This is a genomic window from Draconibacterium halophilum (assembly GCF_010448835.1).
In the GTDB taxonomy this organism is placed as follows: Bacteria; Bacteroidota; Bacteroidia; order Bacteroidales; family Prolixibacteraceae; genus Draconibacterium; species Draconibacterium halophilum.
In genome coordinates, this window is sequence record NZ_CP048409.1 from 4,848,603 (window position 1) to 4,895,399 (window position 46,797).

General features: G+C 40.6%; 45 protein-coding genes and 3 pseudogenes (1 of these 48 cut by a window edge). 21 read left to right on the forward strand and 27 right to left on the reverse strand.

Annotated features, from left to right (window positions below):
* Together G0Q07_RS19870 and G0Q07_RS19875 are read left to right on the forward strand one after the other, a co-directional pair.
* Nucleotides 1-3,029, forward strand: the 3' portion of a protein-coding gene (locus tag G0Q07_RS19870; protein WP_163348793.1) for an efflux RND transporter permease subunit. It extends 172 nt beyond the left edge of the window; 3,029 of the gene's 3,201 nt are visible here — the last part of the coding sequence; its start codon lies beyond the left edge, outside the window; it ends in the stop codon at nucleotides 3,027-3,029.
* Nucleotides 3,022-4,311: a TolC family protein gene (locus tag G0Q07_RS19875; protein WP_163348794.1), complete on the forward strand. Its 1,290-nt coding sequence runs from the start codon at nucleotides 3,022-3,024 to the stop codon at nucleotides 4,309-4,311. The genes G0Q07_RS19870 and G0Q07_RS19875 overlap by 8 nt, the downstream gene beginning before the upstream one ends.
* Nucleotides 4,312-4,365: 54 nt before the next feature.
* Here G0Q07_RS19875 and yiaK read toward each other — a convergent pair whose 3' ends face one another.
* The 5 genes from yiaK to G0Q07_RS19900 all read right to left on the reverse strand — a co-directional run bounded on the left by yiaK (nucleotide 4,366) and on the right by G0Q07_RS19900 (nucleotide 9,061).
* On the reverse strand, nucleotides 4,366-5,373 hold the full coding sequence (gene yiaK / locus G0Q07_RS19880; protein WP_203532619.1) for a 3-dehydro-L-gulonate 2-dehydrogenase: 1,008 nt from the start codon (nucleotides 5,371-5,373) through the stop codon (nucleotides 4,366-4,368).
* Complete coding sequence (locus G0Q07_RS19885) at nucleotides 5,374-5,697, reverse strand: MazG nucleotide pyrophosphohydrolase domain-containing protein (RefSeq protein ID WP_163348795.1); 324 nt, start codon at nucleotides 5,695-5,697, stop codon at nucleotides 5,374-5,376. It lies immediately after the preceding gene.
* A gap of 5 nt (nucleotides 5,698-5,702) precedes the next feature.
* On the reverse strand, nucleotides 5,703-6,404 hold the full coding sequence (locus G0Q07_RS19890) for an SDR family oxidoreductase (RefSeq protein WP_163348796.1): 702 nt from the start codon (nucleotides 6,402-6,404) through the stop codon (nucleotides 5,703-5,705).
* Nucleotides 6,405-6,519: 115 nt separating this feature from the next.
* A complete protein-coding gene (locus G0Q07_RS19895; protein ID WP_163348797.1) occupies nucleotides 6,520-7,212 on the reverse strand; it encodes a response regulator transcription factor in 693 nt (230 codons plus the stop codon).
* A gap of 94 nt (nucleotides 7,213-7,306) precedes the next feature.
* Complete coding sequence (locus tag G0Q07_RS19900) at nucleotides 7,307-9,061, reverse strand: sensor histidine kinase (protein ID WP_163348798.1); 1,755 nt, start codon at nucleotides 9,059-9,061, stop codon at nucleotides 7,307-7,309.
* 182 nt (nucleotides 9,062-9,243) lie between these two features.
* Here G0Q07_RS19900 and G0Q07_RS19905 point away from each other — a divergent pair, with 182 nt between their 5' ends.
* Nucleotides 9,244-10,149, forward strand: a complete 906-nt coding sequence (locus tag G0Q07_RS19905) for a hypothetical protein (RefSeq protein ID WP_163348799.1) — start codon at nucleotides 9,244-9,246, stop codon at nucleotides 10,147-10,149.
* Between the two features lie 385 nt (nucleotides 10,150-10,534).
* Here the strand turns inward: G0Q07_RS19905 and mtnP are convergent, their stop codons facing one another.
* Nucleotides 10,535-11,287, reverse strand: a complete 753-nt coding sequence (gene mtnP / locus G0Q07_RS19910; protein ID WP_163348800.1) for an S-methyl-5'-thioadenosine phosphorylase — start codon at nucleotides 11,285-11,287, stop codon at nucleotides 10,535-10,537.
* A 4-nt stretch (nucleotides 11,288-11,291) separates the two neighbouring features.
* Nucleotides 11,292-12,398, reverse strand: a complete 1,107-nt coding sequence (gene mtnA, locus G0Q07_RS19915; protein WP_163348801.1) for an S-methyl-5-thioribose-1-phosphate isomerase — start codon at nucleotides 12,396-12,398, stop codon at nucleotides 11,292-11,294.
* Between the two features lie 91 nt (nucleotides 12,399-12,489).
* Here mtnA and G0Q07_RS19920 point away from each other — a divergent pair, with 91 nt between their 5' ends.
* On the forward strand, nucleotides 12,490-13,113 hold the full coding sequence (locus G0Q07_RS19920) for an HAD family hydrolase (RefSeq protein WP_163348802.1): 624 nt from the start codon (nucleotides 12,490-12,492) through the stop codon (nucleotides 13,111-13,113).
* On the opposite strand, the gene G0Q07_RS21155 is transcribed toward G0Q07_RS19920, so the two are convergent.
* The 4 genes from G0Q07_RS21155 to G0Q07_RS19940 are packed head-to-tail and all read right to left on the reverse strand — an operon-like array spanning nucleotide 13,105 to nucleotide 16,077.
* On the reverse strand, nucleotides 13,105-13,446 hold the full coding sequence (locus G0Q07_RS21155; RefSeq protein ID WP_163348803.1) for a peptidylprolyl isomerase: 342 nt from the start codon (nucleotides 13,444-13,446) through the stop codon (nucleotides 13,105-13,107). The two genes, G0Q07_RS19920 and G0Q07_RS21155, sit on opposite strands and share 9 nt — an antisense overlap.
* Nucleotides 13,425-14,441, reverse strand: a complete 1,017-nt coding sequence (locus G0Q07_RS19930; protein ID WP_163348804.1) for a peptidylprolyl isomerase — start codon at nucleotides 14,439-14,441, stop codon at nucleotides 13,425-13,427. Before G0Q07_RS19930 ends, G0Q07_RS21155 begins: the two co-directional genes overlap by 22 nt.
* A gap of 4 nt (nucleotides 14,442-14,445) precedes the next feature.
* A complete protein-coding gene (locus G0Q07_RS19935; protein ID WP_163348805.1) occupies nucleotides 14,446-15,255 on the reverse strand; it encodes a peptidylprolyl isomerase in 810 nt (269 codons plus the stop codon).
* Nucleotides 15,256-15,258: 3 nt separating this feature from the next.
* The gene (locus G0Q07_RS19940) at nucleotides 15,259-16,077 is read right to left on the reverse strand and encodes a peptidylprolyl isomerase (RefSeq protein WP_163348806.1); all 819 of its coding nucleotides are present in this window, start codon (nucleotides 16,075-16,077) and stop codon (nucleotides 15,259-15,261) included.
* A 53-nt stretch (nucleotides 16,078-16,130) separates the two neighbouring features.
* Between G0Q07_RS19940 and G0Q07_RS19945 the strand changes: the two genes are divergently transcribed.
* The 4 genes from G0Q07_RS19945 (at nucleotide 16,131) to G0Q07_RS19960 (ending at nucleotide 18,899) form a co-directional block, all read left to right on the forward strand.
* A complete protein-coding gene (locus G0Q07_RS19945) occupies nucleotides 16,131-17,033 on the forward strand; it encodes a hypothetical protein (RefSeq protein ID WP_163348807.1) in 903 nt (300 codons plus the stop codon).
* A complete protein-coding gene (locus G0Q07_RS19950; RefSeq protein WP_163348808.1) occupies nucleotides 17,020-17,559 on the forward strand; it encodes a GNAT family N-acetyltransferase in 540 nt (179 codons plus the stop codon). The genes G0Q07_RS19945 and G0Q07_RS19950 overlap by 14 nt, the downstream gene beginning before the upstream one ends.
* A 145-nt stretch (nucleotides 17,560-17,704) precedes the next feature.
* Nucleotides 17,705-17,971, forward strand: a complete 267-nt coding sequence (locus tag G0Q07_RS19955; RefSeq protein ID WP_163348809.1) for an acyl carrier protein — start codon at nucleotides 17,705-17,707, stop codon at nucleotides 17,969-17,971.
* Nucleotides 17,972-18,083: 112 nt separating this feature from the next.
* Entirely contained in the window at nucleotides 18,084-18,899 is an 816-nt protein-coding gene (locus G0Q07_RS19960) for a mechanosensitive ion channel family protein (protein WP_163348810.1), read from the forward strand.
* A gap of 72 nt (nucleotides 18,900-18,971) precedes the next feature.
* Here G0Q07_RS19960 and G0Q07_RS19965 read toward each other — a convergent pair whose 3' ends face one another.
* The 3 genes from G0Q07_RS19965 to G0Q07_RS19975 form a co-directional block, all read right to left on the reverse strand.
* The gene (locus G0Q07_RS19965) at nucleotides 18,972-19,931 is read right to left on the reverse strand and encodes a DUF4252 domain-containing protein (RefSeq protein WP_163348811.1); all 960 of its coding nucleotides are present in this window, start codon (nucleotides 19,929-19,931) and stop codon (nucleotides 18,972-18,974) included.
* A gap of 109 nt (nucleotides 19,932-20,040) precedes the next feature.
* Nucleotides 20,041-20,478 (reverse strand): hypothetical protein, encoded by a 438-nt coding sequence (locus G0Q07_RS19970; protein WP_163348812.1) that lies wholly within the window; start codon nucleotides 20,476-20,478, stop codon nucleotides 20,041-20,043.
* The gene (locus tag G0Q07_RS19975) at nucleotides 20,441-20,974 is read right to left on the reverse strand and encodes an RNA polymerase sigma factor (RefSeq protein WP_163348813.1); all 534 of its coding nucleotides are present in this window, start codon (nucleotides 20,972-20,974) and stop codon (nucleotides 20,441-20,443) included. The genes G0Q07_RS19970 and G0Q07_RS19975 overlap by 38 nt, the downstream gene beginning before the upstream one ends.
* 211 nt (nucleotides 20,975-21,185) lie before the next feature.
* On the opposite strand from G0Q07_RS19975, the gene G0Q07_RS19980 reads away from it, so the two are divergent.
* The 3 genes from G0Q07_RS19980 to polA all read left to right on the forward strand — a co-directional run bounded on the left by G0Q07_RS19980 (nucleotide 21,186) and on the right by polA (nucleotide 25,037).
* Nucleotides 21,186-21,677 carry a manganese efflux pump MntP gene (locus G0Q07_RS19980; RefSeq protein ID WP_203532620.1) on the forward strand — a complete coding sequence of 164 codons (492 nt, stop codon included), beginning with the start codon at nucleotides 21,186-21,188 and terminating at the stop codon, nucleotides 21,675-21,677.
* Nucleotides 21,678-21,783: 106 nt separating this feature from the next.
* On the forward strand, nucleotides 21,784-22,233 hold the full coding sequence (gene queD, locus G0Q07_RS19985) for a 6-carboxytetrahydropterin synthase QueD (RefSeq protein ID WP_163348815.1): 450 nt from the start codon (nucleotides 21,784-21,786) through the stop codon (nucleotides 22,231-22,233).
* A 23-nt stretch (nucleotides 22,234-22,256) separates the two neighbouring features.
* Nucleotides 22,257-25,037, forward strand: coding sequence for a DNA polymerase I (polA, locus tag G0Q07_RS19990; protein ID WP_163348816.1), 2,781 nt, complete (start codon nucleotides 22,257-22,259; stop codon nucleotides 25,035-25,037).
* Nucleotides 25,038-25,118: 81 nt separating this feature from the next.
* Here the strand turns inward: polA and G0Q07_RS21160 are convergent, their stop codons facing one another.
* Nucleotides 25,119-25,718, reverse strand: a complete 600-nt coding sequence (locus tag G0Q07_RS21160) for a tRNA-dihydrouridine synthase (RefSeq protein WP_163349021.1) — start codon at nucleotides 25,716-25,718, stop codon at nucleotides 25,119-25,121.
* Entirely contained in the window at nucleotides 25,664-26,053 is a 390-nt protein-coding gene (locus G0Q07_RS21165) for a tRNA-dihydrouridine synthase (protein WP_163348817.1), read from the reverse strand. Before G0Q07_RS21165 ends, G0Q07_RS21160 begins: the two co-directional genes overlap by 55 nt.
* A 136-nt stretch (nucleotides 26,054-26,189) precedes the next feature.
* On the opposite strand from G0Q07_RS21165, the gene G0Q07_RS20005 reads away from it, so the two are divergent.
* The 3 genes from G0Q07_RS20005 (at nucleotide 26,190) to rnpA (ending at nucleotide 28,334) form a co-directional block, all read left to right on the forward strand.
* Nucleotides 26,190-27,062, forward strand: coding sequence for a DUF4271 domain-containing protein (locus tag G0Q07_RS20005; protein WP_163348818.1), 873 nt, complete (start codon nucleotides 26,190-26,192; stop codon nucleotides 27,060-27,062).
* Between the two features lie 38 nt (nucleotides 27,063-27,100).
* Complete coding sequence (locus G0Q07_RS20010; protein WP_163348819.1) at nucleotides 27,101-27,847, forward strand: uroporphyrinogen-III synthase; 747 nt, start codon at nucleotides 27,101-27,103, stop codon at nucleotides 27,845-27,847.
* Nucleotides 27,848-27,908: 61 nt separating this feature from the next.
* A complete protein-coding gene (rnpA, locus tag G0Q07_RS20015; protein ID WP_163348820.1) occupies nucleotides 27,909-28,334 on the forward strand; it encodes a ribonuclease P protein component in 426 nt (141 codons plus the stop codon).
* A 49-nt stretch (nucleotides 28,335-28,383) separates the two neighbouring features.
* On the opposite strand, the gene G0Q07_RS20020 is transcribed toward rnpA, so the two are convergent.
* From G0Q07_RS20020 to G0Q07_RS20035, 4 genes are all read right to left on the reverse strand, one after another.
* Nucleotides 28,384-29,475 carry a chorismate mutase gene (locus G0Q07_RS20020; RefSeq protein WP_163348821.1) on the reverse strand — a complete coding sequence of 364 codons (1,092 nt, stop codon included), beginning with the start codon at nucleotides 29,473-29,475 and terminating at the stop codon, nucleotides 28,384-28,386.
* A 2-nt stretch (nucleotides 29,476-29,477) separates the two neighbouring features.
* Nucleotides 29,478-30,410, reverse strand: coding sequence for a prephenate dehydrogenase (locus G0Q07_RS20025; RefSeq protein WP_163348822.1), 933 nt, complete (start codon nucleotides 30,408-30,410; stop codon nucleotides 29,478-29,480).
* A gap of 230 nt (nucleotides 30,411-30,640) precedes the next feature.
* Nucleotides 30,641-33,145: a T9SS type A sorting domain-containing protein gene (locus G0Q07_RS20030; protein ID WP_163348823.1), complete on the reverse strand. Its 2,505-nt coding sequence runs from the start codon at nucleotides 33,143-33,145 to the stop codon at nucleotides 30,641-30,643.
* Between the two features lie 271 nt (nucleotides 33,146-33,416).
* A complete protein-coding gene (locus G0Q07_RS20035; protein ID WP_163348824.1) occupies nucleotides 33,417-35,864 on the reverse strand; it encodes a T9SS type A sorting domain-containing protein in 2,448 nt (815 codons plus the stop codon).
* A 1,059-nt stretch (nucleotides 35,865-36,923) separates the two neighbouring features.
* Between G0Q07_RS20035 and G0Q07_RS20910 the strand changes: the two are divergent.
* The 3 genes and pseudogenes from G0Q07_RS20910 to G0Q07_RS20050 form a co-directional block, all read left to right on the forward strand.
* A pseudogene (locus tag G0Q07_RS20910) lies at nucleotides 36,924-37,858 on the forward strand (glycoside hydrolase family 32 protein); the annotation flags it as partial.
* Nucleotides 37,853-38,374 carry a GH32 C-terminal domain-containing protein gene (locus G0Q07_RS20915; RefSeq protein ID WP_246223054.1) on the forward strand — a complete coding sequence of 174 codons (522 nt, stop codon included), beginning with the start codon at nucleotides 37,853-37,855 and terminating at the stop codon, nucleotides 38,372-38,374. The pseudogene G0Q07_RS20910 and the gene G0Q07_RS20915, both read left to right, overlap by 6 nt.
* Before the next feature lie 8 nt (nucleotides 38,375-38,382).
* The gene (locus tag G0Q07_RS20050; RefSeq protein ID WP_163348827.1) at nucleotides 38,383-38,874 is read left to right on the forward strand and encodes a thioredoxin family protein; all 492 of its coding nucleotides are present in this window, start codon (nucleotides 38,383-38,385) and stop codon (nucleotides 38,872-38,874) included.
* Here G0Q07_RS20050 and G0Q07_RS20055 read toward each other — a convergent pair.
* The 6 genes and pseudogenes from G0Q07_RS20055 to G0Q07_RS20075 form a co-directional block, all read right to left on the reverse strand.
* Nucleotides 38,875-40,514, reverse strand: a pseudogene (locus G0Q07_RS20055) (aspartate:alanine exchanger family transporter).
* A 136-nt stretch (nucleotides 40,515-40,650) separates the two neighbouring features.
* Nucleotides 40,651-41,241: a dipeptidase PepE gene (gene pepE / locus G0Q07_RS20060; protein WP_203532769.1), complete on the reverse strand. Its 591-nt coding sequence runs from the start codon at nucleotides 41,239-41,241 to the stop codon at nucleotides 40,651-40,653.
* A 270-nt stretch (nucleotides 41,242-41,511) separates the two neighbouring features.
* On the reverse strand, nucleotides 41,512-41,733 hold the full coding sequence (locus G0Q07_RS21170) for a creatininase family protein (protein ID WP_262887980.1): 222 nt from the start codon (nucleotides 41,731-41,733) through the stop codon (nucleotides 41,512-41,514).
* Nucleotides 41,734-41,747: 14 nt separating this feature from the next.
* The gene (locus G0Q07_RS21175; protein WP_262887981.1) at nucleotides 41,748-42,173 is read right to left on the reverse strand and encodes a creatininase family protein; all 426 of its coding nucleotides are present in this window, start codon (nucleotides 42,171-42,173) and stop codon (nucleotides 41,748-41,750) included.
* Nucleotides 42,170-42,364: a hypothetical protein gene (locus G0Q07_RS20070; RefSeq protein WP_163348828.1), complete on the reverse strand. Its 195-nt coding sequence runs from the start codon at nucleotides 42,362-42,364 to the stop codon at nucleotides 42,170-42,172. The genes G0Q07_RS21175 and G0Q07_RS20070 overlap by 4 nt, the downstream gene beginning before the upstream one ends.
* Nucleotides 42,365-42,568: 204 nt before the next feature.
* Nucleotides 42,569-43,015, reverse strand: coding sequence for a hypothetical protein (locus G0Q07_RS20075; protein ID WP_163348829.1), 447 nt, complete (start codon nucleotides 43,013-43,015; stop codon nucleotides 42,569-42,571).
* Nucleotides 43,016-43,337: 322 nt separating this feature from the next.
* Here G0Q07_RS20075 and G0Q07_RS20080 point away from each other — a divergent pair, with 322 nt between their 5' ends.
* From G0Q07_RS20080 to G0Q07_RS21370, 4 genes and pseudogenes are all read left to right on the forward strand, one after another.
* Nucleotides 43,338-43,742, forward strand: coding sequence for a DEAD/DEAH box helicase (locus G0Q07_RS20080; protein WP_163348830.1), 405 nt, complete (start codon nucleotides 43,338-43,340; stop codon nucleotides 43,740-43,742).
* Nucleotides 43,739-43,966, forward strand: coding sequence for a DEAD/DEAH box helicase (locus G0Q07_RS20085; RefSeq protein ID WP_163348831.1), 228 nt, complete (start codon nucleotides 43,739-43,741; stop codon nucleotides 43,964-43,966). Before G0Q07_RS20080 ends, G0Q07_RS20085 begins: the two co-directional genes overlap by 4 nt.
* 47 nt (nucleotides 43,967-44,013) lie before the next feature.
* A pseudogene (locus G0Q07_RS20090) lies at nucleotides 44,014-44,777 on the forward strand (helicase-related protein).
* Nucleotides 44,778-44,804: 27 nt separating this feature from the next.
* The gene (locus G0Q07_RS21370) at nucleotides 44,805-44,945 is read left to right on the forward strand and encodes a DbpA RNA binding domain-containing protein (protein ID WP_449504592.1); all 141 of its coding nucleotides are present in this window, start codon (nucleotides 44,805-44,807) and stop codon (nucleotides 44,943-44,945) included.
* A 283-nt stretch (nucleotides 44,946-45,228) separates the two neighbouring features.
* On the opposite strand, the gene G0Q07_RS20100 is transcribed toward G0Q07_RS21370, so the two are convergent.
* Nucleotides 45,229-45,465 (reverse strand): hypothetical protein, encoded by a 237-nt coding sequence (locus G0Q07_RS20100; RefSeq protein ID WP_163348833.1) that lies wholly within the window; start codon nucleotides 45,463-45,465, stop codon nucleotides 45,229-45,231.
* Between the last annotated feature and the right edge of the window lie 1,332 nt (nucleotides 45,466-46,797).

Sequence of the window (46,797 nt, forward strand, 5' to 3'; positions counted from 1 at the left end):
TTGAGATGGAAGAAGGGGTTACCTCCAGGATAGAGGAAGCGGTAAGAGCCATTCCCGGCATTTACGAGATCAATTCGGTATCGGCAGAAAACAGTGCCAGTGTGCGTATTGAAATTCAACCCGGATACGATATTGATGAAGCACTTATAGAAGTAAAAAATGCGGTTGACGGAATTTCGGCATTACCAACAGCTGCTGAACGGCCCATTGTGGCAAAAACACGAACCACATCGCCGGCGGCCCGTTTACTGGTTACCGGCGACGTTGATTTGATGACGCTGAAATCCTACGCCCAGCAGATTGAAGAAGATTTTCTGGGCTCCGGAATCATGAGTCAGGTTACCATTTCAGGTTTCCCGAGTCTTGAGATTTCGGTTGAAGCGGATGAACAAGACTTGCTGCGTTATGGATTAACATTCAACGATCTGCAAAGTGCAATTACCAATAATAACCGCGATGTTTCGGGCGGACAGATCCGTTCGAAAGATGAAGAGCTTTTAATTCGTTTACGCTCAAGAAGTGCAGACCCGAACAAGATTGGCAACATTATTTTACGGGCAAATCCCGATGGCAGCGTACTGCGAATTAATGATATTGCTAGCGTAAAAATGAAATTCTCTGATGTGCCCAACAAAGCATTGGAAAAAGGAAATCCACTGATCAGCATCACCATAATGAAGCTGATTACGGAAGACCTTGATGAGATTGATGAATACGTTAAAGAATATGTAGCAGAATTTAATGCCCAAACTCATGGGGTTAAATTAATTTATTCTCGCTCGTTTCTCGACCTGTTAAAATCGCGTCTTGATTTGCTTTACACCAACGGCGGAATGGGACTGATTCTTGTTGTTTTAATACTTGGAATCATGCTCAGTACCCGTTTATCGTTATGGGTAGCGTGGGGAATCCCGGCTTCATTTCTGGGTATGTTTATCGTCGCCAATATTATGGGAGTCACCATTAATATGATGTCGCTTTTTGGAATGATACTGGTAATTGGTATTCTGGTTGATGATGGTATTGTGATCGGGGAAAATATCTTCCAGCATTTTGAACGGGGGAAAAGCCCCATGCGTGCCGCAGTTGATGGAACAGTTGAAGTAATTCCTGCTGTAACCTCATCAGTTTTAACAACAGTTGCAGCATTTTCGCCACTGATATTTATTACCGGACGCATGGAAATGATGTATGAAATGGCAGTGATTGTAATTGCCAGTTTGCTCATTTCATTGATTGAAGCTTTTCTGGTCCTTCCGGCTCACCTCGGAAACGAAAAGGTATTAAACCGAAAAACCCTTACCCGCAAAGCAAAAGGATTACGAAAATACACCGAACGCTTTTTTAACTGGTTGCGCGATTATGCTTACGACAGGGTAATTAAACTGGTTTTGGAGTGGCGCTACATTGTGCTGGGAATTCCGGTGGCAATGATTGTTATTACAATGGGACTAATTGGTGGACAGCTAATTAAAACAACGTTCTTCCCTCGAATGGAGTTCGATTCGTTTAATATAAATATTGCATTCACACCCGGTTCAGGAGAACGTCAAACCATGGAATATCTGGAGCGTTTCGATAGTATTGTATGGGTAGTAAACGAGCAGTTGATGGATGAATACAACGAAACGCTGCCTGTTATCGAAAACAGTATTATAAATCTTGGTTCAGCATTTAACCGCGAAGAAAGTGGTGCACACTCTGGAAACATTGATGTGTCACCACGAAACTCCGAAGAAACAGGAATTAGTTCCTTTGAAATTATACGATTGTTAAACCAGAAAATAGGAAACGTACCCGAGGCAGAAAAATTTACCATTGGCGCCAGCAACCGATTTGGCAATCCGGTTTCTATTGGATTAATGTCGAGAAATACAGAAGAGTTGGAAGCCGCGCGCGATTTTATTATGGACAGACTTCTCCGATATCCTCAATTAAAAGACGTGGTAAACACCAATGCTCTGGGGAAACAGGAAATTCTGCTCGAATTAAAACCAAAAGCTTACATGCTTGGCTTAAACGAAACATACATTGCCGGACAGGTACGTCAGGCATTTTACGGGGGACAGGCACAACGATTGCAGGTTGGCCGCGATGAACTTCGTATTTGGGTGAGATACCCGGCCGAAGGGCGCGAACGCATCGGACAACTGGAGAAAATGAAAGTAAAAACTCCACAGGGCGAATACCCGTTAATGGAGCTGGTGGATTACGATATGAAGCGTGGTCCGGTAAATATTAACCGTTTTAATGGTAAACGCGAAATTCGCGTAAATGCCGATATGGTTGACCCGGATGCGTCTGTTACCGAAACACTGGACCTCATTAAAACAGAAGTAATACCCGAACTTGAAGTATTATACCCCGGAGTTTCAGTAATCTTTCAAGGCCAGCAACGCGAGAGTGAGAGAAACATGGGCGACTTAGCCTTCCTTTTCCCAATGGCTTTCCTGGCTATTATTTTTATTCTAATGATTAGTTTCCGATCGTTTGAACAACCAATGATCATTCTTATCATGATTCCAATCTCCATTTTGGGAGCAGTTTGGGGACATGGCATACACGGCAAACCTCTCTCAATACTAAGTTTGTGGGGTATTGTTGCACTTACCGGTGTAATTGTTAACGATGCCGTGGTATTTCTTGCCAAGTACAACCTACTTATTGAGCAAGGACTGAAAGTTAAAGACGCCATTGTTGAAGCCGGAAAATCAAGGCTACGCCCAATTATTTTAACAACGCTTACTACTGGTTTTGGCCTTTATCCGCTTATTTTAGAAACTAGTTTCCAGGCACAATTCCTAATTCCAATGGCTATTTCGCTGGTTTACGGCGTTGCTTTCGGAACCATGTTTATTCTGTTATTCTTCCCTGCACTTATTTTAGTGCTGAATGATCTCAGAAAATTTGTTCGCGAACAATGGTACGGTAGAGAATTTGAACGTGAACACGTGGAAATTGCATGGCAAAATGCACAACGAAAAATCGACAACAGCATTTATCACGAAGAGGAGGAAACAAATGAATAAAATACTAACACTGATCTTAATAATGGCTACGGGGTTGTTTGCACAGGCCCAGCAGCCACTTTCGCTTACCAATGCCATTATAAAGGCCCTGGAAAATAACTACGACATTGTTATTGCTAAACAAAACCAAACGATTGCTGAAATTGAAAACAACTGGGGAACCGCTGGTAGATACCCATACATCAATCTCTCGTTGGGCGATAATAACTCGTACCGTGCCGTTGATGGCGACAATCTAACTTCAATAAATTTGTCGGGTGGGGCATCAGTAAATTGGACTATTTTTGATGGTTACTCGGTAAACATCACCAAAACCCGCCTCGAGGAGTTGGAGAACCTATCGAAAAACAATACGGCAGTAATGGTTGAAGGCACCATTCAATCGGTGATTCTTGCCTACTACGATGTTTTGCTGCAAAAAGAAATCCTGGCAACATACAACGAAGTAATGGCATTGTCGCAAGATCGTTTTCAGAAAACCGAGCAGCAAAAAGAATACGGATCGGCTGTTACTTACGATGTATTGCAGGCACAAAATGCTTACCTGGCCGACAGATCAAACTATCTTTTACAGGAAGTTTCGTATAAAAACTCAAAAAGAAACCTGGCTTATTTAATGGCCGAGAAAGAAGCCGTAGACTACGAGTACACGGATAATTTCGAGGCCATTACTGAGGATTATGCAATAGCCGACCTGAGGGCACAAATGATTGAAAACAACAAAAGTTTGCAGAACCAGTATATTAATCAGCGTCTGTTGGAAAATGCCATTGCTTCGGCAAAAAGTGCTTTCTCGCCGTCGTTGGATTTTTCGGGAGGAATAACAGGAATGCGTGCCGGAAGCAAAATTGGCGACACGGATATGGATTGGAACAACTCGGCCAACTTTTATGGTAATTTTACTTTAAGCTGGAATTTATTTAGCGGTGGAAACAGAAAACGCGCACTGCAAATTGCTGAAATTGACAGCGACATTGCTGAAATTCAATTGACAGATATGCAGCATGATCTGGATAACAGCCTGGCCAACCTGTTTGAGTTTTACCAGGTTCGCAAAGAATTACTTATGGTTGCTGACGAGAACCTACAGGCAGCCCGGCTGAATCTGCAAATTTCGCGCGAGAAGTTTGAAGCCGGAGCCATTAACTCGTTCAACTTCCGCGATGTACAGGAGATTTATCTACGTGCTGCACAAGGAAAATTGGAAGCGATCTATAATTTTATTAATGCTCAAACATCCTTATTGCGCTTAACCGGCGTAATTGTTCAGGAATACGAATAATAAAAAAGCAAGCCGATGAAACCTTTCCTTTCGTCGGCTTGCTTCAATTTTCTTTTACAGGTTTAAAATTTCCTCCCACACTTTTTCGTTGACAGGAATTCCAATCCGAAGATTTTCCTTTCGTACATTTACCACCCTTTCGCCCGGATATTTTACCGGTTCTTTCGGATCAATTAACGCTGCGCTTTTAAAGTCTTCAATTATCGACGAAATCGTTTTTTCAATAGACGGGAAGTTCTTAAGTTGCTGAATGTCGATAGCTACAAACACCTGCGAAACGCCATATTCCTTTCCGCGCTTACTTAGTTCCCCCGTCGATAATCCGGCTGACAAAATAGTTGCCAATATATCGAGCAACAACGACAAACCTGCTCCTTTCCAATAACCAATTGGCAGGCCTCGCATCGTTTCCAAAATTTCCTTAGGATGATTTGTTAGTTCATTAATTTTGTTAAAACCTCCTGCAAACGGAAGGTCTTTCCCTTCTACTTTAAATGTCTCTATTTTTCCGTACGAAAACTGTGTCATCGCCATGTCCAGAACAATGGCTTCATCTCCAAAAGGAACAGCAAAAACGAGGGGATTATTCCCCAGTTTGCTTTCTTTTGCTCCCCATGCCGGCATATTTTTCTCCGTATTGGTCCAGCCAATAAAAACATACCCTTTTCGGGCAGCCTGCCACCCGTAGGTTCCGCCGCGCATCCAGTGGTTGGTATTTGCAATAGCTACACATCCCAAACCATTAACTGAAGCAATTTCCATAGCTCTGTTGGTGCAAATTTCGGCATTAACGGGTCCCGGTCCAAGATTTCCCTCCCATTGCTCCAATGCTCCGGCCGAATGCTTTTTTTCGGGTTCAGCATCGGGTATTACAAGCCCCTTTTTTATGTAATCAATAAATCGGGGAAAACGGTAAATACCATGCGAATAAATTCCTTCAACACTACTCGTGGTGAATATTTCAGCGCACCTTTCAGCCTTTTTTTCTGTAAAATTATTCTGAATTAGAATCCGTTTAAAGACTGACTTCATTTCAGAATATGAAACTCTTATTGTATTCATTTAAATAGTTTCCCAGGTTCGTTGTTTGTTCTTTTCTTCCTTCGCTCGGAAAGCCTTTTCCAGATCAATTCCTTTTCGGTTAGCAATGGCACAGATATAGATAAAAATATCAGTCAATTCATCACCAATTTCATTGAATCTGGAATTCGAATCTACGAGCAATCCCTCTGTCTTCCGAACGGCTTTAAATAATTCGCCTACTTCCTCGCCAAGCAACAGACATTTGTCAATAACAGTTTGTTCCGCAAAACCCCGTTCTTCTTCCAATGCCAAAACATAACGTTGGAAATCGGCAAGTTGCGGTTGATCTTTTAATTTTGGCATAGTTCTTAACTTATACTGTTGGGTGATTCTAAAATTATTTCTTTTACACAAGCTCCGGGAGAAAGTTGAAGCAACCATTCGATCGTTTTAAAAAGGTCATCCGGCTGAATCATTTGCGCGCTTTCCAAAGGTGTTCCGGCATCAAAAGCCATGTCGGTGTTTACCCAGCCCGGGCACAAAGCTGTTACTTTTATTCCCAGCGGATTCAACTCGCGGTAAAGCGATTCGCTTAATCCAACCAAGCCAAATTTAGAGGCACTGTAAGCTCCTCCGCCGGAAAAACCAACTTTCCCTGAGCGCGATGCCACGTTAAAAATGTATCCGGATTTTTGTGCTTTCATTACCGGAACAACTTCTTTTAGTACTCCGTATTGAGCAGTAAGATTTGTCTCCAGCATTTTCTCAAATTCATCCTCCGCAATATCCACAGATCCGCTAAAATGAATGCCGGCATTATTCACTAAAACATCAATACTTCCATTGTCTGCAATAATTTTGGAAATAGCTTCTTTAACGGCTGGCCTGTCGGTAATATCAAGCTGCAATATTTTTGCATTGCTCCCAATTTGTTGGGCAACCTGCTCAAGATTTTGTTTGTTTCGGCCCACAAGAATAGTTTGGTACCCCAACTGCGCCAGTCCTGTGGCAAGAGCTTTCCCAATTCCTTTTCCTGCTCCGGTTATTACAGCAGTTTTAATTTCATTCATATTTTTGAATTTGAATCCTAAAGATAAAAAGAGGAATCCTGAAAAAACAGCTATTTGTGGATTTTAATCTACCGATCTGCGTTTATCATTTTCGATCAGTGCCATCAGCGTTCTATCAAGAATTAACTTCCAAAAGGAATCCGCTGCCATGAATATTCTTAATCTCGATATTCGGATCGTCTTTCAGAAATTTACGAAGTTTGGTAATAAACACGTCCATGCTGCGGGCGGTAAAATAACCGTCTTCGCCCCAAATTTTGCGCAGTGCTGTTTCGCGCGAAAGCAATTCATTTTTATTTTGGCAAAGCAGTTTTAGCAAGTCGGCTTCTTTTGGCGACAGCTTTTGTTTTTCTCCATCACGAACAATAACACGCAACTTCGAGTCAAATTCGTACGATCCGAGTGTAAAAAGAAATGCATCACTTATCGGTTGCACCGACTGCCGTTTGATAATCGCCTGAATTTTACAAAGCAAAACTTCCGTATCAAAAGGTTTGGTAATATAATCGTCGGCACCAACATTATAGCCTTTCAGAATGTCTTCTTTTAAGGTTTTGGCGGTGAGAAAAACCATTGGAATAGTTGCATCAAGTTCACGTATTCCGGTACCGATTGTAAACCCGTCGACATTGGGCAGCATCACATCCAGAATGCAGATTTGAAAAGATCCGGTTTTGAATTTATCCACGGCATATTTTCCGTCGTCAACCCAGGTAACTTCAAAGTCGTTCAACTCGAGATACGATTTTAAAACTGCCCCAAAACTCAGGTCGTCTTCCACCAAAAATATGTGCTGTTTAACTGTCATTTCTTTCTTCTTGTCATTTCGATCCGTCAACTGACGGAGAGAAATCTGTAACAGATTTCTCTGTCGTTCCTCCCTCGAAATGACAACTATTTTGTTACTCCCTCACAAAAGGTAAAAATACATCAAATTTGCTTCCCTTGTCGGGTTCACTGCTCACGGAAATGGTTCCGTGGTTAGCTTCCAACACGGCCTTTACATAACTCAGGCCCAGCCCAAATCCTTTTACGTTGTGAATATTACCACTGGTTTGGCGGTAAAAACGTTCAAATATTTTTGCCTGAACGGCTTTCGTCATTCCAGTTCCTTTATCTGCCACCGAAACCACCACACCTTTTTGCTGATTAACAGTTGTCACAGTAATCTCGGGTGTATCGCCGGAATATTTATTGGCATTGTCGATCAGGTTATAAACCACATTTGTACAATGAATCCGGTCGGTAGTTACCATTGAATTTATGGCTTTAAAATCCAACTTAATCTTACCACCCCGTTTTTCAACCTGCAATTTAATTCCCTGAACGGCGTCGCTAATCAGGTCGTGCACATCGATGGTTTCCCAGTGAAATTCAAAATCTTTCCTGTCGAGACGCGCGATTGTCAGAATATCCTCCACCTGCCGATTCATGCGGGTATTTTCCTTTTTAATCATACCCGCAAAATATTTTATCCGCTCTTCATCACCCACCACTTTCGGATTGGTAATTGAATCCGTTGCCACCGAAATTGTTGCGATTGGTGTTTTAAACTCGTGGGTCATATTATTAATAAAATCCGATTTCATATCAGAAATTTTCTTCTGCCGTATAATGTAAAAAATACTGAGGGCAAACGTCATTAAAATGATTAGCGAGAATAGAAACGAAGCCATTAACAACCAGTTTAATGAACGATAAATAAAACTATCGCGATCAGGAAATACCACAGCCAGCTTTATGTCTTTCTGGAAAATATCGTTGGGATAAAGTTGAGCTTGAAAAGCAGTGTTTGCAACTCCCGCCGAATCGCTAACCGGTTTTGGGAAACTCAGCTCGTCGCCACGAAAAATACCATATTCAAAATCGAGCGGAATATTGTTTTCGTCAAGCTCCTTTTTTAACACATCGTAAATCAGATTCTCGTCCAGTTGACGCACATCCCATGTAGCCACTTCGGTAACTACTTTATTGGCCATTCGTTTTAGGTTAGTGGCTTTAAGTTTTACACGTTTTGAAATATTGGGGGCAAGAATTTCAAAAGTATCCAAATCGGTGAGCAGCGAATCAATTCTCACCGTGCTAATAGTATAAAGCGAGTCGGCACTTCTTATTATCGTGTCGCTTTTTACAAATACAACATTACCGGCATCCACATCATCACCGGCAATTACAACGTGATTTGAACCGGTTCCGGATGAACTCAAATTGTAAGTGTACCTTTGCACTTTTCGACTATCGGAATCGTTGTCGATGCGAATTTCAATGCGGGCTTCCTGATTGCCAGGTGCAAATTCGCGGATGACCTTTACAGGACGCCGCGTTGAGTCATTATATTTTCGAAAAACGCGTGCCTGGCTGGGAGACACATTCCATGTAAGCTCTTTATCCGAATCCGTTTCAAATTCAACATCCATATCAAAATCATGGAGCAAATCAGCCGAATCGCCGGCAAAAACCATTTCATTTACAACTCCCAGATTGTGCAGGTCTTCCAAACGACTAACCGTTTGCTGCATCGCCTGATTAACACCACGTTCGAACATCTCGTTTTTTACCCTGACGGCGTTGTTCATCCACACCAGCTGAACGGTAATGATACCCAAAATGGAGATGCCCATTAAAACGATCAATCCGGTAAAAAGCATTTTGTTCATGATTCAAATATAGGCAAATCAAACTGCCCATTGTAGATTTTAACTTTTCCTTAACAGATTTTAACCGGCCTTTAACGGACTGATTGACAAGCTTCGACCTATATTTGTTTCGGGAATCAGAAATTGATTTCGGCGTTTGGAATTAAACGAATAACAAAATATTAATTAATTATATAAACGACATGAAACAAGTACTATCACTTACAGGAATTTTAGCCCTTTCCCTGCTGTTCTCATCTGCCATCTCAATTATGGAAGCACCACAGGATCCTCCAAAAACAAAAAAGGGGAAAAAGCACATTAAGATGGTGAAGGTTGGCGACGACGGTAAAAAAATGGAAATCGACACAGTAATAACAGCCGACCAGATTTTTGTATGGAACGGAGACACTATCGAAGGTGGAAAAGGTTTGAAATGGGTTTCAGAAGAGGATTTCGATTTTGACATGGACATTGACGTAGATGTAGAAACCGATGAAAACGGAAATGTAATTATTATGAAAGGAGACGGAGCCTCAGAGTCAATGATCTACGAATTCAAAACCAATGATGGAGACTCAACAAAACATATAATGATTAAAGCAATTTCGGACGATATTTCTTCCGACATGATGAAGTGGCACAGCAAAAATGGCAACGAAATGTTTTTTGGTGCACCGCGTTCGTCAAGCCCAAAAGTAATTCGCATCGACAAACAAAAAAGCGGGAATGTGATCGACTTAAGCGACCCCGGAATTATTTCATATGATAGAAAAGAACTGAGAAATGGGAAAGAAAAGATCGTGATCGTTCGTGAAAAACCAAGCGAAGAAGATGTTGAAGTACACGAAGAAATTATTATGCACGGCGGTGGTTCAGCACCAATGATCCTGCATAGTGGTCACTCCAATATGTCTAAAAAAATTAAAATAATTGCAGATGACGAAGGTCGTGTTGAAATTTTGGAAGATGGTAAAACCTGGACCGTTGAAGAAAGCGATGAAGACACGCAGGTAATTGAAAAAGACGGTAAAAAGATCATCATCAAAAAAACAAAAAAAGATGGTGAGATGAAAGTTGATGTGGAGGTAGAAGAGAAAGAAAACTAATTATACCGATTAGAAATCAAATTGAGCTTTAGGTTCGCAAACTCCCCCAAAGCTTTTTAATTTTCTATCGGCATTAACCATTGTAATCTCAAAGTTTCGCCAAAGCTCACTTTGAAATACAATTGGTATAAAATACAGGTTCAGAAGCAACAAAGCCCGTACAATTCGTTGTACTGGCTTTGTTGTTTTTTATCGCTAAGCTTCATAAAAAAAGCGGCTCTCATTTGAGTGCCGCCGGAAACTGAATAGCCAAACAATGAAGGTTGGCTGAATTATCTAGTACTAACTGAACGGTTATAAAAACTACTTTTCATGGCATTGAAGCAGTTGTAATGTGTTTAACAAATGCTGTGCCAAAAATGCGATTCAACCATTCATCGTAACTCTATTTTTGTAGCGAGATTATAGTATTTTGCAAAAGCGCAATTACATGCTTAACATTCTCGTTAAACACTTTCAGCACCTCTTCCCAGGTAACAGGCGCTTCATCCACATTCCAGCAATCGTAATCGGTGCTCATGGCAACGGCAGCATAAGGAATCTCCAGCTCATTAGCCAGGGCGCACTCGGGTGCTGTCGACATATTAATAACATCGGCTCCCCAGGCCCGAAACATATTCGACTCGGCACGTGTCGAGAAACGTGGTCCTTCAATTGTAATTACCGTTCCGCTTTTATGAAATCCCAAATCCATCTCTTCAGCATTTTCAATCAATTTATGACGTAATTTCCAGTTAAACGGATCCGACATTGCCGGGTGATTTAATTTCCCGTCTTCAAATTTATCTATAAAAGAAGTCTTTCTGAAGCGGGTAAAATCAATAAACTGATCGAGCATTACAAGCTCTCCGCGACCAATTTCCAAGCGAAGACTCCCGCATGCGGTGGTTGCCAGAATGTGCGAACACCCCCACTCTTTTATAGCCCAAATATTTGCGCGGTTATTCACATCTGTTGGCGGAATAGAATGATCGCGGCCGTGCCTCGATAATAGGACCACATCCACGCCTCCAATCTTTCCACATTTAAACGACGACGAAGGCGCACCATAAGGCGTTTCAACATTTACCTCTGTTGCCTCTTTCAGAATGGCGGGGTCTTCCAGCCCGGAACCACCAATTATTGCAATTTTTTTCATGATACTATCTATTATTTTTCTCCGGATATAATTTTAAAATACTTTCTTTATTCGCTTTGCAAATGCCACGTTCCGATATCAAGCCGCTTACCAAACGGGCCGGAGTTACATCGAAACCATAATTAGCTACCATACTTTTTTCAGGAACTAAACGCACCTTTTTTATCTGATCATCGTGCCAACCCTCAATCGCCGCCACTTCATTGCCATCACGTTGTTCAATGGGAATTTCTTTTACGCCGTCATTCATTTCCCAATCGAAAGTGCTCGATGGCAGCGCCACATAAAAAGGCACGTTATTATCGTGAGCAGCCAAAGCTTTTAAATAGGTACCTATTTTGTTGGCTACATCGCCGGTAACAGTTGTTCGGTCGCTACCCACAATTACCACATCAACCAAAGCGTGTTGCATTAAATGGCCACCCGCATTGTCGGGAATAACGGTGTGCGGCACACCTTGTTCTCCCAATTCGTAGGCCGTTAATCGTGCTCCCTGGTTTCGCGGGCGCGTTTCATCCACCCAAACATGCACCGGAATTCCCTTTAAATGTGCCTTATAAATAGGCGCGGTTGCTGTTCCCCAATCAATACACGCTAACCAGCCGGCATTGCAGTGGGTTAAAACGTTCACTGTAGTTCTTTTCTTTTTATAAATGGCCTCGATAATTTCCAACCCATGCTCTCCTATCTGATCGCCAAAATCAATTTCCTGCTTCTTTAATTCGCCGACTTTTGCCAGTACTTTTGCTTCCAATTCCTTATCCTCTTTGTGAGCCAAAATAAAAACCAACATTTCATCCACGGCAAAAGCAAGATTAACAGCCGTTGGACGCGATGATTTTAAATACTTAGCCACCTGAGTTAAGTCCTCTTCCCAATTTTCATTTTTCAAATGACGAGTTGCCAGATACATGCCATAAGCCGCAGTTACCCCAATTAAAGGAGCACCACGAACCACCATTTCTTTAATAGCAAAAAAAGCATCGTCGGCCGAATACATAGCAAAAGTTTCGAATACAAACGGCAATTTTCGTTGATCGATAACCTGAACAATTGTCGGATCGTCCTCATCTATCCAAATAGTATGATAATGTTTTTCCTGAATTTTCATTGATTGTAAACTTCCGCTTTTTAAAAGATTTATATGAAGTTAAAAAAGATTTTCCCGAAATGCTTACTTTCGTGAATATAAATTTTGAAATATGAAAGCAGACCTTTCAAACATAAAAAACATCATTTTTGATTTAGGGCGTGTGTTGCTAAACCTTGATTTTGATGCTTCTATAAAAGCCTTTCATAAAATTGGCAGCGATAAAGAAGTTCTCGACCACAAAAATGCGTATGCCGACCCGATTTTCTATAATCTTGAAGTTGGAAAAATTACTCCTGCTGAATTTAGAACCGGCGTTAGGGAACTGCTAAAAAACGAGAAACTTACCGATCAACAGATTGACGAGGCATGGAGTGCCATGATTCTGGATATTCCTGAACAGCGCGTAAAGAAGGTGCAGGAACTCAGCAAAAAATACAAGGTTTATTTATTTAGCAATACCAATCAAATTCATATCGACAAATTGCTAGCGGAATTTAAAGCACAACATAGAATTGATTTTCCGCCACTATTTAATGCCGTTTATTATTCGCACGAAATTCACGACCGCAAACCGGAAGTCAGTTCGTATGAAAAGGTAATTGCACTTTCTGGTGTAAATCCGGAAGAAACGCTGTTTGTCGACGATTTGGAAAAGAACATCATTGCGGCGCAGAAAGCCGGATTAAAAACTTTGTGGTTACAAAAAGGTATGGAAATGACAGAGCTATTTTAAGATGCGAACCCGTTTTATTCGGATATCTTCAATCGGCCGCCAACGCCGGTCGGTTTCTACCTGTACAATTTTATCAACCACATCCATCCCGGAAGTTACTTGCCCAAAAATCGTGTAACTACCATCGAGGTGAGGTGCACCACCAACTGTTTTATAAGCTTGTCGTTGCCCGGCAGAAAACTCGTAATTATTGGCTTCTTCCAATTCATCCAGCCCCTTATCAAAATATTTACGGCCGGAAACGATATAAAACTGGGATCCATCAGAACGGCGGCGTTGATTTTTTGTATCCGGTTTTCGCGGCGAACCAATCATCCCGCGTTTATGATACAATCCAGGAACAATATGAGCTGGAATAGTGTAGCCCGGCCCTTCCATCCAACACTTGCGCCGGGCACGGCATAACGGGTATCAGCAGCACCACTTTGTATTCCGAAGTCGTCTATCACACGGTGAATCAGCAAACTATCGAAATAATGCTCTTTAGCCAGCCTAATAAAATTATCGCGGTATTCGGGGGTTTCGTTAAACAGTTTTATGGTGATATTGCCGTAATCGGTTTCCAGTACCAGCCCTTTTATTTTCCGGTTTTCGGCAGCAAGCTTTTCATTCGATGTAGTTTTTAGCCTATCCAGCGGCTCGGGCGTTTCGGATTTTTTTTGTAGCATATCGGCAATAAATTCCGAGGGAATAGCAAAACTCCGCGTTTCAAAATTAACCGTTCCGGAATAAGCCACGCCAATCGCTTTCCCGGTTGATACGAAGATGGGCGCCCCAAATTGCGATGTCCGAATTCGGTTCGTAATGCGGTATAACCTGCTTCCCCTGATATTTGCCAAATTCAGAACCTTACCGGTAAAAAGCTGCAGTGTTTTCCCGGTTTTTGGTGCCACATAAAACGATTTGGCAAAGTTCGGTAAAGTGTCTCGTTGTAATTCAATGGGCTCGCGCCGAATGCTGTCAACTTTAAGTATAATCAAGTCGTTTATACGATCGAAAGCCACAAAACTGTGAGCGTTGTATTTTTTACCCTCGTCAAACGGCTTCACCTTTACGTTGGTAGCCTGATTAACAAGCGAATATTTGGTAACCAACAAGTCTTCGCCAACAAAAAATCCCTGCCCCGATTCCAGAATCCGGTCTTCATCATACGAATCAATTTTTGCGATAGACGACATCAACTGATTCCAGATATACTGTTTTTCATCTGCAGCAACGTCCGGGTTGACTGTTGTTTCTTCCTGCTGTGTTGCTTGTTTTTGTGCTTTATTTCCACAGGCACTAAAAAAAACAACAGCCAGCAATATGAAAAGAATTTGTTTTACCATAACACTACTTAATCACATTCACTTTGATTTTCACATCGTTATACGGCCGGTTATTGCCATCAGTTTTTAGGGCTGCAATTTTATCTATCACATCGAATCCCGAAATGCATTCGCCAAATATGGTGTATTTCCCATCCAGCTCAGGATAACCGCCAACAGTAGTATAAGCTTCGCGCTGGGCATCAGAAAATTCAAGCGTATTGGGATTCAAATTGTAATCGGTTTCAATATTGTCTTTTATTTCACCGGCAAGCTCCCTGAACTCCTTCACCTTTTTCTCTTCTTTTAGTTGTTTCAGCTGCTCACGAACTTCGGGCGTCATATATTTCTCCACAATTTTTTTCCGGATAGGAATATTCACCGCCATTTCCATCGTATCCAAAGCACCACTGGTATGCACACTTCCCTTTACAATAAAAAACTGTGAAATATCCGACTGCTTAAACGGGTTTACCTCGTCGGGTTGACGCGGCGCACAAAGCGATCCCTTTTTATGAAAATAGTGATCCAGAATTTCGTCGTCAACTGTTTTATCCGGATCGCCATAACCAATACGTTTCCCCGGAGGTGCGTTGCGAGAGCTTTTTGAACCGCCCTGAATCAGAAAATTCTCGATTACACGGTAAAACAAAGTGCCATCGTAATAACCCTGGTTGGCCAATTCAATAAAAGCTTTCTGGTGTTTTGGCGTGTCATCATACAATTCAAAACGCATATCGCCGTAGTTAGTCGAAATCTCAACAATTCGCGATTGCGCAGACACTGAAAACCCTAATAAACAAATAAATACAACTAATAAACCGGTTCTAAACATAAACTATTTTGTACTTTGTATTTCCATTTTTATATCCGTTTTCGGACGATCATACTGATCCGTTTCAACGGCAGCAATTTTATCCAAAACATCTAATCCCTCAACAACCTCGCCAAAAACCGTGTACTCTCCATCTAACGAAGGATAACCTCCAATGGTGGTATATGCCTGGCGCTGCGCGTCGGAAAACGCGAATTTTGGCTGCTCAGTCCAGGCACTATCAGCAGTTGCACGTAGTTCGGAAACAAAAATGTTAAAACCATCCTGATCGTTATTTTTTCGGTATTCATCCAGCGTGGGTTTTGCTTCAGCAAATTTTTCCTGTAAGAATTCGTTTTTCGCCCGGCTGTTCATCATCATTTCCATAGTATCCAGTTTTCCCGGAGTATAAACCTCGCCATGTACAATATAAAACTGCGAGCCGCTCGACCGTTTTTCAGGATTTGACGTGCCACGCCGTGCCGCTGCCAAAGCTCCTTTTTTATGAATATGTTGTGGAAGTATCTCCGCCGGAATCGTATAACCCGGATTTCCACTACCCAAACGTTCGCCTGGTGCTGCATCTTTCGAATCAGGATCGCCTCCCTGAATCATAAAGTTTTCCATAACACGGTGGAATAGTAGCCCATCGTAATATCCTTCGTCAATCAGTTTCAGAAAATTCTTTTTGTGTTCCGGCGTATCGTCGTACAATTTCAATTTGATTTCGCCAAATTCGGTTGAAATGACAACCAGATCTTGCTCGCTACGCTGTTTCGCATTGCTGCACGAAATTCCTACACCTATAAAAGCAATTAATATTAAACCAATTAATTTCTTCATTCGTTTTTAATTTTCTTATTTTGACATTATAAAATTCCTGTAAAGATAAAAAGATGATAAACATTCACTCCAGCGTTCTTTTAATGTTCCTGATTTTTTCATGTTCATCGCCAACAAAGAAGGAAATTGCTACAGGAATAAGCTTACAAGCCGAACAATATATTCCGGAAGTAGATGGTAAAATGAATGAAATATCAGGATTGATGATTTACGACGATCATCTTTGGGGATTTAACGACAGCGGCGGTAAAAACGAGCTTTATGGGTTTAACAAATCGGGGAAAATAAAATATGAAATTGAGCTTGACGATGCAAAAAACAGAGATTGGGAATCGATAACACAAAACGATAAGCACGTTTTTGTTGGCGACTTTGGAAATAATGGAGGCAACCGGGATAACTTGCGCATTTATAAAATCAGGAAAAAAGATATTTCGAACAAAGACGAGCAAAAAGTTGATGTGAAAGAGATTGAATTTGAATACGCCGACCAGGAGCGCTTTACTTATTTAGACCAAACCACGCCATTTGATTGCGAAGCGATGGTGGCTTTTAAAAACAAACTTTACCTCTTTAGCAAAAACTGGCGCGACCGCACCACGTGGCAGTACGAATTACCAACAAAAAAAGGCAAATACGACATTACGCCTACCGATACTTTTAATGTTAAAGGCCTGGTTACCGGAGCCGATATCAGCCCCAATAAAAAAATATTGGCGTTGGTTGGTTACGAAAATTTCCAATCGTTTATTTGGCTATTTTCAGATTTTCCGGAAGACCGCTTTTTTGAAGGACAAAGCCAAACCATTTATCTGGAAGGAATTGACGGCGCCCAAACCGAAGGCATTTGTTTTTTAAACAACGACAGCATTCTGGTTTCGTGCGAAAAAACCAGAACGCACGATCAGCAAGTTTTTCTGTTCGATTTAAAAAAACTAAACGATGGAACACATTAGGGTAAACCACAAAATCAGGCTCGAACTGATTAATTTGTCGATGGCCGACATTGTTTTTCAAACCATCGACCACGATCGTGAATTCCTGAAAAAATGGCTTCCGTTTGTAAACTACACCAGCAAGGTTGCTGACACCAAAGCTTTTATTGAAAGTATTACACGAAAGGATGACAAAAGCGACCTGGTTTATACCATTTGGTACAACGAAGAATTTGCCGGATTGATTGGTTTTAAGGATACTGATTGGGTGAACCGAAAGACTGAACTTGGCTACTGGCTGGCCGAAAAAATGCAGGGTAAAGGTATTGTAACAGCTTGCGTAGAAAAACTTATACGTTTTGCTTTTCAGAAACAAAAAATGAACCGCGTACAAATTAAAGTAGCCGAAAAAAATTTGCAGAGTGAAAAAATTCCAATGAAACTGGGATTTGTTTATGAAGGAACTGAACGCCAGGGAGAACACCACAGCAAAGGGTACGTCAACCTTAGAATTTACAGTAAGCTTAAACACGAAACATCAGAATAGCTGCAACCCTAACCATCTTTTCATGTCGATATAAGTGTTAAACAACGGTTATAATGCAGATTATTAGCCAATAAGTGAGACGAACTCATTGAAAGTTTATATATTTGACCCGTAAATTCATTTGTTCGAATTTTAAAATTTTACAATGCAGACAGAAACAGTTACAGAAAAGGCGCTTCGAAGAAACCTCTACCGGGTGTTGCGAAAAACAGGTGTTACCAGAGATAACATTTGTTTGACGGCCTCGTTTTATGAGGATCTGAATTTCGACAACATCGATTGGACAATCTTTACACACTATTTAGAACGCATCTTCGACATTCGGATAAAAGATGAAAAGTTAAATAGTTTTTCAAATGTAAACGATACACTCCATTACTTACGCGGAGAATTGGTTTACTCAAGTAATTAAGCAGCTTAAACAAAAATGACTAAAAAAGGGCCTCAATAGAAGAGTCCCTTTTTTATTTGAACAATTTCAAATGAAATTTTGTATCTTACATCAAATTTAAATGACCAAACAAATGGAAGAAGTAAATAATTTATCAGAAAAGATTTACGATTTAGTAATGTCTTATGGTCCCAAATTAATCGGGGCAATTATCACGCTTATTATTGGTTTATGGGTTATCTCATTACTCAGTAGTACTATACGTAAGCGTTTTGAGAAACAAAATGTAGACCCTTCACTTCGTGGCTTTCTTAACAGCCTTATTGGAATTGCCCTAAAAGTTATGCTATGGATAGCGGTAATTGGAATGATGGGCGTTGAAATGACCTCATTTATTGCCATCTTAGGTGCCATCGGTCTGGCAATGGGATTGGCCTTATCCGGAACCTTGCAGAATTTTGCAGGAGGTGTAATGATCCTGCTATTTAAACCATTCAAAGTAGGAAACTATATAAGTGCCCAGGGACACTCAGGGACGGTTAATGAGATTCAGATTTTTAATACCATATTAAAAACACCGGACAACAGAACCATTATTATTCCCAATGGAGGATTATCAACCGGATCGATGATTAACTTTTCTGCCGAGCCAAAACGCCGGGTAGACTTTACTTTTGGCATTGCCTACGGCGATGACGTGGATAAAGCAAAAGAAGTTTTAATGAAATTGATAAAAGCCGACGAGCGAATAATAAATGATCCGGCCGAACCGTTTATTGCCGTTAGCGAACTGGCCGACAGCTCAGTTAACTTAGTGGTTCGTGTATGGGCCGAAGCCGCTAACTATTGGGGCATTCATTTCGATCTTCACGAAAAAGTATACAAAACATTCGATAAGGAAGGTCTGAATATTCCTTTCCCGCAAATGGATGTACATGTGCAGAAATAATAAACTATATAGCAAAGAGCAACAAAGGGCACACCGGTCGGTGTGCCCTTTGTTGTTTAAAACCTGCTCCCTCTATTTTGTAATAATCCGAACAATTGTTAATTCGCTGTTCTTCTCATCCTGGTTTACATCTATAGTTTGAATCATGCCTTTTTCAAGCTCTTTTATTTTTTCTGCATCTACTTTTTTACCGTTAAGGTAGTACACAGTGCTATCGCCAGGGTAGTTCAGGAAAATGGGTTGCCTTCCGTATTTTTCAGCCATCTCACGGTGTTTCTCGGCCATCTCGCGCTGTTTCTCGAATTGTATTTGTGCCTGTCTTTCAATTTCTGCTATCTGTTCTTCCGACATACTTGCTTTTTCTGCCATTTCGCGCGCCCGGGCTTCAATTTCAGCCAGTCGTGCCTCGTCAAACTCAAAATCACGCACATAACCTGCACCGGGAAAATACGCTGATGAAGAGTTGTCAATCTTATACAAGTTCTCCAATCCACGCAGGTTTAAAGCTTTATTCAGGTCGGCGACATTTGACAAATCAATGTCACCATCTAATTCAACCAAACTGGTTGATCTTGACGAATTTGTTACCAAAGCCAATGCCGTTATCAAACCATCATTTCTTTGCAGGTAAACTTTTACCTCCTCACCCATACGCTTTTCGGTTTTCAACAACGAATAACCACTTTGTTTGTAGTGTTTGATTATATCTTCGTGTAATTCGGCTTCACCCGCCTTTTCTTTTTTTGCCGGTTTTTCATCGCCAAAAAATTCATTTGCCCGAACTCCAAAACGATTCTGACTTATCACCAAAATATTATCCAAACTTTCCAATGCCTCTGCCAGTTCCGAGTTTTCATCTATGTTTTTCTTTTTCAGGTACAGATCGAACATATCGCTGCTTAGCATGCTGGCGCTAAAACCATCCTGGTTGGCATATTTTTCTGTTAACTGCTCAAACAGGCTCTGAGACTGCTGTGCCAATACCGGGAACACAATCCCGAGCATTAACACCATTACTACTAACTTTTTCATTTCTTCTATTTTTAATTGTTTTTACTCCATTTATAAATAAGGCCTGCAGAAACCTTTATTATTTAATTCCACATTTACTCAATCCTTCAACATTTCAGTCCTTGATTCCTTAGTTTATAATAATTTCCACATCATCATCTACCCAAAGTACAAGCATGTCGTCGGGTTCCGGTTCAGGCTGCAAACTTTCCGACACCTGGAACAAGGCTTGCTCCATTACAAAAAACTGGTCTTCCAACTTTGTTTGCTTTTTATTTCTTACATCAAGGAAAACAGTTAACACAATCAATACAACAGCCGCTGCTGAAATAACCGAGTAGAAGTGCATTCGAATACTTTTCTTCTTAAATGCCTGTTTTTCAATTCCGGCAAAAAGGTCTTCCTCCAAACCCTCCGGAACAACAGATTCAATATCATAAAAAGAGAAAATGTCTTGCTCCGTACTTTTTGTTTTACTTTCTGAAACGGCGGCTTTCAGCTCCTTTTCTTCCTCCAGCGAAGTGTCACCTCTATAATATTTGTCGAGCATATTTTCCTGATGTGTCATAATCGTAAATTTTTTCAATTTCTTGTTTCACCTTTTGCCTGGCCCGCGAGAGAATTACCCGCAGGTTGGCCACTTCGTAACCGGTTATTTCTTTGATCTCGTCAAACGAAAAGCCATCAACGTCGCGCAACTGAATAACCGTTTGGTACTTCTCCGGCAGATCGTTTATTACCTGCCTCACGTTCTCATATCTTTCTATCGTATCAGAATTTGTTCCTCCGGCTTCCAGATTTAAAATCCGATATTCCTGTTTCTCATCCATCGTTTCCGGTCGCTTCTTTTTCAGCAAATCAAAACTGTAATTTCGTGCCATCGTTACAATGTAGGCCGACTGATTTCTACACTTGACCAATTCCTCTTTACGGTTCCACAACCGGAGCATCAATTCCTGTAAGGCGTCTCGCGTTTCTTCTTCATTTTTCAGAATTCGAAACAACATCGGGTACAGCTTTACCGAGTAAGGAATTACCATATTTTTAAACTCTTCAGTGGTCATCTGTTATATTTGACGAGTTGCTTTCAGTTTTATAACAAACCTTTTCAAAAAAATTATCGATTCTCTTTTAACACCGAAACTCAAGCTAAGCAGAAAAACTAATTTTGTTACTTTTGCGGCACCAATGACAACAGCAAAATTCATAACCTTTTTACTTCTCGGTATTGGCTTAAGTTTCGATTCCTTTGCTGTTTCTGTTTCATGTGGGTTAATGAGAAGAGACATTAAGTTTAAACAAGCCACTTTGGTTGCTGCATCGCTGGCATTTTTTCAGGCAACTTTCCCGGTAATTGGGTGGTTAATTGGCGAAGCGATAAAAAACCTGATCGCTTCGATAGATCATTGGATCGCTTTTGGCTTGCTGGCCTTAATCGGCGGAAAAATGATTGTGGAAGGCATTAAGGAAGACGGAACACTCAAAAATTTTAATCCTTTTAAACTTAGTGTACTAATTGGATTATCAATTGCTACCAGCATTGATGCGCTGGTTGTTGGATTAAGTTTTGGTTTTCTTGAAATCCCCATTCTGTTTCCGGTTTTGGTTATTGGCTCGGTAACCTTTATTGCGGCTATGCTGGGTATGTTGTTTGGTAAAAACATTTCGGCCAAAAGAAGCCATCAGTCGCTAATTCTGGGAGGCATTATTTTAATTGCTATCGGCCTGAAAATACTGGCCGAACATCTTTTTCTTCAGGCTGCTTAATTCTTCTCATTTCGCCTCGTAATCTTTGCAAAATGTAGTGTTATTTCGGTGAAGAATACCAAACGTCGGATAAAAACCGTAATTTCACGCCATTAAAATTTACACGATGGCGAAGATTAGAGTTACCAAGAAGTTTCATTTTGAAATGGCCCATGTACTTTACGAATACGACGGATTGTGCCGCAACATTCACGGGCATACTTACAACATGGAAGTAACACTGCTTGGTGAAATCAGGGAGGAGCAGGGGCACCCGAAAGACGGGATGGTGATCGACTTTGGAAAACTAAAACAACTGGTTAAAGACAAGATTGTAAATGTGTACGACCACAGCCTGGTTGTGAGCAAAATTTATGCTGATAAAAACCAGGACTACCTTCTTAAAGCTACTGAACGTCTGATCGTTCACGATTTTCAGCCAACATCGGAAAATATGTGTGTATATTTTGCCAAGGTTCTTCAACAAGAACTACCCGAAGATGTTTCTTTGTATAGTATCCGACTTTACGAAACACCAACATCGTATGCCGAATGGTTTGCAGAAGACAATAAGTAATTCGTACCCTGAAAATTTATATTATGGCTGAAAACAAACAGCAACAACTTTTTCTTTTAGATGCTTACGCACTGATTTACCGCAGTTATTTTGCTTTTATCCGAAATCCAAGATTCAACTCAAAAGGAGTAAATACCTCGGCAATGCTGGGTGTAACCAACACCATTGTGCAGTTGATAGAGAAAGAAGATCCGGAAAATCTGGCTGTAGTTTTCGATGTGTCGGCGCCAACTTTCAGGCACGAAATGTATAAAGAATACAAGGCCAACCGCGATGAAATGCCCGAAGATCTGCGCAAATCAATTCCATATATTCGTAAAATAATTGAGGCTTTTAATATTCCGATTATTGAAAAAGAAGGTTACGAGGCCGACGACGTAATTGGCACCTTGGCCAAAAAAGCAGAAAAAGAGGGTTTCAGAACTTACATGATGACGCCTGACAAAGATTATGCGCAGTTGGTTTCCGATCAGGTTTATATGTACAAACCGGGAAAAGCCGGTGGCGATGTGGAAATTTGGGGATTGCCCGAAGTACAGGAAAGTTTTGGCATTGAAACCGCCGATCAGGTGATTGACATTCTTGGATTAATGGGCGACTCATCAGATAATATTCCGGGATGCCCCGGTATTGGTCCAAAAACAGCGCAAAAACTTATTGCCGAATACGGAAGTATTGAAGAGCTGTATAAAAACACCGACAAGCTGAAAGGTAAACAAAAAGAACGAATCGTTGAAAACGAAGAGCAGGTGCGCCTTTCAAAAGTACTGGCAACCATAATTACGGATGCTCCGGTTGAATTTGATCTAAAAAAACTGAAAAAGGACGACCTCAATAAAGAAGATCTTAAAAAACTTTTTGATGAGCTGGAATTTAAAACGCTGATCTCTCGATTAAAACTCAGTGATGCTCCTGTGGAAACAGCCATGCAGGGAACACTTTTTGGTGCACCCGAAGAAGTTGTTGCCGAAACTGAAACGCCTGCAACAAAAGAAAATATCGAATCGGTTCCACACCAATATTATCTGGTTGAAAACGAAATTCAACGTGCTAGTTTGCGGGCCGAACTTTCGGTGCAAAACGAATTCTGCTTTGATACCGAAACCACCGGCCTCGACACAAAAACTGCCGAGATCGTTTGTATGTCGTTTGCGTTTAGGGAGCATGAAGCTTTTTGTGTTACAATACCAACAGATCGCAAGGAAGCACAAAAGGTAATGGATGAGTTCCGCGATATTTTTGCAGATAAGAACATTACCAAAATAGGGCAAAATATTAAGTTCGATATTCTTATTCTGAAGAATTACGATATTGAGGTAAAAGGGAAACTTTACGATACCATGTTGGCGCATTACCTCATTCAACCCGATATGAAGCACAACCTCGATATGTTGTGTTTGCAGTACCTGAATTACGAAAAAGTACCTACTGAAAACTTAATTGGCAAGAAAGGGAAAAATCAGCAGACCATGCGCTCGGTTACAACTGAAAAATTGCGCGATTATGCCTGTGAAGATGCCGACCTGACCTTGCAATTAAAAAATGTTTTAAATCCTGAACTGGATAAAGCGGGGGTACGCGAACTTTTCGAAACACTTGAAATGCCGCTGGTACCTGTGCTCGTAAAAATGGAAAGTGCAGGCGTAAAACTAAACTCAGAAGAGTTAAATAAATCCGCCGAAGTTTTGCGCAAACAGATAATTGAACTGGAAAAAGAAATTATTGAACTGGCCGGCGAAGAATTTAACGTGTCGTCGCCAAAACAACTTGGCCCCATTCTTTTTGAGAAATTAAAAATTGATACAAAAGCGAAAAAAACAAAAACCAAACAATACTCCACTGCCGAAGAAGTACTGATCCGTTTGGTCGACAAACACCCAATCGTTCAAAAGGTACTGGATTTCAGGGGGCTGAAAAAGCTGTTGTCGACTTATGTTGAGGCCTTGCCGCTACTGGTTAATCCGAAAACCGGGAAGATTCATACTTCATACAATCAGGCCATTGCCGCTACCGGACGCTTGAGTTCCGTTAATCCGAATTTGCAGAATATTCCTATCCGCGATGCAGCGGGCCGCGAAATCCGCAAAGCTTTTATTCCCTCGGATGATGAACATACTTTTTTCTCGGCCGACTACTCGCAAATTGAATTGCGGATTATGGCAGCACTGAGTGGCGACGAAGAAATGCAACGTGCCTTTAACGAAGGTAAAGACATTCACTCCATTACCGCAGCAAAAATTTACCAGATACCCGAAAGCGAAGTCGATTCAGATATGCGACGAAAAGCTAAAACGGCCAACTTCGGCATTATTTACGGTATCTCGGCATTTGGCTTATCGCAGCGATTAAATATTCCACGAACCGAAGCCAAAGATTTAATTGATGGTTACTTTGAGAATTTCCCGAAGATTAAAGCTTTTATGGACAAACAGATTCATCTTGCCCGCGAGCAGGGGTTTGTTAAAACCATAAAAGGCCGGCGCCGCTATTTGAAAGATATTAACTCGGCAAACGCAGTAGTACGTGGAATGGCCGAACGAAATGCGGTAAATGCTACGATTCAGGGCTCGGCTGCAGATATCATCAAAATTGCGATGATTAACATCCACAATAAAATGGAAGAGCAAAACCTGAAGTCGAAAATGATTTTGCAGGTGCACGATGAATTGAATTTTGATGTGTATAAACCTGAGCTGGAGACGATTCGTGCGTTGGTGAAAGATGAAATGGAAAATGCTGTGGATGTTGGCGTTCAGTTAACCGTTGAAAGCAACGCTGCTGATAACTGGCTGGATGCACACTAATATAATCTATAGCGATTGTGTATTCTGTTTTCAACTGTGCTCAACATGACTAAGGCAGTCAGACTGAGCGGAGTCGAAGTCTTAGCCATTAATTTCATTAAAAATTGATTTTACAGTCGGGTTGTATTTATTCAGCGTTTTTACTTTTTTAATTTGCTTAATCGTCTTTTTCGGGTTGGGAAAACAATTAGCGAAGTAAATCCAGAACTGTTTCATTTTATTTACTGCATTGCCCTCGTTATCCATAATTTCGAGATAGCCCTCCAGCATTGTTTGATGAAAAGTAAACAACAATTCAGCACCTTCCTTTTCAGAAATACCAATGCCTTTAATCTCGTTTGGCAGCAAGGGATTCATTAAAATTCCACGCCCCAACATCCAGGTATCAACACCTTCAAATTTATTTTGCTTGTCGGCAAAATCCTGCTTTGAAAAAATATCGCCATTGTACACCAATTTGTGTTTTAGGTTCTGTGTTGCATAAATAAAGGCTTCTTCATCAATAGTACCGGAATACAACTGATCGGCAACCCGTGCATGTAAAATCACTTCTGTTAACGGAAATTGATTTAGAATCTCGGTGACCTCTTTCAGTTCATCGGCCGATTTTAAGCCAGCCCTTAATTTTACAGAAAGACTTCCTTTGGAGTGATTGAAAAAATGAGCCAGGAGCTGGTAAATTCATTTGGGAAAGGCAATAACCCCGAACCTTTTCCCCGGTTAGTTACCATTGGGTAAGGGCAGCCCAAATTCAGGTTCAATTCAGTATAACCCAAATCCGTCAGGTGCGCCGTAAGAAATTCCATCTCAGTAGCATCTTTTGCCAATAATTGAGGAATTACCCGGCTTTGGGTGTTGTTTTCCGGAATAATTTCGCGTATATATTTTTGTGGGATTGCATCGTTTTTCACTGAAATATACGGTATAAAATAGGCATCAACCACATTGAAAACTTTTGCGTACGACGTTCTGTACACATAATCGGTAAAACCCTGTAATGGAGCCAAGTAAATCATTTCATTTTCATTACTGTTTAAATATAACTTACAAATAAACTAAAATTACCGAGCCTATTAAAAAAGAGCAAATAGTTCTTTAAACAAGTTTCGACCTTCATTTATTATTTTGGTATCTTTGCGCCATTCGAAAACTATGGGGGCAAATTACACATACAACCAGGATTCAGTTAAAGCACAGAACCAGCGTGGGGAAGTACCTCAAAACAACGAAGAAACTTACACCGTTCCACATAAAAATAATTTTCAGGCTAGCCAGCAAAACAAACCAGCTATTGTTAGCAAAGAATATATTTCTCCACTTAAATTAACAAAGTTGCACACCGAACAGCTGGAAAAACCCGCTTTTGTTTTACCCAATCGTGAACGACATTACCAAAACAATGATTGGCTAACCATGATAATTTTTGTAAGTATTGCAATTTTTGCCAGCATAAGATATACTTATGCCAAATATATCAAACAACTGTTTTTATCTTTATTTAACTACGCCACTTCAGCGCGCATGCTAAATGATAAAAACTATCCTGTTTTTCACGCCGCATTTCGTTTGGAAGCTATTTATTATATCGTGCTCCCCATTTTTGTGTATCAATGTTTAAGTCTGTTTAAATGGAAAAATACTACAATAAATCCGGCTTATTTTGGCCTTATTTTTGGTGGTGTTTTACTCTACTTCTTTGGCAAAAAGTTTATCTATCTGACTCTTGGAATGCTGTTTGAAACGCAAAATGAAACCCGCGAATATCTCTTTAACTACGATAATTTTAATCGTTCGCTCAGTTTATTTTTTTTACCACTTGTAATTTCAATTCAATTTGCTCCTCTCAAAACCCCAGTATTCATAGTCATTGCAGGGCTAGTAGTTCTTTTTATTTTAAATCTACTATTACTAAAAAGGGGGGCAATTATATTATTGAAAAAACAATTTTCTTTATTTTATCTCTTTTTGTACCTTTGTTCCCTTGAAATTTTACCCTTGCTTTTAATTTATAAAGTTGTAGTTTGAATAAAAAGGGGTGGAAGTCTCATTAAAAGCATAAAAATTTGAAAGTCAAGAGCATTTTAGTTTCACAACCAGAGCCAAAAACAGCAAAATCACCGTATTTTGAATTGGCAGAAAAGAATGGACTGAAGATCGACTTCAGACCATTTATACAAGTTGAGGGAGTTCCTGCCAAGGAATTTCGCCAAACACGAACTCAGATCCTGGAGCATACTGCTGTAATCTTTACCAGTCGTACTGCAATCGATCATTTTTTCAGAATAGCGCAGGAATTACGCATTACAGTCCCAGACTCAATGAAATATTTCTGTATCTCTGAAGCAACTGCTTTCTATCTTCAAAAGTATATTGTGTACCGTAAGCGTAAAATATTTTATGCCGATGGTAAATTCACCGATTTGGTGAATGTGATGAAGAAACACAAAGATGAAAAGTTCCTCGTTCCTCTTTCTGATATCCACAAACAGGAAATTCCAGACCTACTAGATAAAGGTGATTACACCTATACGAAAGCAATCTTATACCGCACAGTAGGTGCTGATTTATCTGATTTAGCAGATATAAAATACGATGTACTGGTATTTTTCAGCCCATCAGGAATAAAATCACTATTTCAGAACTTTCCTGACTTTGAACAGAATTCAACACGCATAGCATGTTTTGGTCCGTCAACAGCAAAAGCAGTTGAAGAGGCTGGTTTAAGGCTCGATATTCAGGCTCCAACAGCACAGGCTCCTTCCATGACTATGGCTCTTGAGCAATACATCAAAAAGAACAACAAGAACTAAATAAAAAAATATATATTTTTGAAAGGCCGTCCGTCGTTTGATGTATGGCCTTTACTTTTATATGGAAACAAAAGAAAAAATAGAATCGCCTGTTTCATACTCTTTTAAAAAAGAGGAACGATTGTGCAGCAAAAAAGTCATCGATAAACTTTTTACTGAAGGTGAATCGTTTTTATCATTTCCTTTAAAAGTAGTTTACAAGGTAAGCGAGCTTCCTAAACCTGTTCCTACTCAGGCAGGATTTTCGGTAAGCAAGAAAATATTTAAACGTGCCGTAAAACGAAATCGAATAAAGCGCCTGATGCGAGAAGCTTACCGCCTGAACAAACAAATGCTTCCTACGCTTGCTGAGAACCAGCAAATGGCTGTTTTTTTTATTTTTATTGGCAAGGAACTACCAACGTTTGTGCAGGTAGAAAAAGCCATGAAAAAGGCGCTTTACAGGTTGGCTGATTCTTGTGCCGAGGCTGGAAATAAAAAGGCATAAAAAAAGCTCCGATAAAATATCCCGGAGCTTAAATTATTCAATAGTAATTTTATTCCTTATCCATAATTTCGGTTTGCATACGCACCGAATCTTCGTGAATAAGCTGAAACAGTGTTTTTACAAACGTTTCGTTAACATCCATACCTTTCCCCAGCTTAACACGATTATCCATTAATTGTGTCCAACGGTTAATTTGCAAGGCGGTTACATTATTATCGCGCTTATACTCACCAATCTGCCTAACAATCTGCACACGCGAAGCAAGTGTTTCCAGCAATTCAGCATCGATTGCATCAATTCGGTTACGCAACACATCCAATTGATTATCAAAATCAGGATTGCTTGCATTCTCGTAGCGAATAACCAGCTTATCGAGCAATTTCCCCAGGTCGGCCGGCGTAAGTTGCTGCCCGGCATCACTCAATGCACACGAGGGATCGCGATGTGATTCAAGCATCAATCCTTCCATTCCCATATCGAATGCTTTTTGCGAGATTTCGAAAAGGTATTCGCGTGTTCCGGCAATATGGCTCGGATCGCAAATAACCGGTAAATTAGGAAGCAGACGCTTTAATTCAATAAAGGTTTTCCAGTTGGGGTAGTTACGGTATTTTGTTTCGCGGAATGGCGTAAATCCACGATGTATCCCCACAATGTTTTTAATACCTGCCTGATGGATTCGCTCAACAGCTCCCATCCAAAGTTGTACATCAGGGTTCACCGGGTTTTTGATCATTACCACAGCATCTGAACCTTTCACCACATCGGCAATTTCCTGCACCACAAACGGGCTTGCCGTTGAGCGTGCTCCAATCCACAATACATCAAGACCGGCTTTTAAAGCCTCTTCAGTGTGCTGAGCATTAGCAACTTCTGTTCCAACCGGCAAACCGGTTTCTTCTTTAACCTGTTGCAACCATTTTAAACCAATGGATCCAACTCCTTCAAATGATCCCGGACGTGTTCTGGGTTTCCAAACTCCACCACGAAAAACAAATACGCGTTTGTCTTTCGCCAGCAAACGGGCTGTTTCCATGGTCTGTTCTTCCGTTTCAAGACTACATGGCCCTGAAATCAGCAGCGGATTGTCGATATTTGGCATCCACGCTTTAATCGGATTAATGTCTAATTTTAAAGTCATGATTATTTCGTATAAAGTTTTGTTAATTTCTCTTCATTCTTTCTGAAGTGTGGGTTCTCCCCACCAAGAATAGTCCTTATTTTGTTCGCATTTTTAATGAGAGCGAGCATTTTATCATCCTCCTCATTCTTCATACAGTCGCGAAATTCAATGAGATGTTTAATGTACACTTCCAGCGATTCAACAACGTATTCGCGATTTTGTTGAAAGATAGGGTGCCACATGGTGGCTGAACTCTTCGCCAAACGAACCGTTGAACGAAATCCTCCACTTGCCAGATCGAAAATAATTTTGCGATCTTCTTTTGCCTGAACAGCATTTGCCAGTGCATAAGCAGCGGCGTGAGGTAAATGCGAAACAAAAGCGGTACTATGATCCTGTTCGTCGGATGACATATATGCGATGTCCATTCCGAGCATTTGAAACAACTTTTCAATTAATGCAATATGCTGTGGCCCGGAATCTTCCTGATCGCACAAAATAGCAATTTTGCCTTTAAACAATCCTTCCAAAGCGGCTGTTGGTCCTGAGTCCTCAGTTCCCGACATCGGGTGCCCGGGAACAAAGTTGCGTCTTCGTTTATGATTCGCAACCAAATCAACAATTACCTTTTTAGTCGATCCCATATCGGCTACTGTTGTTCCACTTCCAATAAGGTCTAATACCCGAGGCAAGACTACAAGCTCTGAGTTTACTGGAATAGCAATTATAACCAGATCGGTATCGCTCACGCCATCTTCAAGCGTCTCAATCCTGTCAACCAGTCCAATTTTCAATGCTTTTTTGGCATGGCTTTCATTGGCTTCAACTCCAATTAATTCGGTGGCAAAGCCCGATTTTCGCAAATCACGGGCAATCGACCCCCAATTAATCCAAGTCCTATTACTGTTGTCTTCATTTGTATATTCAGTTTTGTTTATTTCACTTTTAGTCACAAAAAAAGGTCCCGAATTTTTCGAGACCTTTCTGTAAAATATTTTTAATTTAGACAATACCCTACTTCCTGACCCCGTTTTCAGAACCATAATAAAAATAAAAGTAGAAATAGTTATTGTTAAAATTCTTTGTCATTCCTTCAATTTCTGTCAACAAATATAGAGATATATTTTAAAATTGGAACTTTTATCCTGCTTTTGCTCCGAATTTTAAACTGATCTGCAAAGAATTATTTTTTAATTAACTTTTTAGTGACCACAGTTTGGCCATTTTGGCTCACTTTTATAAGAAACATGCCACTTCCATATCCTGAAAGATTTATTTCCTCGGAATAGGTGCCAATAATACCTTGCTTTTGTGTTGCGTATATTTTTTGCCCAACAGCATTATACATTTCAACTTGTATATGTGATTCGTTCTGAACAGCTGAAATCGTTACCGTAATGTTATCCGTAAACGGATTTGGATAAACATTAACTTCTCCCGGCGATAACAAGGTACGATCGGCAGATACCGGTATTTGAATTTCGAGGTTATCGATAGCCCATCCCCAACCTGTTGCGTATGGATCGGAATACAAACGGAACTGGATTATTATGGTGTCGCCAGCGGAAAAATAGTCGTTATCTGTTAGTGTAATCGATCTATTAATGAACCATTCCACCGTGCCTGCTGTCTCGGAGTCCTGCTCGCCGGATGCAATTCCAGCATTGTAGTTTGTTCGCCATATCGATTCACTTGACGAATCATAGCCGTCAACCAATGGAAACCATTTTTCTCCTTTATCCTTGCTAGCTTCAACAATAACATAGTCGTAAAAATCGCTGTCTCCAAAGCTTGATAATCCTCCACCAGGCTCAACCAGAACGACCTCATCAAAATTCATAGTTCCATCCTCTTTTATTATAATTGGTTTTTTAAGGAAAGTTGAAAACTCCAGGTCTTCATTATCAATATTTGGTGCTTCATAAGGATGTAAACTATGTAATGCCCCATCATTAAAGTTCTTGGCAGTGTAAATATCAAAATCAGAAATAACAAAATCAGGTGTTTCCTGATTAAAGTTATTACTGTAGTAATTCACCGGATCAAATAAATCCTCAACTTTGAATGAGAAAAATGCCTTTCCTATTGCCGGTAGTCGTGCGCCATTCGGAATGGTTGCTGCATCAATGGCATAAATGGCATAAGTAATCTCATCTCCATCGTTCAATGTATTCATATTAAACGGGAAATCCCCAATATAGCGATCGTCATAATCCCTGGTTAACGAGAATGATTCCTGAGCTTCTCCATTTAGAAAAAACTCCACAAAAGCTGTATCAATCCCAAGATTATCGCTGATATCAGCAGCAAGCTGCAGCTCTTCATCTATTGACAGAAAATAATCAATTTCGTTATGAGCAATAACAGGTTGTTCGGTATCAATACCAACATGAATGGTATAAAACGCTGTTGGTGCCAATGCCGGATCGGTTCGCATACGATTCATTGTATCCAACACCTCAATATAATAGGAGATTTTTTCTGTACCGTTTTCGGGAACAAAGATAGCCGAATACGTTCCGTCGCCCTGCGTATCAACCAGATCAAGTGTGTCAGAATGACTTTCAAATTCGTCTAATGAATAAATAACTTTTGGTGTGCCTGCTTTTACACCATAATCACTTTCAAACCATCCGCTAAAAACCAAAGGCTTTAGTTCTTCAATATCCTTAACCTGATCGAAACGAATAAATATGTTTCTCCAGCCAATGTCGTCCATAATACCGCGAGTTAAAGGTCCTGGATCGTGAATTGCTTCAGCTAAACCTACCGCATGAGTCATCAGCGAATTTTCATTTCCATTAGGATAAGTAGCATCGTTAAGATGATATACACTTGAACCGTTGTCGAAAAAATCGGGTGCATAGAGTTTGGGGTTATTTCCTCTGTTACGTTCCTTTGCAATCGGACTATTTGCATACAGATTCTTTGATTGTAATGCACTAAAAAGTTCGGTACTTACATTCTCAAAAAACGATGTATCAACAAGTTGTTGCCCATCTTTCGAACCTTGTTCTACTAATAGATCAAATGAGGTTGCATCGCCAAATTCGTAAAACGCATAAGACCCTAATCCATCTTGTTCATCAACAAAAAAGAAACCGGTAAACCCAAGCCCATGACCAATTTCATGCAAAACCACCGAGACAAAATCATAAAGCGTGTCCGGACAATTCATATCGGTTCCAAAGTACCAATCATTTTTACTACTAAAATTGGCGACCATATCGTAACGGCTCTCACCATTCAGTTCTCTTTTTGCAATTTTTTCAGCTATGGCAACCGGATAATAACGGTCTGCAAAGGGTGCATCCTTAAAATTCTTATAATAGGTTTCAGGGCCACAGCTTCCTAAAACATTTTGTCCTAAATTAGCGCTCCAGGTAGCTTCCATCCGAATAGGAATTTCGGATTCTATTATGGTTTCCCAAATACCAACGGCATAAGCAAATGCCTCCTGTGCCTCGGGTGTAAAGCCGTTATAATCAACAACAATATCAGCTTTAGCCGCTCCTCCGGATTTTAATAAGAATTCGGCAGGTGGTTGAATGCGGGCCTTTTCAACTTTACCAGAGCCATAACATACCGGATGTGGTACTTTAATACTTTGATTGTAACCCTTCATTTGTGCGTTAGAGGAGAACACTATAAGAATCAACAAATTTAATAATGTGAAATACTTGCTCATTTTACTGTTTTAAGAACCTTTTTTAGCGCGGTAAATTTTCATATTAAAAAGAACATGGACAACAAAAAGTTCAAATAAAATGAACTTCACTCAAAAAAAATGCCGGAATTTTCATTCCGGCACTACCTAATTTAAGGTTGTAATACCAATCATCTAATATTCTAACCTTTGCGCTTTTTTCTCATTTAGTAATCTGTACAACACCACTAACGATGTTACTAAACCTGCGAATGCTGCAATAAATGCGACCATTAATAAAGTTTCCATAATTTTAATTTTTTATGATTTTTTGAGTAATTGTATTTAAATTATTATCTGATACACTTGCCATGTATACTCCGGGAGCAACATTTGGCAAATCAATTTTTATTTTTCCTGAGTACGATGCATCGTAAAGTGTTTCGCGATGCACTGTTTTTCCGTATAAATCGGTAATAATTACTTCCACATCGTTTGTAAGATCCGACTGGAATCCATCGATATAAATGCTGCTTTTAAATGGATTTGGATAAATAGTTACATTGTCGGCAGCCAACGCTTCATCAACTGCTGTGGTAACATTCTGTATTGACAGGTTATCAATAGCCCATCCCCATCCGGTAGTAGCTTTGTCAGATGCCAAACGAAAACGGAAAATTACAGTGTCTCCTGCTTCAAAACCGGTGTTGTCGGTTAGGTTAATCGTTTGTTTCAGGAACATATTTTCTGCTCCGGCTGCTTGCGACACCGCACTTTTCAACGAACCTGTAAATTGCGAACTCCAAAGATCATCAACACTTGAGTCGTAACCATCGGTTACAGGCAACCAACTTTTCCCATTGTTTTTGCTTGCTTCAACAATTACAAAATCCCAAAACTGATCTTCGGTATAAACTGTTCCTTCCTCGCCCGGTTCAACTAAAACTACCTCATCGAAACTCATTAGACCATTTTCTTCAAGAACAATCGGATATTTTAACTGGGCAAGCAGGTTGTATTTTTGATTATCAGAATTTGATTCAGGATATGGATTTACAGTGTGCAGGTTACCGCTTGTAAAACCTGCTGGTAAGGTTACTTCAAAATCAGAAATTTCGAAATCGGTATTTGGCGAATCAAAATTATTAAAGTAACCGGTCATAGGCTCTTCAGTCTCGAATACTGAAACGTTGTAATAGCCAGTGGCTGGCAGGCGACGCTTATTTTCGCGCGAAGTATTGTCAATTGCAAGAATGCGGTATTCAACTACATCGTCGTTGTATAATTGCGCTGAAAATTCAAGTTTACCGGCGTAATTAGATATACCTTCTTTTGTCAGAATAAATGCTTCCTGCTCCTGTCCGTTAATGCGGTACTCAACTTCAACTCTTGCAATTCCTACGTTATCGGTAGCAACAGCGGCAAAATTTAAAACCGGGCTATCAGCGTTTACCATTTTCTCCGGATTATGCTGTAAAAGCGGTGGGTAATAATCGGCTCCTACGCGGAAACTCAGTTTTTGCTCCGGTGCACGTTCAGGGTAACTGAATGCCACATTGCTGGTGGTTTTGGCATGATAGTAATATTGAATTTTGCCTTTTGCGTTGTTTAAAGGCAAATCTCCTTCAAACTGCTCCGTACTATTATTGTAGGCAAGATTAACCGTTTGCGATGTTGCAAAGTTATCTGTTGAGAACGTAATTTTTACAGAAGATTGATCGATGTCCATTTCTCCTCCAACTTCAACAAATACAGGATGTTTTTCGCATGGCTCTTCAAAATCTTTTATCTCGTACCCATCGAAACTAACGGCTTTCCACCCCAATTGAGCCAGAACATCAATTGTTTTATCGCCCGGATAATGAATAGCTTCTCCTTTAAAAATAAAAGGCGACATTAATGCATTAGCGTCTCCTGCGTCAAATCCACTCTCGTTATAATGATAAATACTTGTGCCTACATTCCAGTTCTGAGGGGCATATACTTTTACTGCTTCTGTGTTTCCCTGGTTTTTCAGTACGAGGTTATTCGAAAGCAATTGTTCTTTAAGTGTTGTTGACGGACGCGTATAAATATCTTCATCAGCAATTTGTTCGTTTAGCTGATTATAAATATAAACATCGTAAATACTCGGTGCGTTTGCGCTGTTATCGAAAGTTCCTTTGTTGTCTACGATATCGTAAAAGCCAACAAATCCCAAACCATGTATCAATTCGTGCAACACAATGGTTACAAAATCGTACTCGTTTGAGGGACAATTGCCGTTGATTCCATAATACCAATCTATCGAGCTGTTAAACGAGCAATCGATATCGGCTTCAGTTCCGTTCAAATTATTTTGGGAAAGTTTCTCTGCCAATGCAACAGGATAGTATACATTACTTAAACGTGCACCGTTAAAGTTGCGATACATACTTTCCGGAGCACAACTTGCCAATACGTTGGTTCCCATTCCTTTCCATGTAGCTCGCACCTTTACCGGCACGGGCGACGAAATTAGATTTTCGTAAATGGAAACAGCATACAAAAAAGCTGGTTTCGCATTTTCAGGAAAGTTTACAAACTCAACCTGGAAATCGGAATTTAATACCGATCCGGATTTTAAGTTTGATTGATGGGGTGCAATAAATGATTTCTTACTGTCTTCTGAAGCAATATTGATCGGGGCATTGATCTTTGTGATCTTATCCTGATCCGATTGCTCAGCCCTGGCATAAAAAGCGCCAACTAATACCAGGGCGGTAATAAATAAATGTCTCATTACAATTTAAATTAGGGTTTGTAAAAATTGTCATGCCAAAATCTCAATATGCGCAAAGGTTTTTCGGCATGTTTTAGGAAACTTACGCTGCGGTGTACCTGTTTCAATTGGGTTTGTATTGATTGAAACAGTGGGTTTGCATTGCCCGCGTTGCTTATTCCCTAAGACTTTTTTTCAGTAAACAAAGAACTTAATCTTCTTGGAAAACGACTTCTGTATTTTTGTATTAATTCTGTAAAATCTACATTACAAATATCCTGACATTTAATAGAATACTCTAATTATTATTGCTGATTAACCGGACGTTGATCGACCAAAAACTTGCGGGTAAAAAACTGAGGATTTTAAAAAATCCTTAGATCGGAAAAAGAAATCGGGATGTTTTGCTGAGAAGAACGGTGCACTTTCCTTAGACGATTTATCCGGTTTATGCCCACAATGTTCTCCTACTTTTGCAGTCAGCCACTTACGATCGAAATCTTTTTTCCGCTCCTTATTGTTTCTGTTTTGAATCTTTGGTTCCTGATATGATTTATCGGGTTTGTTCTATAAATCATTGGGTTTGCTGAAACCTCAATCCCACACCAACAAGAATCGCTCAGTTGCGATCAGTAATTAAATCTTTTTTTTGATAAAATCAGCGTCCTGAATAATTAAATGGTTTTGTCTCATTACAACTTAAATTAGGTTCTAACTTCTTAATTATAAATAATGAAACATTCGTTTGATTTCGGAAAAATAGTTTACAAAACGGATTGTTAGAGTAACGAAATTTTGAGAAAGTAATAATCCGATTTACACACATTTTTAGGAATGCAAAGCGGTGGGTTTGTTTACCTCCACAAATTATCCACCCTTAAACAAAGGTTTCTTAACGCAAAAAATTCAACTTTTGATTTAAAATTTGATGATCGATGTTGTGTTGAAAATCAAAAGCGCCAATCAAAGAACGGTTCTATATTTATGGGTTTGTGGGTGTAAATGTAGGAATTAATTTAAATAAACCAAATATTTTTTCATAAGTTTAGCTCGATAGCAAAATTTAAGATTATCTTTTTTATGAACTTTTTATCAACAACCTTACTGTCTATTGCTCTGACGATTAGTCTTCCGGCACAAAAAAAGGAGCCAAAATTTTACGACGAACTTTACCGGCCTCAATTCCATTTTACGCCGGAGAGAAACTGGCATAACGATCCGAATGGACTGGTTTTTTATGATAATGAATACCATATGTTTTACCAACACAACCCAAATGGAAAAGAATGGGGCTACATGCATTGGGGCACACGGTAAGTACCGACCTGCTTCATTGGCATCATCTTCCTATTGCCCTTTTTCCCGACGAAGGTTCAACCGACAAAGAAAAATGCACAGCGTTTTCAGGCTCGGCAATTGTTGATGAACATAATTTACTCAATAAACAAACCAGCGATATTAAAACATTGGTGGCATTTTACACCAGCCAGCATTGTGGCCAGCGCATTGCCTACAGTACCGATAAAGGAAGAAACTGGAAAAAATATGAGGGAAATCCGATAATTGCATTTGATGAAAATGACGATGCCCGCGACCCAAAAATAGTTTGGCACAAACAAAGCAACAAATGGGTAATGGCACTCTATCGAAAATCGAGTGAAGATGAAAAATCTAAAGGCGTTTCGTTTTACACATCTACCAATCTGGTCGACTGGGATTGGCAAAGCCACATACCAGGCTTTTATGAATGCCCCGACCTGGTAAAATTCCAGGTTACTAATCGCCCCGACGAAACCAAATGGGTACTTTTTGATGGCGATGGCAGTTATATAATCGGAGATTTTGATGGCAAAGCTTTTACGCCTGAAACATCGAAACTAAAAAGCGATTGGGGGAAGAACTATTATGCCACACAAACATGGAGCAATATCCCTCAATCGGATGGCCGCGTGATACAAATTGCATGGATGCGCGACGGAGAGTTTCCCGACATGCCATTCAATGGACAGATGTCGTTTCCATGCGAGTTATCGGTTACAAAATTCGACCATGGATACCAACTGGTACGGAATCCGGTTTCAGAGATCGAAAAATTGCATGGCAAGCACCAATCATGGGAAGACAAAAACGTTATACCGGGACTTAATGATAACAAACTAAAAAAGGTTTCCGGCGATTGCCTGCACATTATTGGCGAGTTCGACCTAAAAACAGCTGACAGTTTTGGTTTTATGCTCCGCCACAGTAATAAGTCGGCCGGAACTGAAATTCTTTATAATGTGAAACGAGGAACGCTTACAGTACTTGGTTGTACAGTGCCGCTTCCGCCTATCGATAATAAAATAAAATTAGAAATTTTGGTCGACCGCGCCTCTGTTGAAATTTTTGCCAACGATGGCAAAAAAGTTATAAGTAACTGCTTCACTCCTGCCGAGAAAGCAACAGATGTTGTTCTTTTCGCCAACGGAGGCGAGCTGGGAATCGACAAGATTGATGTTTACGAAATGAATTCAATTTGGGAAAAGAAATAGAAACAAGGATGAAATATTTTATAGCAATTGCTGTAAGCCTGGCAATGATTTTACCGATGATAGTAAACGCACAGGAACAAAAAATTTACGACACCAGAGCTGATGCCAAAAAGGACATTGCTGAAGCTGTTGAAGCAGCCCAAAAGTCAAACAAACACATATTCCTTCAAATCGGAGGAAACTGGTGCCCGTGGTGTATCAAATTTCACAATTTTATTCATAACAATGTGGAGCTGAATTCATTTATGGAAGACAACTTTGAAGTTGTGAAAGTAAATTACGATCAGAATAATCGTCAGGAAGAGCTGTTGACGAAACTCGAGTTCCCCCAGCGTTTTGGATTTCCTGTTTTTGTTATTCTTGATGGATCAGGCAAACGAATCCACACGCAAAACTCAGCCTTTTTGGAGAAAGACAAAAATTACGACAAAGACAAAATCTTACATTTCCTGAAAAACTGGTCACCAACTGCATTGGATCCGGTCTCGTACCAAAAATGATCAGAAGAACATTGTAATCAGCTGAACACAAACAATAAGCAGTACCATTGCCACCGGATAAACTGTAGCATAAGCAATTGAGTGTGCGTTGGTATCGGTCATTGAGTCAGCTGCTGCAAGTCCGGGTGTGCTGGTCATACTGCCGCTTATTGCTCCCAAAAGCGTTAAGATATTCATTTTAAAGAACCACTTCCCGAGGATTCCTGCAAAAATCATCGGGATAATAGTTATGGCACCTCCAAATAAAAACAGCTCAATTCCGTATTGATTAAATGTTTCCACAATTTTTGCCCGGCACCTGTTCCCACAGCCGCAAGAAAAAGTAACAACCCGAACTGCCGGACAAGTTGGTTAGCAGCTCCTGTCATGGTCCATAAAAGAGGGCCCGTTTTACCAATCCGGCTTAATACCAACGCAACAATAAGCACACCTCCGGTAAGGCCAAGACTAAAAGCAAAAGTACCCATGGCAATGCTTATTTTCCCTACAAGTACTCCCAGAATAATTCCGAGGGCTACCGGCAAAATATCGGTATCAGATAAACGTTTTTGATCATTCCCAAAGATCTTGGAAACCATGTCCATATTGGCACGACTACTGGCAATTACGAGCTTATCGCCAAATTGCAGTTTCGAGCCCGGACTTGGAACAATATTAATACCTGCCCGGCGAATACGAGTGATTGTAGCCCCATAAGTATGAAGCAAGTTGATCTGCCCAATGGTTTTATTTACTACCTCTTTATTGGTAACCAATACCGAACGCACATCGTAGTTTGGATCAATCAATATTTCCTCATTTGTCTGAGGGCCGATCAACAATTCTACATTTTTTAGTGCCTCCTCTGTTCCAACAGCTTTTATAAGGTCGCCTTTTAGCAATAAAGTATCAGGATTTGGAGTAATAGCTACACCATCATGCACCACGCGCGAAACCACAGCTTTAGTCATAAATCGAATACGCAACTCACCTATCGATTTTCCAACAACATTCTCGTTTTCAACAACAAAATTGCGTTTTAGCACCTCCGGGAATTCATCTTTTAACACCGAAAGATGCTCCTCTTCAGCTTTGGCAATAGAAGTACCCAATATTTTTGGAAGGAAACGAATAAAGAGAATAACACCAATAACACCAAACGGATAGCCCACACCATAGCCGATTGAGGCCAGTGGCGAACCGGTATAATCGATGGCTGCGGCCAAACCCGGCGTACTGGTTAACGAACCCGTCAATAAGCCAACTGCGATGTTCGGATCAACATGGAACACGGAGATAATAACAACTGTAATCAACGAGGCCAACACAATAAGCAAGGACGCAAATCCGGCTAGTTGCCGCCCTTCCTTTTTAAACGACTCGAAAAAACTTGGTCCTGCCTGAATACCAATTGTAAAAATAAACAGCACCAATCCCAGATATTGAAAATCACTTGGGATAACAACTCCATAGTGCCCAAAAACCAAGGCCACAAAAATAACTGCCGACACATCGAGCGAGAGCCCGAATATCTTGATCCGTCCAACAATAAACCCCAAAGCAATTATGATGAAGAGGGCAAAATAGCTATTTCCCAGTAGTTCCATGCGTGCTAAATTTGAGCACAAAGGTAAGCAATAGTTTTTGGGAGTAACAAGCATCCAAACGGAATACAAGCATAGATACCATCGGATTTAATATTTAGTATAGGTACAAAAAAACCGGATAATTTTTATCCGGTCAGTTTATATTGTGTTCCAATTTATGGCAATAAAAAGCTAAAATCGTCGCCGGTCTTTAGCTCATAAGGCTCCTGGCCTTTTTAAAGATTCTACAACTTCTTTCACCAATCAATTCAATCTTTCCGTTTTCTACTTTAAACATGGTACCTTCGCGCAAACCAGCCACATAACATTTCGGATTTATTGCAAGGAATTCTGAAATACGTTGTTCGCGCGTTTCGCCACCATGTCCTTCAGGATTGGCATCCAGATAATGCGGATTGATCTGGAATGGCACCATATTTATACATTCAAATCCCATCGGATCAATTATCGGCATATCGTTGGTGGTGCGCAAAGTTGGGCAAGCTACATTCGATCCGGCACTCCAGCCAATGTAAGGAGCCCCGTTATAAACCCGCTCGCGTATCGGATTCATTAATTTCTGATCGTGCATCATTCGCACCAGCTGCCAGGTGTTTCCACCGCCAACAACTATGGCTTCGGCTTCTTCAATTGCTTTCACCGGATTTTTAAACGTATGAATACCTTTTATGTGGTGCCCCACTTCGGCAAAACGTTCTTCCACTTTCTCGCAATAAGTATCAAACGAAAAAGTAACAGCAGCATACGGAATAAAAACCGCAGTTACCGGCTTTTCTCCCAGGAATTTTTGATTTCATTTTTTGGGTAATCCAGGTAAGGCTCACCCGGCATTGTAGAGTTGCTTATCAGTAATAACTTCATTTCTATAACCTGTTAAATTGTGGCCGAAAGAACTGAAATCTTATGGATTTTTCCAATGATAATTAATGGTTTTTCAGGAAATTTTATTCATATAAATCTCCCGGATCACAAGCCGCCAACTCTACAAAATAGTCTGCTAATTGTGTGGTTACATCTTCCACAAACTTTTTACCTTTTTCTGCGGTAGCTTTTATCGGATTCCCAACACCGGTGTCGGTCGAAACTTTATCCCATTGGCGGGTGCCCAGGCGGTTTTGTTTTTTAGCCCCTCGAGTTTAAACGACCGGGCTTCGCCATCTCCGGCCTCCTCGAGTGGCCTTACCAACCCGGGGTAAAAATGCATGATTATGCTTGTTTCCATTTCATTGGCATGGTCGCCGGCCTCCTCAAAATAATCCTCCTGGTCGTACATTCGAAACCACTCAACTAAAGAAATAAATACATCGGAAAACTGAGGTTGCAATTCGCGCACCAACGTTTAAAGTCATTTCCGCCGTGCCCATTCATTAGTACCAGTTTTTTTATGCCCTGTCCGCTTAAGGCAGTCAACAAATCTTTCAGAATTATCAACTGAGTGGATGGCTTGGTATGCAAACAGAAAGGCATATCAATCTGCCCCATGTTTTGGGCTCCCAACGGGATTACGGGCAACACCATAACTTTTGCTCCTTTCTCCCAGGCTTTACCGGCTGCATGTTCTGCAATTTTTGCCGTCTCCAGCGAATCGGTTCCGTATGGTAAATGATAATTGTGTGGCTCTGTGGCTCCCCAGGGCAAAATGGCTACATCGTATTTTTGCTCTTTTATTTGTTTCCAATTGGTTTGTTCAAGTACGTAAGGTTTTGCATTCATTGTTTTAGGTTTAGTTTGTTATTATTTATAGTTGCAGTAAAGTTATACCAAAAGTAAAGGTGTAAGTTCTGTCCTTTGTCGGTTTTAAACAGCGGCACCAAATCGTAACTGGCAAACACATTAATCCATCGGTAGCCCATGCGCACCATCACCGAGGGCTTAAAGCGGTGCATAGAAAAATCGTCAACCACTTTTAGTTTCTCTTTTTTTCATCTTTGTACTTTATTTTGGTGTGGCTACTCAGGCGAAAACTCCCCATCACACCAGCAGAAATAAACAAGCGGTTATCGTAATGATTTATCGGTATCTGAAACTCAATTAGCAATGGCAAGTAAGCGATTCAATTCCGAGTTTCGATTTCTGATTCTCGTTGTAATGCAGGTAATCGGGATTAATTACATCGCCGGGATCTTGAACAATAGTGGTTTTATCATCCAGCGGTAGCTTTGCAGATGCAAGCCCAGGCCGGTAACCAGCCCTATTGTATTCTTGTTTTTCTGCAGACTTATACTTTGCTGCAAAAAGTTGATGTACGCCGAATTTGACCTAAAAACATCATTCTCCATAAACTCCGACTGGTAACCCGAATAATCTTCGTTTATCAACATATTAAAACCAAAATCGAGGCCTACCCAATGGCCTGAAAAATCGTCTTGCCAAATTCTTATCCCGTTGTGGGTAACTTCACTGATATCAATTTTGCGCAAAAAACGTTTCGGATTGTTTATCGGAACTATACTATCGTTATCCTGCGCTATTGTTTCAATGCCTAAAAAACAAAGAAAAAGCAACAGGATTATGGGAGTCTGAATAATACTTTTCACGGGCTTATTTTGCTTCATATCGAACATATATATTGAATATGAACATAAGCAAAAGTACACCATTGAAAAGAATTTAAGTCAATTGAATGTTAAAAATGGCAATTACCGTGTAATCGCACTTGAATTCAACAGATTACATTACGCACACCGAAAGTTAAATTTACGAAACACAACACTATAAACTCCTGAAATACAAATAAAAAGACTACCTTTGCGGCCACTTTAAAAAATTGAATATGAGTTTATTTGAAACAATGGGGTTAAAAGCCGAAATCCTAGGAGCCATCCAGGAACTTGGTTTTGAGAATCCCACGCCAATCCAAGAAAAAACGATTCCGTTTTGTTGGAAACCGACCAGGATATGGTTGCGTTGGCACAAACTGGAACGGGAAAAACAGCGGCATTTGGGCTACCTATTGTTCAGCAGTTCGACAGTTTGGTAAAAGTACCGCAGGCCTTAATATTAAGCCCAACGCGCGAACTGGCTTTGCAGATTGCTAGAGACCTTGAAACGTTCTCGAAAAACATTAACGGAGCAAAAATAGCCACTTTATATGCGGCTCCGACATCAGAAAACAGATTAAAGACCTTGAGAGTGGCGCCCAGATTGTGGTGGAACTCCGGGCCGTACCCTCGACCTGATAAAAGGAAGAAACTAAAGGTACACGAAATAAAGTGGTTGGTCCTCGATGAAGCCGACGAAATGCTTTCAATGGATTTAAGGATGACCTTGATGCCATATTGAAAGATACACCGGTAGAAAAACAAACATTACTGTTTTCGGCTACTATGCCAAAAGAGATTGTGCGAATTGCCAATACCTACATGGCCGATCCTCACGAAATTTCGGTGGGAAAACGTAATGCCGGTGCCGAAAATGTAGAGCACAACTATTACCTGGTGCATGCCAGAGACCGCTATATAGCACTAAAGCGTGTGGCTGATATCAACCCGAATATTTACGGATAATTTTTTGCCGTACCCGTGCCGAGACAAAAGATGTATCGGAAAAACTAATGCAGGACGGTTACAATGCCGATGCATTGCACGGTGACTTATCGCAGGCACAGCGCGACCACGTAATGGGGCGTTTCCGCAGCAACACCTGCAAATGTTGGTGGCTACCGATGTAGCAGCACGCGGACTGGATGTAAACGACCTTACCCACGTAATTAATTATAACCTGCCCGACGATCCTGAGGTGTATATTCACCGAAGCGGAAGAACAGGCCGTGCCGGGAAAAAAGGAATTTGTATTACCCTGATTCATATGCGCGAAAAAGGCAAACTGCGCGATGTGGAGAAGAAAGTGGGTAAACAATTCATAAAAGTTCCGGTTCCGCAGGGTAAAGAAATTTGCGAGAAACAGCTTTTTAAACTCATCGACCGGGTAGAGAAAGTGGAAGTAAACGAGGAGCAAATTGGCGAGTTTATGCCGGTTATTTACAAAAAACTGGCGTGGCTGGAGCGCGAAGAGCTGATTAAGCACTTTGTATCGGTGGAGTTTAACACCTTTTTGAAATACTACGAAAACGCCAAAGATATTAACGTTGACGAAGCCCGCGAAAAGAATCGATGCGTAACGATCGTGGCGACCGCCGCAGAGGAGGACGTGACGGACGAGATCGTGGTGATCGTGGAAACCGCGAGCGCGGCGGAGACCGTGAACGCGGAGACCGTGGCAGAGGACGAAGAGGCAACGGTGGCAACATGTCGCGTTTCTTCTTTAGCCTGGGTAAAAAGAGCGCGTAAACAAACGTGCAATCATCGATTTGATTAACCAGAACACCCGGGAAAAAGTATCGATATTGGCAGCATTGAAGTGTTGAAAGGTTTCTCATTCTTCGAGATTGACTCGAACTACGAGAAAGAAATTACAAAAGCTTTCAAAAATGCCCGTTTCAGAGGCCAGAAAGTAAATATTGAAGTAGCGAATAAGAAGAAATAGTTTCTAGCCACTAGTTGCTGGCTGCTAGCTTTAAGAAATTGGAAATCCGGTCTTTTAAGATCGGATTTTTTATGTCTTTATTTGAAACTATCATACTGATTCGTCGGCTGACGGAGAAGAATCTGTTGCATCGTAGCTTTGATGGAACAGATCTCTCCATTTGTTCGAGATGACATCGTTCACAAGAAAAAGAGGAAGCGTCATTCTTTTAATCATCGTAATCTCCTCTGCATTCTCAGGCTGCCAACCAAATTGGCCATGTCTTGATTAATAGCTGCCTTACTCACTGAAAATTAGCCGGGAAATTCGAAAGTAGCTTTGTATTGCCCGGTGGTACAGCTTCAAAGTTGTTATAGGTAATTGTAATTTCTTTACTCTGGTTACCACTAATTACCGACAACCAATCTAAATCCCAGCTATTCCATGGGTCGGCCGAAACTGTCTCAATTTTATGCTCATACATCTCATAGGTACTAAATTCCGGATGTATAACCCATTTGTAAAATAGTGAAACAGCCAATCCCGGTTTTTTCAGGATCGATATAATAGTAATTGAAATCGTCGTTATTTTTTAGCAGTAGTTTAACTGTTACGTTTGTTGAGGATACGTAGTCAACGATGTGATTTCACAACTCAACCCGGCATGAACTGATTGTACTTCTTTAGCGCATCAACAATTCTTTCATCGTTGCGTGGGTCAGGGACAGAATTACCCAAGGTATCGAGGTAGGTTACAAATCCAATAGGTACGATATTGTTGTTATAAAAAGAAGGATGTTTCTAATTATTGCACCAGTAGGCGTAGACAAATAAAAAGGCCAGGTCTCACCACTGTTATTTCCTCTTCCTTTGCAAAAACTGTAAATTCTCCAAGGTTTTCAAAATCCTCAACAAACGACATATTATCATTTAAATAATCAGGTGTGCGGAACAATCATAGTATTCAAAATCATTATGCGCTAAAACAACTTCGCCATTTGATGTATAGTGACCAGTGACTAATGACTATGATAGTGACTAGTGACTTCCTCCTCCCATCGTACCCAAATTCCCCCACTCAGCAATTCTTTTTTTCATGATAACCGTGCTTGCCGCATCTTTGAATCAACGAAACAAACATGAAACAATTTTTCTTTTGATCTGATTATTGAGATTACAGGTAGCCGGTCGATGTTGGTCGGCTGCCTTACAAAGTGTTTTTCAGAAACAGTTTTTTATTATCTTCATAAACGAAAACCATGGCAACTTTAACTACATAAACAAACAAAAAACAAGTGCTCAAGCACCTGGCTATCCTGGCGGGTGCATTGCCATCAGCATCGTTTTTAGCCTGGTGCTTTTTCAACGTATCGCGTCACAAGGCTTGTGGAATATGGTACCGTTAACTTTTATCCAGTTGGAGCTGTTCCTGTACCTGGGCATCGTTTTTTCAAGTCGGTCGATCCGATACGCGGGAGCAATAAGGAAACCATCATTCGTTTGGTGCTCTTTTACTTTACGGTGTTGCTTATTGCCTCAGTATTGTTTTTGGCAGTTTTCACCTGGCACTTTTGGCGGGCGGGAGCACATTTCAGAATTTATCACGAACCTCATGCATGCCGAATTGCGGTCGCTCCAGAAATTCGCGATGGCAGAAGATTGAACTCAATCGTTTCGGGAACGGGCATGCGAAGATCATCCCGGTGTCGTTGCAAATCTGGTTGAAACGCTATAAAACAAATGTTGCCACACGAAAAGCCGTTGCTGATCACCATTCATTTGAAGGAATGACAACTGTGGTGCGGACGACCTGCGTCAGCGCATGCAACTGGCCGCCTCATCGAAATTGCTTAAAAACTGAACGAACGTTGCA

Coding starts and splice junctions, on each gene's coding strand:
- G0Q07_RS19875 (WP_163348794.1), top strand. CDS start 3,022: ATGAATAAAATACTAACACTGATCTTAATAATGGCTACGGGGTTGTTT.
- yiaK (WP_203532619.1), bottom strand. CDS start 5,373: ATGAATACAATAAGAGTTTCATATTCTGAAATGAAGTCAGTCTTTAAA.
- G0Q07_RS19885 (WP_163348795.1), bottom strand. CDS start 5,697: ATGCCAAAATTAAAAGATCAACCGCAACTTGCCGATTTCCAACGTTAT.
- G0Q07_RS19890 (WP_163348796.1), bottom strand. CDS start 6,404: ATGAATGAAATTAAAACTGCTGTAATAACCGGAGCAGGAAAAGGAATT.
- G0Q07_RS19895 (WP_163348797.1), bottom strand. CDS start 7,212: ATGACAGTTAAACAGCACATATTTTTGGTGGAAGACGACCTGAGTTTT.
- G0Q07_RS19900 (WP_163348798.1), bottom strand. CDS start 9,061: ATGAACAAAATGCTTTTTACCGGATTGATCGTTTTAATGGGCATCTCC.
- G0Q07_RS19905 (WP_163348799.1), top strand. CDS start 9,244: ATGAAACAAGTACTATCACTTACAGGAATTTTAGCCCTTTCCCTGCTG.
- mtnP (WP_163348800.1), bottom strand. CDS start 11,287: ATGAAAAAAATTGCAATAATTGGTGGTTCCGGGCTGGAAGACCCCGCC.
- mtnA (WP_163348801.1), bottom strand. CDS start 12,398: ATGAAAATTCAGGAAAAACATTATCATACTATTTGGATAGATGAGGAC.
- G0Q07_RS19920 (WP_163348802.1), top strand. CDS start 12,490: ATGAAAGCAGACCTTTCAAACATAAAAAACATCATTTTTGATTTAGGG.
- G0Q07_RS19930 (WP_163348804.1), bottom strand. CDS start 14,441: ATGGTAAAACAAATTCTTTTCATATTGCTGGCTGTTGTTTTTTTTAGT.
- G0Q07_RS19935 (WP_163348805.1), bottom strand. CDS start 15,255: ATGTTTAGAACCGGTTTATTAGTTGTATTTATTTGTTTATTAGGGTTT.
- G0Q07_RS19940 (WP_163348806.1), bottom strand. CDS start 16,077: ATGAAGAAATTAATTGGTTTAATATTAATTGCTTTTATAGGTGTAGGA.
- G0Q07_RS19945 (WP_163348807.1), top strand. CDS start 16,131: ATGATAAACATTCACTCCAGCGTTCTTTTAATGTTCCTGATTTTTTCA.
- G0Q07_RS19950 (WP_163348808.1), top strand. CDS start 17,020: ATGGAACACATTAGGGTAAACCACAAAATCAGGCTCGAACTGATTAAT.
- G0Q07_RS19955 (WP_163348809.1), top strand. CDS start 17,705: ATGCAGACAGAAACAGTTACAGAAAAGGCGCTTCGAAGAAACCTCTAC.
- G0Q07_RS19960 (WP_163348810.1), top strand. CDS start 18,084: ATGGAAGAAGTAAATAATTTATCAGAAAAGATTTACGATTTAGTAATG.
- G0Q07_RS19965 (WP_163348811.1), bottom strand. CDS start 19,931: ATGAAAAAGTTAGTAGTAATGGTGTTAATGCTCGGGATTGTGTTCCCG.
- G0Q07_RS19970 (WP_163348812.1), bottom strand. CDS start 20,478: ATGACACATCAGGAAAATATGCTCGACAAATATTATAGAGGTGACACT.
- G0Q07_RS19975 (WP_163348813.1), bottom strand. CDS start 20,974: ATGACCACTGAAGAGTTTAAAAATATGGTAATTCCTTACTCGGTAAAG.
- G0Q07_RS19980 (WP_203532620.1), top strand. CDS start 21,186: ATGAGAAGAGACATTAAGTTTAAACAAGCCACTTTGGTTGCTGCATCG.
- queD (WP_163348815.1), top strand. CDS start 21,784: ATGGCGAAGATTAGAGTTACCAAGAAGTTTCATTTTGAAATGGCCCAT.
- polA (WP_163348816.1), top strand. CDS start 22,257: ATGGCTGAAAACAAACAGCAACAACTTTTTCTTTTAGATGCTTACGCA.
- G0Q07_RS21165 (WP_163348817.1), bottom strand. CDS start 26,053: ATGATTTACTTGGCTCCATTACAGGGTTTTACCGATTATGTGTACAGA.
- G0Q07_RS20005 (WP_163348818.1), top strand. CDS start 26,190: ATGGGGGCAAATTACACATACAACCAGGATTCAGTTAAAGCACAGAAC.
- rnpA (WP_163348820.1), top strand. CDS start 27,909: ATGGAAACAAAAGAAAAAATAGAATCGCCTGTTTCATACTCTTTTAAA.
- G0Q07_RS20020 (WP_163348821.1), bottom strand. CDS start 29,475: ATGACTTTAAAATTAGACATTAATCCGATTAAAGCGTGGATGCCAAAT.
- G0Q07_RS20030 (WP_163348823.1), bottom strand. CDS start 33,145: ATGAGCAAGTATTTCACATTATTAAATTTGTTGATTCTTATAGTGTTC.
- G0Q07_RS20035 (WP_163348824.1), bottom strand. CDS start 35,864: ATGAGACATTTATTTATTACCGCCCTGGTATTAGTTGGCGCTTTTTAT.
- G0Q07_RS20915 (WP_246223054.1), top strand. CDS start 37,853: ATGTCGTTTCCATGCGAGTTATCGGTTACAAAATTCGACCATGGATAC.
- G0Q07_RS20050 (WP_163348827.1), top strand. CDS start 38,383: ATGAAATATTTTATAGCAATTGCTGTAAGCCTGGCAATGATTTTACCG.
- G0Q07_RS21170 (WP_262887980.1), bottom strand. CDS start 41,733: ATGTACGACCAGGAGGATTATTTTGAGGAGGCCGGCGACCATGCCAAT.
- G0Q07_RS21175 (WP_262887981.1), bottom strand. CDS start 42,173: ATGAATGCAAAACCTTACGTACTTGAACAAACCAATTGGAAACAAATA.
- G0Q07_RS20075 (WP_163348829.1), bottom strand. CDS start 43,015: ATGAAGCAAAATAAGCCCGTGAAAAGTATTATTCAGACTCCCATAATC.